We start from the raw sequence: 56285 nt of genomic DNA on the forward strand, positions 1-56285 counted from the left end.
CGGCGCGGTCGCGATGTGCGTCAGGCGCGGGCGGAAGGCGGCCCGCGCGCGGCGAGTGCGTAGCGCTTCGACGGGCGGTGGGCGGAAGGGATCAGCGGCTCGGGCAGCGCATGCCGCACGGCCGGGGAAGCGGACAGGAACACCGCGTACTGCAGCGGCGGATGGCCGGCGAGCAGGCCGCAATAGCCGCAGCGGTCGAAATGTGCGTCCGACGGCGCATGCGGTTCCGCGTGCGCCACGAGCGTGTTGCCGGTTGCCGAGCAGATCGGTGCGGCCGGCAAGCCGTCATCGGGCGCCGCCGCGCGTAGTTGCGAGATCAGCGGCGCGACGAGCGCGAGCACGAGCGCGAACAGCCCGAGCCACGCGGTGGCCCGGGCCTGGAGCGTCGGCGCATATCGTGCGCCGGCGCGCGACGTATCAGGCTGCCGCGCGCGCCGCACGGCCGAACAGCAGACGGTCGATCAACCAGACCGCGACGATCGTCGCGCCCATCAGCGGGAAGACGATGCCGAGCAGCACGAGCCCCGCGATCCAGCCTCGCATCGGCGGTGCGCCCCGTTCGCGCGACGGCGCGCCCAGCTTGGCCGCAGGGCGACGCTTCCACCACATCACGGTGCCCGTGACGGCCATCGCGGCGAGCCCGAGCGACAGCACCGCGCAGATGATCTGGTTCGCGAGCCCGAAGTAGCGGCCCATGTGCAGCGACGTACCGTACGACACGGCCCGCGATACCGCGCCGTAGTCGTCATAGCGGATGTCCTTCAGCACGGCCCCGCTGTACTGGTCGATGTAGATCGTCCGCTCGGCCTTCGGGTCGTCCGGGAAGTACGATGCGGTGAACACGCCGTCCGCGCCGGACGGCAGCGCGAGCGTGTAGCCGCTCGTCACGCCGAGGCCCGCGACGATCGCGATCGCGCGCGCCAGCGGCAGCGGTGCCGGCGTCGGCGCCGACGGCGAATGCGGGACGGGCACGTTGCCGACCGCCCATGGCGTTTGCGGCAACGGCAGGTCGTCCATCACCATCCCCGGCATCGACTCGCCGGATTCGTGGTGATGCCCGGACGGCGCGGCGGCCTGGGCAGGCGCGGGCGCCGCGGCGGCACCGGGGCGCGTCGAGCGCACCGACCCGCCGCCCCATGCGCCTTCCGGCGCGCCGAGGTTCACGGTCGCGGCCAGCGCCTTGAAGTTCTTGCCCCACGAGCCCGACCACGGCAGCCCCGTCAGGATGAACGCGACCGTGCCGGCCGCGAGCCAGATGCCGGCCGTCGCGTGGAGGTTTTTCCACAGCGGCCGGCCGCGCAGTGACAGGTCGGGGCGCAGTGCCTGCCCGACGCGTGTCGTGCCGCGCGGCCACCACAGCGCGATGCCGGTGCCGATCATCACGAAGGTCCAGCATGCGGCGAGCTCCATCAGCAACTCGCCCGTCTTGCCGAGCAGCAGCTTGCGATGCAGCATCCGGTCGATCTGCATGAAGCGGTTCTCGACGCTCAGCGTGCCGAGCACGCTGCCGTCGTACGGGTTCACGTACACGCTCTCGCGGCTGCCGTCGCGCAGCCGGAACACATATTCGGCGCTGCGGTCCGGCGCGGTCGAGACCTGGACGGACACCGGCGTCGCGCCGACCGGCATCGCGGTGCGCGCGCTCGCGAGCAGTGTGTCGGAATCGAGTCGCGGTGTGGCGCGCGGCTCGACGACGAGCCGGTGCGGATACAGCAGCGGCTCGATCTGCGGCTGGAAGCAATAGAGCGTTCCGGTGATCGCGAGGACCACCAGGAACGGCATGACGAACAGGCCGGCATAGAAGTGCCAGCGCCAGAGCGTCCGGTAACCGGCGTGGGCGGATTGGGCGGGCGAGATGGCTCGCTCGACGGTGGTCGACATGGTGTCAGCTCCTCGTGTTCGTTGAGCGGCCACGCCGGCGCGGGCCGGCGGACGTCAACGCGCGTTGCACCCGCCTGCGCGCAGCGACGGAACGGGCGGCGCGACGCCAGGCGCGGAAGGGGCGCATGACGGCGTCGCCCGCGCGAGGCGGGCATGCGGGTGAACGCTTGAATCAGGTCGTGTGAGACGAACGGCATGCAGGCCCATGCACGTCGACGTGCACGAGCCGCTGGGCGGAACCGTCAGCAGAACAGGGGAGGCGCGCGGGAGGGGGGGCGATCGTCGAAGATCGATCGCACGATGGGAATACTGTCGAAGTGAATCCGGAAGCGTCGCGGCGCGGCGGCGGGAAACAGCAGCACCAGCAGCACGAACGACGCCAGCGCCGTGAACAGCGCCGCACCGAATGCGCACAGGCTGTCGCCGTTTCCGGACGATGCCGTGTTGTCGGCATGCGTGTCATGCTTGAGCGCATCGGCGAGCGCCCGCGCGTCGTTGGCCGGTGTGATCGGCGCGCCGGCATCGAAACGGGCGGCGAGTGCGGCCACGTTGACGATCAGCGGGCCGCGGCCCGAACACAGCACCACCGAGCCCGCATCCGGACCGTCCGGATCGAGCATCACGGCGCCCGACATCAGCGCGCGGGACAGCAGCGTCACGAGGAGGAACCCCCACAGAAGCTGTCGCGCGACGCCTTGCCGGAGCAGGAAGCGGCGAAGTGCGTTCATGGCGCGCGATTGTACCTCCGTTTGCGGGGAGGGGCGGGCCGTCACGCTGATGCGCGGCATCAGCCCGGCGTGCTGCCGGAAGCGGATGGGGCGCGCGCGGCGGCTATTCGGAACCGAACGATCCGCTGTCGGGCGGCGCGTTCGCCGGGCCATACGACCAGGTGCCGTCCGCTCGGGCGGTCAGCACGTTGCCCGAGCGCCGGTCGTACAGATGCCACTGTTCGTCGGCCGGTTCGTCGCCGTACGGCCAGGTCGTCAGCTTGCCGCCGAGGTCGAAATCGAACGCCCACGAACCCGGCTGGGCGCAGGGCGCGACCGATTGCAGGATCTGTCCGTCGAGCCGTTGCGCGGCGGCCGCGATGTCGCCGGATCGGGATTCGCTGTGCGCGAGCTCGTGACCGTCGAGCGCGATCGACCAATGGCAGTAGCAGATCCACAGATGCCCGTTGCCAGCCACCGTCACGTGCCGCGACGCGAGCCTGTCCCGCGCCGTCGCGGACAGGCCGGGCGAGCCGGCGAGCGGCTCCCGGACATGCAGCGCGGGTTGCCCGAATTCGAACGTGAGGAAGCTGCCCTGGCCTTTCGTCACGGACCAGGCAGGGGTTTCGCAGATGGCCGGCCAGATCTGGTCGAAGTCGACAGCGTTCACGGCGTGTGTCTCGCATCGGCGAAACCGGCGTCGGCCTCGGCCTTGGCGTCGTCCGCGCTGCCGTCATCGTCGGCCAGCAGATCGGACAGGTCGGCCGGCGACAAGCGCCGCATCGTCCGCTCGACGTCGTGATCGTAGCGGCGATCGTTCGGGTCGAGACGCTTCTGCGCCTTGCGGCCGTAGCGTTTCACGAACACGCCGAGCGCGCCGGCCAGTCGGGATTTCCGGTTCCTGGGGATCATGCGGCGAGGTTATCGGGCATGCGCGCGCCGCGAATCGGGAAGGGCCGCCGTGGGCGTGCGTGACGCCCGCGACAGCCGATGCATTGCGCCGGCTCAGGCCGGATACGCATCGTCGACTTTCAGGTTCGCGAGCCGGAACAGCGTGCGCAGCGTCTGCGGGTGAATGTCGCGGTGCGCGGCGAGCGACGTCAGCATGAAGTCGAGCACCTTCGCGTAGCGGAGCAGCACGAGGCAGCGCGCGAGATCGGGCGTGTGGCCGCGCATGTCCTCGGCGAGGTGGACCATTTCGGTGGACAGCGAGCGTGCCATCTCGAGTTCCATCTGCTGTTTTTCGGTCCAGTCGGGCAACGGCTGTTCGAGCAGCTTCGCGAGAAAGAGCTGGAATGACGTGTCGGACGAATTGGGCAGCGCATTCATGACGGGCCTCGTAACTTGCTCGGATCGTTCGGGCGTATCCGGTGGATGCACCCGAGCGTGGGTTCGTGTACGCGCGGTGATCGGCGCGGTTGTCCCCCGAATGGAATGCAGGTTCCGTACCAGCGCCGCGAGACGATTGTTGAGTAATGTTGAGCCATGGTGCGACGCGGGGCGGCGAGTCCCGCCGGTACTGGATGGCGAAGGTGATCGAGGGGGCCATCTACATGCGCGGTGCGATACGCGTGAGGGTCGCGAGACGGTGCGGCGAGGCGAAATGCTTCATGGATGTAACGTAACGCCGCGATAAAACGCGTCGCGTGGATCCCCGTTGGTCTGACGAAACGCACCGGCATGTGCGTGCCGCCTGCGCCTGCCAAGCGTTCGGCGTGCCGGAGGCGGTGGTGCGGCACGGCCGCCCTGGTCGGCGAAAGCCGATGGCGAATGTGACGGGTGTTTCAAAACCGAGACGTATTCGCGCGGCGATCCGGTTTGGCGACAGCCCAACTGGCCCAGCGAATTGTCGGCCAATTGTCCATGGGCAGACGGCGCGTGTTTGCCAACAATCCCTTGATCATCCCTGCGAGGTTCGACATGAGCGTCCACGCCTTCTTCTCGGCCAACCTGCTGCTGGCCTACACGGCCTATTTCATCGGTACGGCCAGCCCCGGGCCGAGCAATCTCGCGATCATGTCGGTCGCCGCGAACCAGGGCCGCAAGGCGGCGCTCGCGTTCGCGCTCGGCGTCATTTCAGGGTCGATGTTCTGGGCGACGGTGGCGGCGCTCGGCGTGTCGGCCGCGCTGCTGGCGTGGTCGAAGCTGCTGGTCGCGATCAAGCTGTTCGGCGGGTTGTACCTGCTGTGGCTCGCGTTCAAGTCGGGGCGCACGGCGTGGTCGGGCAAGGCGGCGGCATCGCTGAATGCGGCAGGCGAACAACGGCTGTCGCGCTTCTATGTACGCGGCGCGATGCTGCACCTGACCAATCCGAAAGCGATCCTCGTGTGGGTGTCGATCGTCGCGCTGTCGTCGAGCGGCGCGGGCGCGTCGCACGGCGCCGTCGTGCCGGGCTGCATCGTGATCGGGTGCCTGGTGTTCGGCGGTTACGCACTCGTGTTCTCGATGGACGGTGCGCGCCGGCTGTACGTGCGCGGCCGGCGCGCGATGGAAGCGTGTCTCGCCGTCGTGTTCGGCGTGGCGGGAATCCGGCTGCTGGTGTCGAACGTCTGAGGCGGGACGCCCGCAGGTCTAGCGGGCGGCGCGCCGCGTGGGCGAACGCACGGCGTCGCCCGGCGGCTCCGCCGGGCGTGTGAACAGCGACACGATCGTCTGCCGGAGCCAGCGGTGCGCGGGATGGCTGTCCCAGCGCTGATGCCAGATCACGCAGTAAGGCCGCGCGGGCATGCGTACCGGCGGTTGCCGCGACACCAGTTCCTTTTCGTGGATCGACAGATCGAGCAGCGTGGTCGGCAGCACGCCGATGAAATCCGACTCCCGGATGATCGCCAGCGCGGGCGAGTACGCATTCAGCGTGAGGACGAGATTGCGCTGCAGGCCGTGCGCGGAGAGCAGGCTGTCGTACACCGGCACCCGCATGCCGGAAAACCCGACGTCGAGATGCCGCGCCGCCAGAAAGCGTTTCAGCGTGAGCGGCCCCTTCGCGAGCGGGTGATCCTTGCGCATCAGGCAGCTCCAGTGGATCGGCCACATCTCGTGCGTGCGCACGCCGCTGCTCGGGCTCGAATCGTTCAGGTAGCCGCCGATCGCGAGGTCGACGCCGCCGCGGTCGAACATGGCCGGCAGGTCGGCGACGCTGAACGGCGTGAGCTCGATCCGCATCGATGGCGCATGCGTGCCCATGTACTGCGCGAGGCGCGGCATGATGCGCTCGACCGAGTAGTCCGACATCGCGATCGTGAAGGTGCCCCGATGCTCTTGCGGGTCGAACTGGTCGGGCGAGATCGCCTGCTTCAATGCGTCGAAGTGCGGCTGGACCGCCGACCACAGCTCGCGCGCACGCGCGGTCGGCCGCACACCCGAGACGGTCTTCTCGAACAGCACGTCGTCGAGCGATTCGCGCAGCCTGCGCAGCGCATTGCTGACCGCCGACTGTGAAAGCGCGAGCCGTTCGGCGGCGCGCGTGACGTTGCCTTCGGCCATCAATGCCGCGAACACGCGCAGCAGGTTGAGGTCGAGCTGGCGGAACACATCCTTCATCGCACATCTCCCATTCGGGTGCCGGCATCCAGCGCGTGGCGTCGGGAGCCGGCACATCGTGGCGGCCAGTGTCCGGGCCGCGTGCCGTTCGTGCAAGGCCGCGTTTGCCCTTGCGGAGAGCCGGCCGGCGCCGCGACGAAGTCGCGCGCCGCGCTCGCACCGTTATTCACGTTGGTGATGATCATATTCCGGAAATCCGTTGGACGCGGTAACGGTGCGCATCGAACATGAGCCCGAAACCACTGCAGCCAGCAGAGGGAGGAGACAAACGATGAAAGAGGATGCAGTGAATCCGGCCGGCGCCATCGCGCTCGATCGCCGTTCGGCGGCGGCGCAGCCGTCCGCGCGGGCAGGCACGATGCGCGACGTCGCGGCGGCCGCGGCAGGCAACGCGCTCGAATGGTTCGACTTCGTGATCTACGGCTATTTCGCCAGCGTGATCGCGAAGCTGTTTTTCCCGGTGGCCGGGCAGGTCGGGTCGCTGCTGCTCGCGACGGCAACCTTCGGCGTGGGGTTCGTCGTGCGGCCGCTCGGCAGTGTCGTGCTCGGGCTGTACGGCGACCGGTACGGCCGCAAGGCGGCGATGTCCGTCACGATCTGGCTGATGCTGGCCGGCACGGCCGCGATCGCGGTGGCGCCGCCCTATGCGCAGGCCGGCTGGCTCGGCGCCACGATCCTCGTGCTGGCGCGGCTCGTGCAGGGCTTCGCGGCGTCGGGCGAATTCGGCAGCACCGTCGCCTTCCTCGCGGAAAAGGCGCCGCCGCATCGGCGCAATTTCTTCGTGAGCCTGCAGATGTCGAGCACGATGCTCGCCATCGTGCTGGGCGGTACGATCGGCACGATCCTGACGACGTCGCTCAGCCCGCATCAGCTCGAAAGCTGGGGCTGGCGCGTGCCGTTCGTGGTCGGCCTGCTGATCGGCCCGGTCGGCTTCTACATCCGCAGGAGCGTGTCGGAAACCGATGCGTTCGTGCACGGCGAAGCGCTGCCGGTCGCGCAGGTGCTCAAGCGCCTGTTCGGCGAGCACCTCGCGTCGTTCCTCGCGGCGATCGGCGTGACGATCGTCAGCACCGCCGCGTTCTACATGTACCTGATCTACATGCCGACGTTCGCGGTGAAGCAGCTCGGATTGCCGATGTCCGCGCCGTTCATGAGCACGACGGTCGCCGGCATCGTGATGGTTGCGATCGCGCCGCTCGCGGGCCTGCTCGGCGACGTCTGGCGCCGGCCGGTCGCGATGGTCGCCGCGGCGATCGTCGTGCTGTCCGCGATCACGCTGCCGCTCTATTTGTGGGTCATCGCGAGCCCTTCGCTGCGCAACCTGCTGATCATGCAGGCCGCTGCCGCCGCGCCGATGGGCGTGCTCGTCGGGCTGGTGCCCGCGCTGGCCGCGCGCGCGTTCCCGGCCGCGGTGCGCAGCACCGGGCTTGCGGTGTCGTACAACATCCCGACGACGGTCTTCGGTGGTTTTTCCCCGCTGATCGTCACGTGGCTGATCGCGACCACGCACAACAAGGCTTCGCCCGCGCTGTACATCGTCGCGATGTCGGTCGTGAGCCTGGTCGCGCTGCTCGGGTTCCGACGCATGCCGCACGAATAAGCGAGCTTGATTCAGTCGATGATTGTGTCGTTGAAATGCAGGATAACGAATTAAATGTACGGGTACAGCGATATCGCAATGACCGGCTCGTACGGCCGCCCCCTCACCCTCAACAGGAGAAGTCACGCATGAAGTTCAAACCCACCTTCGCACCGCCCAGCGAGGCGGAACTCAAAGGGCGCCTCGACCGCGTGCGCGCTCGCATGGCGGAAGCCGGCCTCGATCGCTATGTGGCGTTCTCGCCGGACAACATCTACTACCTGACGAACTTCGCGAACATCGTGCACGAACGGCCGTTCGTGCTGGTCATTTCGCGCAGCGGCCCGCCGCAGTTCGTCGTGCCGCAGCTCGAGCAGCCGCATGTGCTGACGCGCTCGATCGGCGAACTCGAACTGATTCCGTACTTCGAATTCCCGGCGCCGGCCGGACGCGAATGGAGCGACCGGTTCAAGGCGCTGTTCGGGCCGGGCGAACGCGTTGGAGTCGAGTCGGTGTGTCCGTTGCAGGTCTATGCGCAGACGCCGGGCGAGCGCGTGTGCATCGACATCATCGACGACGTGCGGATGGTCAAGTCCGACTACGAGATCGGCCGCCATGTGTATGCGTGCGGGATCGCCACCGACGCGCACAACCTGCTGCTGAGCGAAGCGCGCCCGGGCCTCGGGATGGCGGAGATGTCGTCGCGCATTCGCGGCTTCATCATGCAGCGGCTGCTGGCCGACGATCCGTCGCTGAACCCGTTGGCCACGCGGATCGTCGCGGTGTTCCAGCCGGGCAGCGTGTCGCACGATCCGCACAACTTCAGCAACATCGACATGCGGATGGAAGAGGGCGGCCCGCACGTGTCGATCGTCAATGCGGTGATGAACGGCTACGGCGCGGAAGTCGAGCGGACCTTTTTCCTCGGCCACGTGCCTGATGCTGCGCGACGCGCGTTCGACGTGATGTCGGAAGGGCGACGGCTCGCGTTCGACGCGGCGATGCCCGGCGCGCTGCTGAGCGACGTCGATCGCAAGGTCAACGACTATTTCCGCCGCGCGGGGATGGGCGACCGGATGCTGCACCGGACTGGGCACGGAATGGGCGTCACCGCGCACGAGGCGCCGTTCTTCGCCGAAGGCTACGACCGGCCGATCGAGAAGGGGATGTGCCTGACGATCGAGCCGGGCATCTATATCGAGGGTGTCGGTGGCTTCCGACATTCCGATACGGTGTTGATCGGCGATGAAGGCCCGGTTCAACTGACCGGCGGGCCGCTCGATCTCGACGCGTTGACGTTCCAGGTTCGGGCGTAGTCACTCGCAGGTGCAAAAAAGCCGCTGCACGGGCGTGTGCAGCGGCTTTTTCGCGAGCGGCTCGCTTCAGAAAATGAAACCCGTATTGATGAACTTCGAGTAGTGATCCGACACGATCGAGTCGAGCAGCTGCTTGCTGCCTTCGGTCTGCTTAGCCGCGACCATCGAGCGGATCGAGAACGCGCGCAGCGCGTCACTCACCGACAGCGTGCCTTCCGCCGAATCCTTGCGGCCCGCGAACGGGAACACGTCGGGCCCGCGCTGGCACTGGCAGTTGATGTTCACGCGGCACACCTGGTTCACGAGCGGATCGACGAGCGCGCCGATCTGCGCAGGATCGGAACCGAAGATGCTGACCTGCTGGCCGTGATCCGACGTCGTCACGTAGTCGAGCGCGGTGTCGACGTCGTCGAACGTCGCCACCGGAATGATCGGCCCGAACTGTTCCTCGCGATACAGCTTCATCCCCTCCGACACCGGGTACACGACAGCCGGATAGAACAGCGTCTTGCTGAACTCGCCGCCCGAATGGTTGACGACCTGCGCACCCTTGGCCTTCGCGTCGTCGATCGCGTCCGTCATGTAGGCCGTGCGATGCATGCCGGGCAGCGGCGTGATGCTGACGCCCTTCTCCCACGGCATGCCGATCTTCAACTGTTCGAGCGCGGCGGTGAAGCGCTTCAGGAATTCGTCGACGATCGAGCGGTGCACGAGCAGCATCTTCAGCGCGGTGCAGCGCTGGCCGTTGAACGACAGCGCGCCGAGCAGGCACTCCTTCACGGTGAGGTCGAGATCGGCGTCGGGCAGCACGATCGCCGCGTTCTTCGCGTCGAGGCCGAGGATCGCGCGCAGCCGGTGCGACTTCGGGTGCTGCTTCTTCAGGTGGTCGGCCACCTTGCTCGACCCGATCAGCGCGAGCACGTTGATCTTGCCCGACGCGAGCATGTGCGGCACGACCACCGCGCCCGGCGCATAGATCGTGTTGATCACGCCCTTCGGGAACGCGTCGCGAAACGCTTCGAGCAGCGGCTCGAACAGCAGCGTGCCGTACTGGGGCGGCTTGAACACCACGGTATTGCCCATCAGCAGCGCGGGGATCAGCGTCGCGAAAGTCTCGTTCAGCGGATAGTTATACGGGCCCATGCACAACACGACGCCGAGCGGCGTGCGGCGGATCTGGCCGATCGTGCCTTCGGCGATCACGAAGCGCGAGTTCGCGTTGTCGAGCTCCTTCAGCGCGTCGATCGTCTGCGTCATGTACGTGACGGTGCGGTCGAACTCCTTCTGCGAATCGGCGAGGCTCTTGCCGATCTCCCACATGATCAGGTTCACCACCAGCTCGCGCTGCGCGACCATCCGCTTGATGAAGTCCTGCATGCACGCGATGCGCTGCTCGACCTTCATCGTCGGCCACTCGCCGCGGCCGGCGTCGTACGCGCGCACCGCGGCGTCGAGCGCCGCGTCGCTTTCCGTTTCGCCCATCACCGGGTAGCTGCCGATCTCGACCTGCTCGACGCTGCCGTCCGCCTGGCGCACGCACACGGGCGACAGCACGGTCTTGGTTGTGCCGTCCCACGGCCGCAATTCGCCGTCGACGAGCGACACGCGCTGGTGAATCGGTGAAGCCAGCCGGTACTCGGCGGGGATGTCCTGAAAGGCGGGAAACAGCTGCTGCAGGGAGGCGGAATCGGGCATGACGGTCTCGTTTGACGGGGTGTCCGGGAAGGACGGGCGATGCGAATCCTGAGCTGGTGATCCTCGATCCTGAATCGGCATCATGACGCGCGGACGACGACGCGTCACGCGTGACCATGGCCGAATCAACGAATGGAACCAGTTCCATTAAAAAGGAACGCCGACGCGAATGCAAGATTTACCGAGCCGAGCCGCGTGCACCGTAAGCATTCAGAAAGACTGTTGCCGAATGCTTGGTATAACACGCCAACTGCACCCGCAAACGTTTCCCTTGGGCCGGATTGCGCGGATAATGGCGCTTCGCGGCGAAGAAAAAAATGAAGTGAGCCTGAGAGCATATGTAGTGAAGAACGGAAGAAGGTCCGCCGCGTTGCCGATGCGAGGTCGGCTGCCCGGAGCGCCGGGTCGGGGTTGCCCGGTCCGGCGCGCACCGGACTTCGAATGCGTTCCGCCTGCTCCGACGGATGCTTCGTGATCCTCTCCAGTCTCGTCGCCGTCGTCTCCCGAATCCCGCCTATTGCCTGACCGTTCATCGCCCGATGTGGCCGATGGAATTCTTTCGTTTTTATTACGCTCGAGCCGCATTGAAGCCCGAAACAGAAAGGCATTCGTCAGGAATGCAGAGCGCCAAGCGCATGCACGTTGCGGGCAGGCGACATGTTGAAAATTAACTAAAAACACGAATCATTCTCGTTTAATATTTCGCTCCGTTACGAGCCGTGACGGAGCGTCACGGCTTCTTTCGTGCCGGTCCTGCCGGCCGGCAGCCATCCGCGCCGGCCATTCACGGGCCCGCCAGCGCGACGAGGCGATCCCTCGCGCGCCGCTTCTTGTTCACGGAAAGGATTTCGCCAGCCGATTCTCAGCGTGGTTCGCGCGTTGGCCGGATGCGTTTCCGTTCGCCGTTTTTCCTCAGCCTCTACTTCAACGATGAAACTCAACACGAGCGCGTGCCATGCGCTTCTGATCGCCACGTCGCTGGCCGGCGCACGCACCTCCTTCGCGCAGGCGAGCGATGCCGCGGCGACCTTGCCCGCGATCTCCGTCAATGCGGCAGCCGAGCATGCGTCGTACGACGGCGGCCACTCGCGCGCGGCGACCAAGACCGACATGTCGCTGATGGACGTGCCGCAGACGGTGAACGTCGTGCCGCACGCGGTGATCGAGGACCAGAACGCGACGTCGATGCAGGATGCGCTGCGCAACGTGCCGGGCGTGGGCTTTTCGGTCGGCGACGGCCAGCGCGACCAGATCACGATCCGCGGTTTCAACAGCATCACGGACCAGTACGTCGACGGCATCCGCGACGATGCGCTCTACTATCGCGACCTGTCGAACGTCGACCACGTCGAAGTGCTGAAGGGCCCGGCGGCCGTGCTGTACGGGCGCGGCTCGGCAGGCGGCATCGTGAATCGCGTGTTGAAGCGGCCGGAGGCAAACCCGGTGCGCGACGTGGGCGTGACGCTCGGCACGCGCGGCGAACGGCGCGGCGAATTCGACCTCGGCTGGAACGCGAACGATGCGGCGCGTTTCCGGATCACCGGCGCGGCCGAAAACTCGAACAGCTTCCGCGACCAGTTCCAGCTCAACCGTCAGGCGATCGCGCCGTCCGCGCAGTTCAAGCTCGACCGCGACACCGTGCTGAACGTCGAATTCGACTACCTGCACGACCGCCGCACGTCCGACCAGGGCCTGCCTGCGTATCTCGGCCGGCCGGTCAACGTGCCGATCAACACGTACTACGGCTCGGCCGACGCGGCGAACAGCTCGTACAACGACATCTCCGCGAAGAGCGCGACGGTGTCGCTCGATCACCGCTTCAGCGATTCGCTGTCGTTCCACGGCGCGATCCGCGCGTACGACTTCTCGCTCGAACGCAAGAACTACGTGACGTACGAGCCGATCAAGACCGCCGCGCACCCGGTCGTGACGCTTGACCAGTCGACGCGCCAGCGCACCGACCACGGCATCGACGGGATGTTCGAGCTTACGCAGAAGACGTCGCTGTTCGGCATGCGTCACGAGCTGCTGTACGGGCTCGAGCTGTCGCAGCAGCAGAAGTTCGACACGATCTACAGCGTGTCGAAGGTCGCGACCTACGATCTCTTCAATCCGCAGCAGGTGGTGCTGCCCGGCGTGCCGACCGGCGCGCGGGCGAAGACGAACGCGTCGACCGTCGTCGGGCTCGCGGGCGTCTACGCGCAGGACCTGATCTCGCTGACCGAGCACTGGAAGGTGCTTGCGGGGCTGCGCTTCGATTACCTGAACCAGATCCGCCACGACTACACCGCGTCGAACGTCAACCTCGACCGCACCGATCACGCGTGGAGCCCGCGCGTCGGCCTGATTTACGAACCGCTCGACTGGCTGACGCTGTACGGGTCGTTCAGCCAGTCGTTCTCGCCGCTGGCCGATACGCTGATCAGTTCCGGTGCGTTCTCGAACGGCGCCGCGCTCGCGCCGCAGAAAACCACCGCGTATGAAGTCGGCTCGCGCTTCGACCTCGGCGGCAAGGCGACGGCCAGCGTCGCGCTGTTCGACATGCGCCAGACCAACCAGCAGATCGGCGACCCCGCGAATCCCGGCTATGCGCTGCCGATCGGCACGCAGCACGTGCACGGGATGGAACTGGGCTTCACCGGTGAGATCGCGCCGAAGTGGTCGGTGTATGCGGGCTACGCGTACCTGAACGGGACGGTCGACGGTTCCGCGCAATCGACGGCGGCCAGCGTCGCGGTGTCGAGCAACACGCCGGGGCTGATGCCGCGCCACAGCGCGAATCTGTGGGTGAAGCGCGAGCTGCCGTACGGCTTCTATGCGGCGGCCGGCATGCAGTTCCAGTCGGCGCGCTATACGTCGGCGAGCGACCTCGTCACGCTGCCGTCGTTCACCGTGTTCAACCTGGGTGCCGGGTATCGCAGCAAGAAGGTCGACGTCACGCTCACGCTCGACAACCTGTTCGATCGCCGCTACTTCATTGCCGCGCACGGCAATGCGGACCTGTACAACATGCCCGGCGATCCGCGTACGCTGACCGCCACGGTGAAGTGGCACATGTAATGCACGCGATGCGCGCGTCAGGTGACAATGCGGGTCTTCGTCACGACGATCCGCATGTTACTGCCCATGATTCGCCAATCGCTTGATGCGTTGAGCATGACCGGCCGCGCCCGCGTGCTGTGCGCCCTGTTGTGGCTGGCTTGCGGCGCAGTCGCGGCGCGCGCGCAGACGATCCCGGCCGATGCCGAACCCGAATGCCGTTCGGTACATGTCGGCCGGGCAATCACGTTGTCGGGCCGTTATGCGCTCGATTACGGCGACGAATCGATCGGGTCGGAGGTGTGGTTCGAGGAGGACGACGCATCGGCACGGCGACTGCCGGACCGTTCTCAACGCGCGGGTGTGATGCAGTTCACGAACCAGGGCGATGCACGGCGCAGTCTGCGGCTGCCCGCCGCGCAACCCGAAGGCGTGTGCCGGTTCGACGGGAGCGCGACGCTCGTGATTCGCGATCTGGACACGGTGTGCCCGGGGCTGGAGGAGCCTGATCACGCGCGGCTGGTGAAGGTCGTGAAGGCCAGTCTGCCGACGCGACATGCGTGCGGGGCCGCCGCGCCATAAGGCTGGCGCGGCCGCGCCGTTACTCGACGTCCTCGTCATCCACCATATCGTCGCCATCCGCATCGGGATCCGGCGACGCATACGCGCTCGCCTGCTCGAGCAGCCAGCCGCGAAACAGCTCCAGCGGCTTGCTGTGGCTGAACTCCGTCGGATACACGAGGTAGTACGCGGAATCGCCGACGGTTGCCGCATCGCACGGCACCACCAGCCCGAGCTGCTGCAACTGTTCCTCGACGAAGAATTTCGGCACGAGCGCGATGCCGAGCCCGGCCGCGGCCGCGCTGATCAGCATCGTGTGCAGCTCGTAGCGCACGCCCTGCATCGTGCGGATGTCCTCGACGCCGTGCGTCTCGAACCACTGCGCCCACGCGCCGGGGCGCGTGGTCGAGTGCAGCAGCGGGTACGCGAGCAGATCCTCGACGCTGTGCACGGGCCGGTCGAGCAGCGCGGGCGAGCAGATCGGCACGACTTCCTCGCCGAACAGGTAATCGGACGACGTGCCGGGCCAGGTCGGCTTGCCGTAGTGGATCGCGGCCTCGAAGTGCGTGTCCTCGAACGAGAACAGGTCGGTGCGGCTGCCCATGTTCACGCGCACGTCGGGCGTGCGGTCGTAGAAGCTCTTGATGCGCGGGATCAGCCAGTGCGACGCGAAGGTCGGCAGCACCGCCAGCTCCAGGTAGCCGCCGCCGCTGCCGTGCGCGATGATCGACAGCGTGTCGCGGTCGAGCGCCTCCAGCGCGCGCCGCACCTGCGTGCCGTACAGTTTGCCGGCGCGCGTCAGCACGACGCGCTGCTTCACGCGGGCGAACAGCCGCACGCCGAGGCTGGCTTCCAGCGTCGCGATCTGGCGCGATACCGCGCTTTCGGTCAGGAACAGCTCCTTGGCCGCGTGCGTGAAGCTTTCGTGGCGCGCGGCGGCTTCGAAAGCCACGAGCGCGCCCATGTTGGGGATCTTGAATTTGCGCATGATGTTCGATTCGTCTGACGAACGGGCCTGCCCGGTGCGGGCCGGCGAGCGGAGCCAGGGACAGTCAATAATTCCAAAAACTCATCACATATCAATTTAATCTCGCTTTACGCCCGGCTGCAACCCTTTGAATAATGCTCCCCACGCAAGGTCAGGCGCCCGTGGGGCGGCCGGCCGACGAGTTGCCGGCACGTTTGCCGGCGGTCCCCCGAGACGAGAATCCTGATGCGCAATCCGAATATCGAGAGCTTGCTGACGAAGCTGCTGGGACAGGCGAAGACCGACGCCCTGTTCTCGACCCTGAACATGCCGGCCATCCTCGAAGAATGGGAAGACGGCGTCGTGACGCGCGCGGAAATCGCGCAGGCGATGAACATGGCGCTGTTCGAAGGGCTGCTCGAACGGTCGGCGAACGGCCGTGCGTATACGGCCGACGCGATTGAAAGCGGCGGCTCGGTCTATTTCGACCACGGCGCGCTGCGCACGGTGCGCTGGCCGAACACGGGCGCGCTGCCGCCGGGCGAGGCCGCGTTCACGCGCATCCTGCGTCCGCTCGGCTTCCGCCTGAACGGCCGCTACCCGCTCGACAAGCTCGGCATGACGGGCCGCGCGTATGCGCATGAAGACGCGCCGGACGAAATCGCGCAGTTCTTCGTCAGCGAACTGCATCCGGAACGTTTCTCGAAGGAATTCCAGCAGGCCGTGACGAACGTCGTGAGCACGTCGCGCGATCCGCTGTCGCCGGCGGCTGTCGCGTTGCTGTGGGAAGTCGAGCGCGAAGGCTGGCTGTCGCTGGAGGCCGCGCACGCGCTGCTGCCGGAGATCGTCGGCGCGTTCGCGCGCCAGCACGACCTGCCGAACGAGCTCGACTACGAAACGCTGCTGCTGGAATCGGCGGAAATGGCGTGGATCTCGACCGAAGGCAATGCGTTCAACCATGCGACCGACCGCGTCGCCGACGTGTTCAAGCTGTCCGACGACGAGAAGGCGAAGGGCCGGCCGATGAAGCCGGAAGTCGAGCGTTCGCGCTCGGGCCGCGTGTTCCAGACCGCGTATCGCGCGGATACCGTCGAGCGCGAATTCCGCACGCGCGACGGCGGCATGGTGAAGCGCAACGTGCCGGGTTCGTTCTACGAGTTCATCACGCGCAAGCGCACGTTCGACCAGGCGGCGCGCCGCTGGGTGACCGACCTGCGTTTCGATGCGGGTAACGCGCAGGGCATCTTCAAGATGACGGCGAACGCGGCGAAGTAACGCAGCGAAAGCGGGGCGTACCGCTTTCGGAAGAAGTGAGCCGATCGGGCAGGACGCACACGCGTCCTGCCCGATTTGCGTTGGGCGGCCCGTCATGCAGAGCGGAATGCGTGCGACCGGGCGAACGCCGGATCACGGCGTCACGGTCGTCGGTGAGATGGGGAGACAGGAAGGCGGCTGGCGCGCGCCGCGCCGTCAGAAGATGTGCGTGATCAGATAGAACAGCACCAGCAGCCCGACCGGCACGCCGAGCAGCCAGGCGATCAGGTATTTGCCCATGTCGTTGTCCTGGTGGCCGCGACGCCGTCGGCGCCGCGGTGGTTGCATTGATGCGCTATCGCATCACAGCTCGCGGTCGAATTCCTTCAACTGCTTCTCGGCCGCGTCGCGGGCGATCCCGTAACGCTCCTGGATCTTGCCGGCCAGATACTCGCGATTGCCGTCGGCCACCTTCAGGTCGTCGTCGGTCAGCTTGCCCCACTTGGCTTTCAGCTTGCCGGCGAGCTGCTTCCACTGGCCCTTGATCTTGTCCTCGTTCATGCTGTGCTCCTTGTCGTGCAGGGATAAAAGGCGCGGCGGCGTGCCGCGCCGGGAGGTCAGGCCTTCGCCTTCAGGCCGGATGCGTCGACGTGCTTCACGCCCTTGACCGCGCGCGACACGGCGATCGCCTTCTTCACGGCGATCTTGGTCGGCAGCACGCCCGCGAGCGTGACGACGCCGTCGACCGTCTTCACGCTGATGTCGACGCTCTTCAGGCCGTCGACGGTGGCCAGTCGGCCCTTTACCTTGGTCGTGATCCACGTGTCGGTGACGGGCTGGTTCGATTCGGTCTTCATGCCGTTGCCGGTCGATGCGTCCTGCGCAACCGCGTTCGTGAGCGGCGCGGCACTTAGCAGGAAAGCCGCGCTGACGGCGAGCAGCGTCGAAAGGTGGCGGGTCTTGTTCATGGGTGTTCTCCTTCGCTTGGCGTGATGAATCGATGAATGCGAACCGCGCCGCGCATCACCTGACGATCGGCGTGTCGTAGCCGGGCTCGCGCGGCGGCATATCGGGGCGCGGCATGTCGGGCGGCAGCGGAACCGGCGGATCGGTGCCGGGCGGCGGTTCGGGCGGGCTGTCCGGAGGCGGTTCGGGCCGCGTCGAATCGGGTGTCTGATGCAGCTTCATCGTGCTTCTCCTCTGCGGTTCGGAAGGCAGCGCATGAGCACCGATGCAGGACCAGCGTACCGGGGCGAACGTGTGCGGACATCGCGCAAATTCACCTGATCGGCTAGTGCGTTTGCACGGGGCGTCGTGAAGGGCGGGAGACGGGCGGGGGAGTGGCGCGGCGCGTAGCCATCGCACGCGCGGCGTGGAATGGCGGGCCAGCCGGATGCATGGCGGATCGGCGGGGTGTCGAACGATAGCGCGTGCCGTGCGAATGTACTATGCCGGATAGTGCATTCGCGCCTGTCGCGCACCGGTGCGGCACGCGATCATCGCCACACGCGCCGGCCGGCGCGTGTCGACGAAGCGGCAACGGGGCCGGCGGTCATGCTGACGACAGGGACAACCATTCGATGAACGAACAGGTCAACGAACAGGCAAACGAGCAGGCGCTGAAGTCGCATACCGACCGGCGCCAGCTGCACCAGATCATCGCGGGGCTCACCGAGGGCGTGATCCTGGTCGAGCCCGACCAGCGGATCGTGTGGGCGAACGAAGCCGCGCTCGCGATGCACGGCGTGACCGAGCTGAAGGCGCTCGGCGCGACCGTCACCGATTACCGCGAGCGCTTCCGGCTGCGCTACCGGAACAACCATCCGGTGCGCGACGGCCACTATCCGATGGATCGCGTGATCGCGGGCGAGGAGTTCAGCGACGTGACGGTCGAAGTCGAATCGGCCGCCGACGAAACCGTGAGCTGGGTTCATCGCATCCGCAGCCTCGTGCTGACGAACGCGGCCGGCGAACCCGACTGCCTCGCGCTCGTGCTGCACGACGCGACCGAATGGGCGAGCGCCGAGGAGCGCTTCGAGCGCACCTTCAACGCAAACCCGGCGCCGGCCGTGATCTGCCGGCTCGACGACCTGCGCTACGTGAAGGTCAACCAGGGCTTTCTGGACATGACCGGCCACGCGCGCGACGACGTGCTCGGCCGCTCGGTGTACGAGATCGACGTGCTCGAACAGGCCGAGCGGCGCGAACTCGCGATCGAGCGGCTTGGCGAAGGCGCAACGATTCCGCAGATGGAGGCCGTGCTGAAACTCGCGGACGGCAGCGCGAAGGCGGTGGTCGTCGCCGGGCAGCCGATCGACATGAACGACGAGGCGTGCATGCTGTTCACGTTCATGGATCTCGAGCCGCGCAAGCAGGCCGAGCGCGCGCTGCGGCAGAGCGAGGAACGCTTCGCGACGGCGTTCCGGATGGCGCCGGTCGCCACCGCGATCGTCACTGCCGACCGCTTCGAATTGCTCGACGTGAACGGTGCGTTCGCCGCGATGACGGGCCATGCGCAGGACGACCTGCTCGGCAAATCCGCGGACGAGATCGGGCTGTGGGCCGAACGCGGCGCGTGGCCGCGCATCGAAGGCCGGCTCGCGCGCGACGGCAACGTGCGCAATGCCGACGTGCAGATCCGCACGCGCGAAGGCGACGTGCGCGATTGCGTCGTGTCGGCCGACCCCGTCGCGATTCACGGGCGCGACTGCCTGCTCGTCGCGCTGCTCGACATCAGCGATCGCAAGCGAACCGAGATGGAGCTTGTCTATGCGATCGAAACGGCGATGCAGGATGCGTCGTGGTTCAGCCGCACGCTGATCGAGAAGCTCGCGAACGTGCGGCGCGCGAATGCGCCGGACGCGGGCGCTCAACTGTCGGACCTGACCGCGCGCGAGCGCGACGTGTTCGACCTGCTGTGCCATGGCCTGGCAGACAAGGAGATCGCCGGCCGCCTCGGGCTCGCGCCGAACACCGTGCGCAATCACGTCGCGACGATCTACGCGAAGCTCGACGTGCACAGCCGCGGCGAGGCGATCGTGTGGGCGCGCGAACGCGGGATCGTCGGCGCGGCCGAAGCGAACGGCGCGCGCGGCGAGAAGGGCGGCGCGAAGGGCAAGGACTGACATCGTCGGTACGAATGCACCAGATGCGCTGGTGCATCCGCATCTGCCGCGCGCGGCGCCCGCTTGCGATGCTGTCCACTCGGCGGTGCGGCGCTGGCCGTCACGTCGCCGGCTCTCCCCAACCATCGCAGGAGACGACCATGGACAGGAATCGCATCGAAGGCAAGCTCAAGCAGGTCAAGGGTTCGGTCAAGGAAGCGCTCGGCAAGGTGACGGGCGACCGCAAGACGGAAGCGGAAGGCGTCGCCGAACAGGAGGCGGGCAAGATGCAGGAGCAGGCCGGCGAGGCAGCCGATGCGGTGCGCAAGCAGGCGGGCACCGATCGGCACTGACCGATGACGCGGCGCCGCCGGCGCCGCGATGGCCGGTCGGGCCGTCATCGCAACGATGATGCGCCGCCGGCATGACCACGGCCGGCCTTGATGGACGGGCGCCGGCGCGGCTTCACGCGGCAACGATCCACCCACGGCTCACCGATGCGCGGGCCGCGGGCCGGCGGCGAACGCGGAACTTGATGATAAATCCTCACAACATAGTTCCGATATTTCGTTTGCTGGACGGGTATTGGCTACCCACAATCCATTCACCTCTTTCGCGATGAAAGGCTCTTCGGAGACGGAGCCGCGGCGATCGACCGGCCGGTTTGCGGGCATTGCATGACGCCCCGGCGGCGGACGAGATGACCGGCACGCGGGAGGTTGCCGACGCGCGGCGATCGCGCGTTGCATCCCGGCCCCCAGAACAAGGATTGTCATGACGTTCCGCATTCGTTCGCTTTCCGGCGTCGCATTGACCGCCGCGATCCTCGCGCTCCAGACGGGCGCGGTTCACGCGCAGGAGACGGTCGTCAAGGTCGGCGTGGCCGGCCCGCTGACGGGCGGCGGCGCCGCCTACGGCAAGGACATCGAGAACGGCGTGCGCATGGCCGTCGATGAAGCGAACGCCGCGCATACGACGGTGGGCGGCAAGCCCGTGAAGTTCGTCGTCGCGTCGCAGGACGACCAGAGCGATCCGCGCACCGGCGTGCAGGCCGCGCAGCAGCTCGCCGACGCGCAGGTGGCCGTCGTGATCGGCCACTTCAACTCGGGCACGACGCTGCCCGCATCGAAGATCTACGCGAAGGCGGGCATTCCGATGATCACGCCGTCGGCGACCAATCCCGACATCACGCGCGCCGGGCTCGGCACCGTGTACCGCGTGATCGCGACCGACACGCAGAACGCCGGCAACGCAGGCGCCTATGCGGCGAGCGTGACCAAGGCGAAGCGCATCGCGATCATCGACGATCGCACCGCGTTCGGCCAGGGCGAAGCCGACGAATTCGAGAAGTCCGTGAAGGCGAACGGCGGCACGATCGTCGCGCGCGAATTCACGAACGACAAGGCGGTGGACTTCAGCGCGCAGCTCACGAAGATCAAGAGCACCAATGCCGATCTCGTGTTCTTCGGCGGCCTCGACGCGCAGGCCGCGATGCTCGTGAAGCGCATGCGCCAGCTCGGCATCCGCGCGCAGTTTCTCGCGGGCGGCGGCGTGATGAACGCGAACTTCATCAAGCTGGCGGGCAATGCGGCGGAAGGCGCGTCCGTGTGGGAATACGGGCAGCCGCTGGCGCGTCTCGCGAAGGGCAAGGAGTTCGAAACGAAATTCAAGCAGAAGTACGGCATCGACATGCTCGCGTACGCGCCGTTCGCGTACGACGCGACGTGGATCGCGATCAACGCGATGCAGAAGGCGAACTCGACGAAGCCGGCCGATTTCAACGGCGCGCTGAAGGGCACGCGCTACGACGGCATTACGGGCACGATCGCGTTCACGAACACGGGCGACCTGAAGAACCCGAGCTCGACGCTGTATGAGGTGAAGAACGCCGCGTGGCAGCCCGTCACGACGAAATCGGCGGATTGAACGCAACAGGCGCGCGCGGACTTTCGCGGCGATGCCGGACGTGCTGAAATGCCATCAGCGATCGGTTGCGATCGCGGCGCACGCCGGTGTGGCAGCCGCACGAGTCCGCCCGCGCGACGCCGCGCGTGACGCGGCACGAACAACCTACGGGCGGGGCCGGCTGGCCGCGCCCAACATGTGCAACTGGAGTCAGTCGTGAGTTCTCAAGTCGTCATCGTCGGCGGTGGTGTGATCGGCAGCTCGATCGCCTATTTCCTGCGCGCCACCGATCCCACGGTATCCGTGACCGTCATCGAGCGCGACCCCACCTATGCGCGATCGTCGTCGGCGTTGTCGGCCGCGTCGATTCGCCAGCAGTTCTCGACGCCGCTGTCGATCGAGATGTCGCTGTTCGGTATCGACTTCCTGCGCACGATCGGCGAACGCCTGGAAGTGGACGGCCATCAGCCGTCGATCGACCTGCACGAAGGCGGCTACCTGTTCCTCGCGACGCCGGCCGGCGACGCGACGCTGCGCGAGAACCATGCGCTGCAGACGAGCCTCGGCGCGGATATCCGGCTGATGGATCGCGATGCGCTGCGCGCGAAGTTTCCGTGGCTGAACGTCGACGATCTCGTGTCGGGCGCGTATGGCGTGAGCGGCGAAGGCTGGTTCGACGGCTACGGGCTCGTGCAGGCGCTGCGCAAGAAGGCGCAGGCGCTGGGTGCGCGCTATGTGCCGTCCGATGTGAAGGAGGTGGTGCGCGACGGCCGCAAGGTGACGCAGGTGGTCACGGCCGATGGCGAACGCTATGCGTGCGACACGCTCGTCAACGCGGCAGGGGCGTGGACGCGCACGCTGTCGTCGCTGATGGGCATCGACATCCCGGTGTATGCGCGGCGCCGCAGCATCTTCAACGTGTCGTCGCCGGCGAAGCTCACGGATTGCCCGCTGCTGATCGATCCGACGGGGGTGTATTTCCGGCCGGAAGGGCGCACGTATATCTGCGGGACGTCGCCGAGCCCGGACCGCGACCCGGACGACCTGCCGCTCGACGAAGTCGACCACGACCTGTTCGACGAGGTGATCTGGCCGACGCTCGCGAATCGCGTGCCGGAATTCGAGGCGCTGCGGGTGGAGAACTGCTGGTCCGGGTACTACGAGTACAACGTGTTCGACCACAACGCGATCATCGGGTATCACCCGGAACTCGACAACGTCGTGTTCGCGAACGGCTACAGCGGCCACGGGCTGCAGCAAGGGCCGGCGACGGGGCGCGGGGTCAGTGAACTCATTCTGGGCGGGCGTTATGACACGCTCGACCTGTCGACGCTCGGCTGGGCGCGCGTGCTGGAAAACCGGCCGATCGTCGAAAAGAACGTCGTGTAGCGCGGCGTAACCCGCCCGGTGTGGTGGGCGGGATTCTCCTTGTGTCTCACCTCATTGGCCCGACTGTGTCGGGCTTTTTTTGTTGCGCGTGCAATTGCGCGTGTCAGCCGACACCGTAGATCGCGTCGCGCAGATCGAGCGTGTACGGGCCGTTCATCCCTTCGTAGAGCGTGTTCGACAGCGACACGACGGTGAGCCCGCGTGCGCGGTCGACGAACCACGAATGACCGTAGACACCGCCCCAGCGCCACGTGCCCGGGGACTCCGACGACAGCGCCGCGCGCGGGTCGCGCAACACGGAAAACCCGATCCCGTAACCCGCACCGGGCAGGTCGGGCAACTCGAGGTTGCCGGTGTGGACGCGGCCCATCTCGTCGACCAGGTCGGCCGGCAATACCGTGCCGCCGCCTGCCCGCAGCGTGTCCAGCACGTTCAGTACGTCGCCGGCGGTGCCGACCATCCCGGCGCCGCCCGATGCGAATGCATCGGCATTGAGCGCGCGCGACGGCGAGTACGTCACGCCGACGGTGCCTTCGAAGATGGGCACGGTTTCGTTTTCGGCGAGCCGGTGCGGCTGCGGCGTGTCGTTGACGTAAGGCGTCGCGAGCCGCGCGGAATCGCGTGCGACGAATCCCGTGTCGCGCGTGCCGAGCGGGCGGAGCACGAGCGTATCGACCGCATCGGCAAGCGGCAGCCCGCTGGCGGCCTCGATCACCGCGCCGACCACGTCGATCGAGAGCGAATAGTTCCAGCCGGTGCCGGGCGCGTACTGCAACGGCACGCTCGCGATCCTGCGCATGTTTTCGGCGAGCGTGATCGATGCCCCATCGAGCCCGTCGGAGACGCCCGCGCGCGCATATGCGCAGGTCGCGTCGGCTTCCGCGAAGCGATAGCCGAGGCCGGCGGTATGCGTGAGCAGGTGGCGCACCTTGATCACCGGCACGCTGCCGTCACGCAGCGCCGGACGGAACTCGGGCAGCCAGCGCGTGACGTCGTCGTCGAGCGACAGCTTGTGCTGTGCGACGAGCGCCATGGCGGCCGCCGAGACGATCGGCTTCGTCACCGACGCGAGCCTGAACAGCGTGTCCTCGCGCATCGGCGTGCGTGCTTCGCGGTCGGCGAACCCGGCCGCGCGGCGATAGACGAGTTCACCGTCGCGTGCGACCAGGACGACCACGCCGACGAGGCGTTGCGTGTCGAGCTGGCGGGACAGGACCGCATCGATGCGCTCGGCGAGCGCGGGATCGGTAGACGGCTGCAGTGACGAAGCGGAAGAGGAGGTCATCGAAGGTTCCGTCGTGAAGAGTCTGGTCGACATGTTATGGGCTGCGTGCCGCACGCGTCGTTAACCCTTACACGGAACAGGGCTACGTGCGCCCCACTGGCCGGCGCTGACGCGCATCGAACCGGATTGCGGACAAAATATGCCCCAATCGGCCGGCGGCGTTCGTTAGAATCTGCTTTCGTCGAGGAAATGACGCAGTTGCATTGGTGCAGAGCAGTATCGAGTCGCAGGCGCTGCGCGCCCGGATTCCATCGTTCATCTTTCACCGGAGGCGAGCATGCCAGGATTACTTCCCGATGTTGACCGCGAGGGGCTCCTCGAATATTCGGTGGTGTACACCGATCGCTCGGTCAACCATATGTCGCAGCGCTTTCAGGGCGTCATGCGCGACATCTCCGGCACGCTGAAGAAAGTCTACAACGCGAAGTCCGTCGTGATCGTCCCCGGCAGCGGGACGTTCGGCATGGAAGCCGTCGCGCGGCAGTTTGCAACGAACAAGAAGTGCCTCGTCATCCGCAACGGCTGGTTCAGCTTCCGCTGGTCGCAGATTTTCGACATGGGCAGCATTCCGTCCGAAACGACGGTGCTGAAGGCGCGCCCGGTCGAAGCAGGAAGGCAGGCCGCGTATGCGCCGGCCCCGATCGACGAAGTGGTCGCCGCGATCAAGGAACACAAGCCGGATCTGGTCTTTGCGCCGCACGTCGAAACCGCGTCCGGGATGATGTTGCCCGATGGGTATCTGCGCGCGGTGGCCGACGCCGTGCATGCGGTCGGCGGCATGTTCGTGCTGGATTGCATCGCGTCCGGCACGGTGTGGGTCGACATGCAGGCCAGCGGCGTCGATATCCTGATCAGCGCGCCGCAGAAGGGCTGGAGCGCGTCGCCGTGCTGCGCGATGGTCATGCTCAGCGAGCTTGCCCGCGAACGCATCGATGGCACGACCAGCACCAGCTTCGCGTGCGATCTGCGCAAGTGGTTGCAGATCATGGAGGCCTATGAGGGCGGCGGGTTCGCGTACCACGCGACGATGCCCACGGACAGCCTCACGACGCTGCGCGACGTGATGAAGGAAACCGAGGCGTACGGCTTCGACAAGGTGAAGGCGGAGCAACTCGAGCTCGGCGAGCGTATTCGTGCGTTGCTGGCTGAAAAGGGATTCCGGAGTGTCGCGGCGGAAGGGTTCGAGGCGCCGGGTGTCGTGGTCAGCTATACGGACGACGACGGGATTCGAACCGGGAAGAAGTTTGCAGACGTTGGTTTGCAGATCGCGGCCGGCGTTCCGTTGCAGTGCGACGAGCCGGAGGATTTCAAGACGTTCCGGCTTGGGTTGTTCGGTCTCGACAAGCTGCATGATGTCGATGGGGCGGTTGCGCGGTTTGCGGACGCGCTGGAGCGGATTCTCTAGGTCGACCGCGCGAAGCCCCGGAGCTGAGGATGAGCGCCGCGTCGTGCGCCAATGGCGCCCGGGGACTACACGCTAGCCGCGCTCGCTTACGAATACGGGGTTCCCCTGTCGAGCGACAAGCGCGCAATCTATCCCGCAGAAGAGCGCGCTCAGCCGGCGCGCATTCCGTAACAAACAGTTGTGCAGAGAGGGGACGGGGAGCATGCGACACCGCTTGCGCTCCCCGTCCCCGGTGATACTCGCTACTCGGTCCGGCAGGCCGCGCGGAGCCGCACGACAACCGCCACGATCCGCGTCCAGGCAGTCGCTCTAAGTCGCCTTTTTTACGGCCGGACACTTCTGACGCCTGGGGCCCATCGCCGAGCAATTAACCGATGTTTTCTCCTTGAGGAATCTGGCCAAGAATGCCATCGTCAATGCTCTTGACCTTCTTGGGATCAAAGTAGAAATTATCGAATGTGGCTTGGTCCGGAATCAAGCGCTTCACGCCATTGGTCACCAACCAAATCGATGAAGACGACTTTGCGCCTCGATAGAGTCCGGCTTCGTTGGTCAGCGGAATGCTGGCAGGGATTTGGTCGATCAGATAATCGCTTTGCTTGACGCCGCTCCAGGACGGGAACAAATTGTCGTATGTAATCGAATCCGGAATCGCCTGGCGTAAACCATTGATAACGAGGTAGATGACAGGGCTGATGCTTGATTTGACGCGTTGTCCGTCGTATTGAAACGGATTGCTGCCGACCAAGCCTTCTTTTGCTTCCTTTTCGGAGACGGTGACGACGTCTTTTTCGGAGTATGCGACTTGCGTGCTCATGTTTATCTCCAGCTTTCTATTGGTTGATTGGTAACCCAATTAAAGAATGAAAACAACCGGCCTTGTCATGATTGGGCTGCCGATTGACTCAAGGTGAATCGATTCGGCAGCTTGATTCTATATGTGTGCTATCCGAACGCAAGATGAGAATCGTCATATATTAATTCTCTTTTATTCATTTGTTATTAATATTCCTGGTTGGTTGTAATAATTTACATTCCTGGTGTAATTATTTCGTTTTGGTAATCTATTGGACAAATTGTGTAGAATGCAGTGCATTCATCGATTAAGGGGTGAATCAGGTTTTTGTAACCTGTGGGACGAGCACGATGTCCGACCTCGACACGCTGCCCGTTCCATGATGGTGGGCAGGTATGCCCCCGGGCCTGCCGCGTCGCCAGCTTCATTGCCTGGTTCGACGCACGCGCTCGGGTTTTGTGTTCGCTGTACCCGTGCGCCGCGAGATCGATCTCCATCGACACGGCCAACCTGAAGGGTTCGCATGGAATACGTTGTTCGACAGGAAGTCCCGTCGGTATCCGACTACATCGACATTCGTCTTGCCGCGGGGTTGAGCAGGAAGTCGGAGCGGGCCGCGGCGATCGGGTTGAGGAATGGCCTGTTCAGCGTCGTGGCTTACGGCGATGGCGCCCCGGTCGGAATTGGCCGGGTCATCGGCGACGGCGGCTGTTTCTTCGAGATCGTGGATATCGCGGTATTGCCGGCGCACCAGAAGAAGGGCTTGGGCGACCTGATCATGCGCGCACTCATGCGCTACGTTCACGAAAATGCGCCGCCGACCGCCTATGTCAGCCTGATGGCGGATCACGGCACACCGAAGTTCTACGAGCGCTACGGTTTTCAACCTTCGGTATTGCCCGAGAAGGCGGGGATGTTTCTGCGCATCACGTAACGTTGAGGCGTCGTATTCCCTGTCGCGGTGCGGCGGCCCGGCGTACGCCGGTGCGCCCGCGCTAATTCACGCATTCCGGCACCACAGGGTCGTTGCTGCCGGTATAGACGAATCCGTCTGAGATCCATTGATTCGAGTCGAGTCGATACCAAAGCCGTGTGGCGCCCCAGTTGCCATTCACGGAGTCGCCGTACTTGTGGCAAGCGAGCTGCACGGTGCGCCCATTCTCGAGCGAACCGACGATCGGCGCCGACAATGAAGGCGCGCTGCGCAGATTCGCCTGACCCGGTGCCTGTACACGCGCGCTGACGGGCGTGGACGGATCGCCGGAATCCGCGCTCCCGTAGTTGACCAGCCATGCCTGCGGGGAGACGCGTCGCTGATTGCGAACCGCGTATCCGGAATACGGCGAGGTGCCCTCGAAGAATTGCCAGCCGCCGATCGTCATGCCATTGACGGACACGTCATTGCCATCCTTGCTCAATGAAAAGTGAACATGCGGCCCCGTCGTTTGTCCGCCGCATGGCAGGCCGTTTCCGACGCTGCCGAGATATTCCCCCTGACGGACACGCGTACCGCTGTTCAGCGACGTCAGCTGGACCATGTGGTAATAAGTCGTCGTATAGCCATTGTCGTGAACCACCTTCACGATGGCGCTGCCGTCGCGCTCGCAGCTCTTGTAAAGATAGCCGTCTCGCGCCGCCAGCACGCGGCCGTTGCCACCTGAGAAATCGAGGGAGTTATACGGCCTGCTTTGTCCGGACCAGCCGTGTGCACCGCCCGTCCAATACCACCCGGCATTCGGTTCCCACGGCAACGCAAGGCCCGGTTGCGGCAATGCAGCCGACCGCGGTGCAAGCGATGCGCGTTTCGACGCCAGATTTTTCCGCTCGTCGGCCGCGAGCAGCGTGGGTGGCGCCGCATCGAGCAATTCTGCAAACTTGCTGCTGCCTTCCACACCTGAGATCCATCGGCCATTCACGTTGCGCGCAATGAACAGCTTCGTGACGGGATCGGCGGATTCATCTTCGCGCAGGATTTGCGTCGCAGTGCCAAATACCCATCCGGAAACGTCGTCGGTTTTTATTGCCTCGACCAGGTTGTCGTCCGACCGGGCCGGCAGCGTCAACGTCCTGCCCGATCGGGATTCAAGCGCCTGCCCGATCGAGCGTTGCAACGACGTCTCGATTGGCGCCGCATGAGCGATTTCGGCAAGGCTGGCTGCAATCAGCAGGATTCCAATGAAGTATTGAATCGAATTCGATGCAGAACGATCTAATAAATTGCGCATAGTTAAATGCACCACTGAGAGGATTTTCAAGAAGTTCACGACGGCGCCAGCAAGCCTACATCATTCGCCATTCATTGCAAGGAAAATGGAATATATCTTGATGCGTTTTTAAATTGGCTGATTCAGATGAAATTGTTGATGCGATAGTTTCAAAGTTATTTGACTACTCGGGAAACCAGAGTCGATTGATCTGGAATCACCGTGCGGGGGCGACACTCAAATCTGAAGTGCAACACTCTCGCCATCCATCAATGTTCGCGAATGGCAAAGAGAACGTACCAACAACCGCAACCTGAAGAGCGCATGTGAAATCCCGACGTCGACGAATCCGCGATCCATATACGCGAGGCGCAAGCCGCTGGGCATCCCCGCAGGTTCGTACCGAGGGGCGATGGGACAATCTTTCCGGCCTTAGAAGCAAGGTCGCTGACACGCACGCGCGACGCAGCATTGCGGCGGGCCAACCGGACCGATTCCAAGGCTCAATGCGTCGTGAAATTCGGCCCGGTCACTGGCCAGTGCACATTCACCGGCGATTCGGACGAAACGCCGACCGATTGCGATTGCGGCGAGTATCCGCTTGCGTCTGCCGAGCAGGGCGCATCAAGTGACCCGGAAGTATCGGTCAAGCGTATCGATGCGAGCGATAATCGACGCGCAGGCGCTTTCCTCGGAAATTTCTATTTGAACCAGCGCGTGCTCGACCAGGAGGTGTTTTATGTCGACGTCGGTTCTTCGCAGCCTGCAGAAAAACGTTGAGTCACGGGCGACGAAAGCCGTATTTTTGCCGTGGTTCGCAGGCATCCTTCGAACCACGGCATACAGGCGTTTCGTGCGCTACCGTGTCAAGCAGTACAAGACGTCAGGACACCCTTCCTCGTTCCTGCTTCCGTCGCTGTACGCAATCGCAACGAACCCATGCCGCTCATAAAACGCAGCGGCATCGCGATTCATCTGGAACGTATAGAGCTGGAGCCTGCCGACCGTCTGCGACTTCACCGATTCCAGGAGGGAGGAACCAATCCCTCGTCGCTTGAATTCGGGGCACACATACAACTGGTCAAGCCAGGCCACGCCATCCGTGACAACGTGTGCGGCCATACCGACGATGCGCTGATCGTTCACGGCAACGGTAACGTTGCCCGACGGCACAAGTATGTTGGCAACCCAATCGCGGACGGCGGATTCGGCGTGCGCGAGCGGCGCATAGGAGGCCAGCGTATTGCGCGACTGTAGATAGACTTCGGCCACCTCTGCGGCATCGGCCGCAATCGCGCGACGCAAGATCAAGGGCATGTATCTCCCGCTCCGAAATCTTCAAAAGGTGCACAACGATAGCAGCACGGAATCGAACTTCCAAGATTGCGCAGACTGCGCTGAAATTGGCGAGATTCGAAGATCAACGCACGTACCGAGTCTGCGGTACAGCGAATCAGCAGCGAGATCTCGTTACCGATTCGCAGCTTCATTCCGGGATTCCCGGGACTCGACATTCCCGTATCATCTGTCCGACTCGCCGGGATCGCACGAACTGGCGATTCCGCACAAACGAGAGGACGAGCGATGAAGGGCGAAGGGCGCGGCCACGGTAAAGCGATCGGGCAGAACGCGGCGGCAGATCCGAAGCGGGCCGGTATCGCACCCGTCGCAAAGAGCACCGACCCGCACGACTACCAGCATGCACCCGGTATCGCGGCCGTCATGCCGAAAGCATTCCCCGACGGCTTCGTCGTCGCAGAGCACCGTCACCCGCGGGCACAACTCGTCTACACCACGACGGGCATCGCCGAAGTCATCGCCTGCCAGTCGCTCTGGATGATTCCGCCGCATCGCGCACTCTGGATTCCGCCCGACCTGCCGCACGCAATGCGCGCCCACGGGCAGCTCGAAATGCGCACCGCTTATGTCGACCCGCAAGCGTACCGATCGGCAACCCCGAATCAGCCAAGCCTGGTCAACGTTTCGCCGCTGCTGCGCGAGTTGATCGTGCGCGCGTCGTCTTTCCCGGTCGAAGTCAGTCCCGACGGACGCGACGATCTCGTCATCCAGCTCATGCTGGCCGAAATCGAATGGTCCGCCGAGCAACCCTTGCGGCTGCCGTCCGGCCAGGACCGGCGTCTTGCCCGAGTCTGCGACGCGATGCTGGCGAATCCGGCCGATCAGCGAACGCTGACGGAATGGGCCCATGAAGTCGGCGCATCGAGCCGGACACTGGCCCGGCTGTTCGCCGCTGAAACCGGCCTGTCGTTCAGCCAGTGGCGCCAGCAGGCCCGGATTTCGGCTGCGCGTCCGCTGCTGGCGTCGGGACGCTCGGTGATCGCCGTCGCGGCCGAACTCGGCTACGAAACCACGAGTGCCTTCTCGACCGTGTTTCGCCGGTTTTCCGGCATGACGCCCAGCGCTTACGCCAAACTGTCCGATTCCGCGTAGCAAACGTCTTTCCAGCACATGCCGGGCGTGGCGCGTGCCCTTATCGTGTCGGTCATCGAACCCACTGACCGAACGAGGCAAGCCGACATGACGCGACACGACATCGAATTCCTGTCCGAAGCCGCCACGCTGCGTGGCTGGTACTACGAGCCGGCGCGGCGCATCGCCGATACGCCGACGTATCCGGCCATCGTGATGGCGCACGGCTTCTCCGGCGTGAAGGAACAATATCTGGACCGTTACGCCGAGGTGTTCGCCGCCAGCGGCTTTGGCGTGCTGCTCTACGATCACCGGAATTTCGGCGCGAGCGACGGGTACCCGCGTCAGGAGATCGACCCCGTGCAACAGAAGCGCGGCTATCGCGATGCGATCAGCTATCTGCTCACACGCCCGGACGTCGACGCCGAACGCATCGGCATCTGGGGCTCGAGCTACAGCGGCGGCCACGTGCTCGAAGTCGCGGTGATCGACCGGCGTGTCAAATGCGTGGTGTCGCAGGTGCCGACGATCAGCGGGTATCAGTCGGCGTTGCGCCGTACGCGCTCCGATCTGGTGCCGGCGATGCTGGCCCGCTTCGACGAAGATCGCAGGCAGCGATTCGCGGGCGGTCCGCCGGCGATGTTGCCGGCAGTCAGTGTCGATCCCGTGGTGGCCTGTGCGATGGCCGGTGCGGAAGCGTACCGGTTCTTCACGGAGTCGGCGGCGCAGTTCGCGCCGAACTGGAAAAACGAAGTGACGCTGCGCAGCGCAGAGATGTTGCGCGAGAACGAGCCGGGCCAGTATGTCGAACGCATCTCGCCCACCCCGTTACTGATGATCGTGGCCGACCAGGACCTGGTGACGCCAACCGACCTGTGCCTCAAGGCGTGGGGAAACGCGCTGGAGCCGAAGCGGCTGCTCATGATCAAGGGCGGACATTTCACACCGTATATCGAGCACTTCGACGCAACCAGTCAGGCGGCGGCGGAATGGTTCAGGTTGCATCTGTCCGGTGTGCGTTGATCGGGCATGTTGACGCGTTGGCGGTGTTCTCCGCTTGTATGAAAGTCGCCACCGGTTTTGAAGGTGACTGCGTTTGCCTCGCAAGTGGAAAGGTGATGCGCGACCGCGTCGGTCCGACAGCCTGAAGCGACGCTGGCATACGACACGCGGAGCCGCGCGGTTACACCGGCCGGCTCACGGGCGATGTGTCACCACTTGGCCGCACGCAACCGCGACCGATGCCTCGTTATATGGAGTAATAGCTGTAATTTGGCCTGAAATTTTCTGTCCGGCGACTCGGGCTAGACTGGTCTCGCCTTGATACCCCCCCAAGGTGTTGTTGTGTTCTCGGCTTGGCCCGCGCTTTCCGGTGCGGGCCAATTTTTCGGGCGGGCGCCACTGGTGGCCGAACGATCGCCGACCGGATGCACATTGGAGGAAACGTAGCGTGTCAGCACGCCCGACAGTCCGCGATACCGCCTCGCTCGTGCGGATCGCCGCGTTGAGCGCGGCGGCGGCCGCGACGATGTCCACCATGCCGCCTGCGTTCGCGCAAGCCAGCGAGCCCGTGACCAGCAGCGTATTCGTGCACCGGTCATACGACACGGGCAATAGCGCGATCAACGAAAACTTCCAGTACATCGCGCATCCGCCGATACAGCCGGTTGCCGCGAGCGCGCCTCCGGTCACGCGTGGCGCGCACCGTGGCCGACGTGGACAAACGGGCACCACGAATTCGGCAGGTGCAACGGGCGGTGGAGCGAACAACGGGTCGAACAGCGCGGCAATGCCTTTGCCGACCATGCCGGCGGACGGGTCATCCGGCGCGCCCGTTTCGCAGTAGCGGTACTTTCCGAATCCTTTCGGACAAACCTGTCGATTGACGATCCGCCGCAACACCGTGCGCGATTGCCGGTTATCGCCAGGATCATGATGACGTCAGGTAGCACGGTGTGACCGCTCGATGAGGGGTGAGCGGGATGTCTCCTTGTATCTCGCTCGTTGGCCCGACTGTGTCGGGCTTTTTTTGTTGGGTCGCGCACGGGTGTGCCGGCGACGGCTACGTGTGGCAACATCGCGGTGATTTGCACAATCCATCCGGGGGCCGGCAGACCCATCTATCCGAGGGGGAGTCATGTTTGACCATGTCAAATTCGGCGTGAGCGACTTTGCAGCCAGCAAGGCGTTTTTCCTGAGCGCACTTGAACCGCTTGGCGTCGTGGTGCAGGGGGAGGGCGAGCCTTCGTACGGCATAGAGATTTCTCCGCCGGGCAAGCCTTCGTTGTGCCTGTTCCAGACGGCGGAGAAACCGGCGCATCTTCACATCGCGTTCGTGGCCGATAGCCGGCAGCAAGTCGAGGCGTTCTATCACGCGGCGCTGGAGGCAGGCGGGAAAGACAATGGCGCGCCGGGGCTGCGGCCGCATTACCACGCGAATTACTACGCGGCGTTTGTCATCGGGCCGGATGGACACAATATCGAGGTGGTTTGTCATCAGGCGGAGGGGTGATCTGCGCAAGCGTGTGGAACGCGGCCATCAATGGGGCGTCCATCTCGCGCACTGAAGAACCCGCGCTATCTCGCGAACCGCGTCGACGGGCTCCATATCCGCGCATGGCCCGCCGCAACCGTTCATTCGACAGACGCGGCCGGATCATCGACAATTCGCGGCGATCACAACATGAGAGAAGGGGCCAGGTGCATGCGCGGGTTCTGTAAAGCGCTCGGAGTGATCCTGAGCATGTCAGTCGTTGGCATCGCGGCGGCTCAAGCCGCTTCCAGCGAACTGGCATTTCCGCGTTTCACCCAGGCGGAGGGCCGGACGGATAGCGACGGCCTCCCGCTATCCGGCGCGAAACTCTGCGTGCTTCCCGAGCGTGCGCCGTGCTTCCAGATGCCGCCTGCGCCGCTTCCCAATTCGCCGAAGGAGTTTTACCAGTTCGGACTGATGCCACGATCCGAACGATTGCCGATTGCGTCCGGCGGTTCCTGGGTGTTCTTCTCGGGGATGTTCTCGGGTGGCGGCAGCGGGATGCTGGAGCGCGTGGCGATCTTGCGTTATGGCGCGAACGGCAAGATCGAAAACCTGATGCCGGAAGTCACCCAGACGGAGTCCGCTGACCGCGCGATGTGGAAGGTGCCGGACGTGTCGCCCTATCCGGTGTTCGTTCGGGCGGACTTCGTGTGGGCCGACAACGAGGATCATTTCGGCAAGCACTTCTTCGAAGTCGATGCGTGGGTGTTCGATCCCGCAACCAGCCAGTACAGGAAGCGGTTTTCCTACCGGACGACCAGGCGCTATGAGCGCGGCGACAGCTCGGATCATGTACTGAGCGCCGAGCGTGCGGAAATCATGCGGCGCCTCGCCGCGAGCAAGTAGCCTGCGCACACACGTGTACAAGAAGCCGGCGACGGGCTTCGTCGGACCGGAGCAACTCGAGCGGCCCCCTGCGTCAAATTGCCGAAAGCGAAGCTGCGCCCCCGCGGCGCATACGCCCGGGGGCATCGCACGACTGTAAATGAAGCGCGTCAGCGAGTAGCGTTCGCCGCCGCTTCGTCGATCAGCGCGGCCACTTCGACGGGATGCGACGCGAGCGACGCGTGACTGGCCGGCAGCGTAATCACCTTTCGCGGATTGATTCTCGCGGACATGCGCTGTTGATTCTCCGGAGCGATCATCCGATCGTCTCTGGAGATCTGATACCACGACGGTTTGACCTTCCACGCCGGCGACGTGATTGCGTCGCCGAAGGTGCTTGCCAGCGGAGCCTTTTGCGTGACGGCCATGACGAGCCCGTCGTCGTCGCCGAGGTCCTGGCAAAAGCTCTCGTGGAATTTATCCGCTTTGACCCACAGATAGCCGTCGCTGTCCGGCGCGAGGTTGGCTGCCGCGGCCGGCGGATGCTGCTGCGTAATTGCGCCGGGGCTTTCGCCGGCGTCCGGCGCGAAGGCGGCGATGTAGACAAGCCCCGCGACGTTGTCCGCGCTACCGGCCTCGGTAATGACGGCCCCGCCGTATGAATGCCCGACGAGCAGAACGGGGCCTTGAATTTGGGCGATCATTTTCCGCGTGCGATTGACGTCATCGGCCAGGGACGTCAACGGAAGTTCGACGGCGTGAATCGACCGATGACCTTTTCGGCTCAGTTCGACAATGACCTTGGCCCAATGCGCGGCACCGCCCCAGAAGCCATGGACGAGCAAGATTGTCGGCGTGGTGTTCATCGAGATGCTCCTCAGTTTAGAGATCGAATGTTCGAATGTCTTGAGACGATTCGTGACATGCTGTGCGTTCGGACTGCTGATATTTGGCAAGCGCGCATCAGCCGGACTGCTCGTTCGATGGAGCGGGCGACGGGCGATGCCGGCTGAAATTATCGAATGGCGCATCCATCGGATCTACGGCCAAAACGCCGAAGATTATGCCGAGACGCCACGAAGCGCGAGAAACCCCACTCCATATGGCAAGGACGTTCGATGCATTCGCCAGATGTGTTCTCCGAGATTTATGCCCGTGCGCGCGTGCGCGGTCGGGTGAGCGTATTGACGTGTCCGGGCGTCGTGGCACCGAGTGTGCTCGAAGGCAGTAACGTGTTCATCCATGCTGTTCAACAGGGCGCATGCCGACTGGTGGTGAACGAAAGCGGGGAGGTCGTCGTGCTCGAGTCCGGCGATGTGGGTGCCCTGATGAAAGGGCAGCGTCATCGTATCGACGTGCAGCCGCATGCGGCTGCACCTGGAGGTCCGCGCTCGGCCGGCGTGAGGATCATTACCATCGCACTCACGTTTGACGGCGTCGGTGGCGACATTCTCGCCCGTGGTCTGCCGGACGTCATGACCGTGCGGGGATGCGAACAGGCCGAAGCTGGTTCCGGGCCTTCAGCCCAATGGATCCCGACAACGATCGGCGCCATCGATCTCGAACTTCAGGCGCCCACGGTGGGAAGCGAAGTCATGCTGTCGAAGACGGCGGAGCTGATGTTCATCTGGCTGATCAGGTGTCACATGGCAAGCGGCGATCCGGCCAAGCGAGGCTGGGCCGCTGCGCTGGCCGACCCCGCGGTGAATCAGGCGCTGTCGCTGTTGCATGCCGATCCCGGCTACGAATGGCGTGTCCCGGAGCTTGCCGGGCGCGTGGGGCAGTCGCGCTCTGCGTTTTCCCAGAAATTCGTCGATGTCATGGGCGAGACGCCCATGCGCTATCTCGTGAATTGGCGCATGGACCTCGCCGCGCACCTGCTTGCTTCGTCGACGCTTCGCATTTCGAAGATCGCCGAGCAAGCGGGATATGCGACACAGGCTGCATTCGGGCGAGTTTTCCGGCGACGTTACGGCATGTCGCCGTCGGACTATCGTGACAAGTACGCTGCGGAATCCGGTCATGCGGAGCAGTAAACGAGGTCCGGTAATCGAACAGGAACCGATGGTCAGGGCCAGTGCCGGTTTTACGGATGGCAACGCGCTTTTCATGTTTATTGCGCTGGTTGGCATTCAGCCGGAATGCCCCTATCGCTGCGCGTCCCCGTAAGTCTCCCTGCACACCTCGCGCAGCGCCTCCACGAGCAGATCCCGTGCGGGCGAGCGCGAATCGGCCGCGCGAGTGAACAGCGCGATAGGTGGAAGCGTCCACACCAGCGAGTAAGGCACGATCGCCACACCGGCGATCCGCACCAGTTCTTCCGCGATATCGGCGGGCACGATCGATACGGCCTCGTCGCTCGACGCGATCATTTCGCCAATCAGCTTGGACGAGTAACTTTCGACGATCGGAACGGGCGGCGCGATGCCGGCCGACAGGAACAGGTCGGTCACCTGTTCGCGCATCGGCGTATGCGGTGCGCCGAGAATCCAGTCGAGCGCGTGCAGCTTGTGCCAGTCGAGCGCGGTGCGGGCCAGTTTCGCGGCAAGACGCCGGCTCGCGATCATGCGGGGCTGCTGCTGGTACAGCACCTCGAAGGAGACCTGGCCCAGGTCGATCGCCGACGACGCCCGCCCGATCACGATGTCGACGCTGTGGTCCCGGAGCTGCAGCAGGAGCTGATCGCTGGTGCCTTCGTGAATCGTCACGGTCAGGCGCCGCTCCATGCGCGCTTGCAGCCGCTTGAGCGCCGCCGACAGCATCTGGCCGGAAATGAACGGAATCACGCCGATGTGCAGGTGCGCCGCATGCCCGGCGGCGACGGCCTCCATCTCGCGGGCGAGGTGGTCGAGATCCTTGAGCATCGCCTTCGCCCGCTCGAGCACGACCGCGCCGAGCGCGGTGGGCCGCATGCCGCGCGACGAGCGCTCGAAAAGCGGCGTGCCGAACATGCTCTCCAGCTCGGAGAGGGCGTTGGTCACGGCCGGCTGGCTGCTGGCCATGTGCTCCGCGACGCGCGTCAGCGATCCGTGCTGCTGGATCTGCAGCAACAACACCAGGTGCCGCATCTTCAGACGCGCGCCCAGCCGCCTGACCACGTCGTTTGCGTCAAAAGTCATTGACTGGTCACGTATGCATCATGAAAAGGTGATGGGCCGATATTAAAACAGAATCGGCACCTTATGGCGGATCCCTAGAATCCCCTTCATGGATCGCGCCGGGACTGGCCTGGCGCCCATGCCCGGATCGAAAAACATGAAACAGACTGAGACGCAGCAGCAGGCAGCCTTCGACTATCACGAATTTCCTACCCCGGGAAAGATCTCGGTCGTCGCCAGCAAGCCGCTCGTGACCCAGCGCGATCTCGCGCTGGCCTACACGCCGGGCGTGGCGAGCGTGTGCGAGGCCATCGCCGCCGATCCGCTGCAGGCGCACCGTTTCACGAGCCGCGGCAACCTGGTGGGCGTGATCACGAACGGTACGGCCGTGCTGGGCCTGGGCAACATCGGCCCGCTCGCGTCCAAGCCGGTCATGGAAGGCAAGGCCGTCCTCTTCAAGAAGTTCGCGGGGATCGACGTCTTCGACATCGAGATCAACGAAACCGATCCGGACAAGCTGGTCGACATCATTGCCGGTCTCGAGCCGACCTTCGGCGGCATCAACCTCGAGGACATCAAGGCGCCCGAGTGCTTCACGGTCGAGCAGAAGCTGCGCGAACGCATGAAGATTCCCGTCTTCCACGACGACCAGCACGGCACCGCGATCACCGTTTCCGCCGCGTTCATCAACGGGCTGAAGGTCGTCGGGAAGTCGATCTCGGAAGTGAAGGTCGTGACGTCGGGAGCCGGGGCGGCCGCACTGGCCTGCCTGGACCTGCTGGTCGACCTCGGGCTGCCGGTTGAAAACGTCTGGGTGACCGACATCGAAGGCGTCGTCTATCGCGGCCGCACGACGCTGATGGACCCGGCGAAGTCGCGCTTTGCGCAGGAAACCGATGCGCGCAAGCTGGCCGAAGTCATCGGCGGCGCGGACGTGTTCCTGGGCCTGTCGGTCGGCGGCATCCTGACCGCCGACATGCTGAAGGCGATGGCGCCGCGCCCGCTGATTCTCGCGCTGGCCAATCCCACGCCGGAAATTTTCCCGGAACTGGCGCATGCGACGCGCGACGACGTCGTCATCGCGACGGGCCGCTCGGACTACCCGAACCAGGTCAACAACGTCCTTTGCTTCCCGTACATCTTCCGCGGCGCGCTGGACGTGGGCGCGACGACGATCACCCGTGAAATGGAGATCGCCGCGGTTCACGCGATCGCGGGGCTGGCCGAGGAAGAGCAGAACGAAGTCGTCGCGGCCGCCTATGGTGCGTATGACGTGGCGTTCGGCGCGCAATACCTGATTCCGAAGCCGTTCGACCCGCGCCTGATCGTGCGTATCGCACCGGCCGTGGCCAAGGCGGCGATGGAGGGCGGCGTGGCGAAGCGTCCGCTGACCGATCTCGACGCGTACGTCGAGCAACTGCAGCAATTCGTCTACCATTCCGGCGCGTTCATGAAGCCTTTGTTCGCGACGGCGCGCCGGCTGGTGCGCGACGGCGGCAAGGCGCGGATCGTCTTTACCGAAGGCGAGGACGAGCGCGTGCTCCGCGCGGTGCAGGTGATCGTCGACGAGAAGCTGGCGCGTCCGATCCTGGTCGGGCGCCCGGAGGTGCTGCTGGCGCGCATCGAGCGATTCGGCCTGCGGATCCGGCTCGGCCAGGATGTCGAGGTGACGAACCCCGAGTATGACGAGCGGTTCCCGCAGTACTGGACGACGTATTGGGAACTGCGGTGCCGGGATGGCATCTCGAAGGAAATGGCGCGGGTCGAGATGCGGCGGCGCCTGACGCTGATCGGCGCAATGATGGTGCGGCTCGGCGATGCGGACGGGATGATCTGCGGGACGGTGGGCGAGTATCACAACCACCTGCGTTTCGTCGACGAGGTGATCGGGAAGAAGCCGGGTGCTTCCACCTATGCGGCGATGAACATCCTGTTGCTCGACCAGCGGACGGTCGCGCTGGTGGATACGCACGTCAACGACAATCCCGACGCGGAGCAGATTGCGGAATTCACGATTGCCGCGGCTCGTCAGATGGAATGGCTGAACCTGACGCCGAAGGCGGCGTTGCTGTCGCGGTCGAACTTCGGGTCGGGGAGTGCGGCTTCGGGCGTGAAGATGCGCCGGGCGCTGGAGATCGTCCGCGAGCACGCGCCGGATATCGAAGCGGACGGCGAGATGCATGGCGACTGCGCGCTCGACGAGGGCTTGCGGTCGAGGCTGCTGCCGATGTCGCCGCTCAAGGGGGCTGCCAACCTGCTCGTTTGCCCGAACGTGGATGCGGGGAACATCGCGTACAACCTGCTCAAGACCGAAGCGGGCAGCAACGTGGCGGTGGGGCCGTTCCTGCTGGGCGTCAACGCGCCGGTGAACATTCTCACGTCGAGTGCGACCGTGCGGCGGATCGTGAACATGGCGGCGTTGACGGTGATCGAGGCGAATCGCAGCGCGTCTGCCTGAGCAGGCAGCGGAAGGAGCGGTCGCGGCTCCGCGAGGCGACGGATAGCGGATTCCCAGGTGCGGCGGGTTCCGCTATCCGGTCGCCTGGCGAGCGCTGGTTTCGCTGGCTGTTCCTGTCGCGTTGGCGTGCTTGTCTGACGAGGCTGGCTACGGCCAGCTTCGGACTTCGGCAATCGTTTGCCTGCAGCCACCCGGACCTCGGCTTTACCCTGAACCGGATACCTCGAACACCCGCACCGACGTCCCGCCCCGATGCAGCGAAGCAATCGATTTGATCAGTATCACGTAATAATTGCCTCGTTGCGACGCCCCGCAGCCCTCACTATTGATACCAATCCTAACAATGTTTTGGGGCTCGATACTTTCGATATCATCCGATAATTAGCTTTTATTTTCGTCTAAAATCGCGCTTCTTCTTACTTTATGACGGGAATCGTTTTGATTAAACTGACGAAAAATCTCTCGCGCACGGCCATCGCCGCATGCGTTGCATATGCCGGGCTCATGCCCTTGTCCCAATCCGCGAAGGCTCAGGTCGAACCTCTGAAGAATCCCGTCTACGGTGTGACCCTCGACGACCTGACCAAACTGGACGCAATCGTCGCGTCGTTGCAGAACCTGCCGTACAAGCCCACCGTGCGTGTCGTGTTCGATCCGGGTACGTCGGCCGCCGACTACTACGCACCGCTGCTGCGCCTGCACGCAGTCGCGTACGTGATGGGCGAAGTCTACGATTCTTACTATTTCCCTACGGATCTCGCCACGTATCAGGCACGCACGCAGGAACTGGTGTCGCAGCTGAAGAACACCGTCGACGTCTGGGAGATCGCGAACGAAATCAACGGCGAATGGCTGCGTAACAACCCGAGCGGCACGAACAGCGTGGTCAACTCGCAAGAGCAGCAGATCGGCCAGATGGTTGCGGCAGCCAACCAGATCGTCAAATCGAACGGCGGCAAGACGGCCATCACGCTGTACTACAACGACGACAGCAAGGGCAACAACTGCTGGGAGAAGCCGCAGGATTACTGGAAGACGTGGCCGACCACCTTCCTGTCGTCGACGGTCCGCCAGCAAGCCGACTACGCGCTGTTCAGCTACTACCCGTACCAGGATTGCCCGGGGCTGAATCCGTCGTGGAAGAACGATTTCGCGGCGCTGGAAAGCATCTTCCCGAACGCGAAGGTCGGCTTTGGTGAAATCGGTACCTCGGATACCTCCGCGCCGGCGTCGGTGCAGCAGAACCTGATCAAGACGTACTACCCGATGGTCAACAGCATGACCGATCCGCGTTTCATCGGCGGATTCTTCTGGTGGAACTACGTCGAGCAAATGCTCCCGTATTCGACGAGCTCGTACTTCCAGCTGCTGCGTCAAACGATCCTTCCGCTCAAGGCGCCCAACTAAGCGAAAAGCGCCGTTCAAGAACAAGCGTCAGCGTCGATGGCTAGAACCACAATGTCGCGCGTACCACGAGACCACGTGCGCGTGCCGCTGACGTCAACCCGAACCGGTATTGCACCGTGACATCCAGATAGCTTGCCGGTGCGCTATATCGGCCTTCGCGAAACCAGTACCGAACCTGGATGCCGGGCCCGGCGCCGATCGCCGTCTTGTCCGGCTGCCGATTGTCGTGATCGCCGGCCACCGCGGCGTGCGGGTAGATGGTCAGCCGATCGCTGATCATCGGCAAACGCCACGTGTGCCCGTAACGCAACTCCGAATAAATGATGTATCGCCCCGCGCTGATGAAGTAAGCGCCCTCGACATACGCCTGCCAGCTGCGCCAGCTCGGTTCGGTGACCCTCAGGTCGGTCCCGCCTTCCGACGAATAACCCAGGCGCATCAGCCAGTCCGTCATCGACAGGCTGCCGACATGGAACAGCCGCTCGGCGGTCAGCACGACGTTCTGGTCGGGCAGCGGCTTGTAGCGCGCGCCCACCGAACCCTGCACGGTCGGCAGTCCGGTCGTGTTGCCCGATCCGTCGTAGGCCGTGCCGTATCCGCGCACGAAGAACTGGAAGATGCGGCCGTTCTGATAGCCGATCTTCGGCGGCTGCCAATACACTTCTACACCCGGCTGCAACACGCTGATGGTGCCTTGCGAACCGAACGCAGCCTGCTGGTACGGCGCGCTCAGCACGAAACCCCAACTGCGCTGAAGCTGCTCGACCTCCCGCCGATAACCGAACTTGTGCTGCGCATCGAAGGTGTGTTCGTTTTCATCGGCGTCGAGGCTGTGCTCGAACAGATCGATGGATTCCTGGTTCAGCCCGATCCGCTTGGCGGCGTAGCCCGCGTCCGCGTAGTTCATCGCGTTGCCGGCACCGCCGGAAAATCCCTCCTGAAATGCGTCGAGCGCCTCGCGATCCTTGTGGTCGCGCAGGAGGTCATAGGCCTCCTGCAACTTCTGTTGCGCGGTATTGTCCACCGGCGCCTGATCGGACTGATCGTCCTGCCGCGCCTGCGCCGCGATCGACGCGGCCATGTTGCGCTCACCGTCGTTCGTCGCGTCGCCGGCCGCCAGGTCCGCCATGCGAATGGCGGTGTCGCGGTCGCCTGCCTGCAGGCTCATCTGTGCGATACGCACCTGGACCACAGCCGATTTTTCATCGGCCAGCGGCGCCAGCGCGATGCCGGCTTCATGCGGAAGCTTCGCTGCGAGCGCGCTGTCCGCCCAGGCGAGACGCAGGTTGCGCTGCTGTTCCTTGCTCCACTTTCCGGTCGTGACGGCGGCCGAGAAATCGCTGCAGGCGACGTCGTAGCGCATCTGGCGTTGCGCCAGGTAGCCATGCTGCGCGCGTACCGCCGCACTCTTCGGAAAACGAACGAGCAGCGATTCCACCATCGCGTCCGCTTCGTCGACCTTTCCTTCCCGTCTGTATACGTCGACGAGCAGCAGCCCGAGCTGTTCGCTTCCGGGCTGAATCTTGATGGCGCGCGACGCATACACTTCCGCGAGAGGCAGGTCGCCGGCATTGATCGCCTTGTAGGCGCTGTCGGCGAGCTTGTAGGCCTTGGGCGTCAGTTGCTGCGCAGCCGATGCCGGCGCCTGCCAGGCCAGCGACACGGCGATCGCCAGTGCGCTCAACCGCGCGCAGCGCTTGAGGCTGGTCGCGATCGGGAATGTCGAATGCTTCATGCCTGTTCTCCCGACGGTTTTTTCACGGGGGAGCCTTCCTGCGCAGCCGGATCGCCGTCGCGTACGCGCGCGAGTTCGACGAAGCGCGAGTGCCGCGAGAGTTCGGCGGCAATCTCCGCATCGCAGGCGATGAAGTAGGCAACATTCGATCGCGCTCCCCGTCGCACGACATCCTGTTCGTCCTGGCTGAGCGGCCGCCCGACCGCCACGTTCAACGTACCGTCATCCGCCGTCGAAAACGGGACGGCACGGTACGCGTACTGCAGCTCGAATGCCAGCGAATCCGCGAAGTGGCCCACCGCGACATTGCCGAGGCTCACCCGCGGCAGCTCGGCTTGTTCGGCGATCGCATCGGCCAGCGATTCGGAGGAGATCGCGCAGCCTTCGACCAGCAGCTCTCCCAGCCGCCTGCCGCAGGTCAGCTGTTTCTCGAGGCTCGCCTGCAACTGCTCCAGCGTGACCACGCCCCAGCCGACCAGGATCTCGCCGACTTTCAGGCGTGCCTTCCCGAGCGCTTCGTTCGACAGGTAGGTATGACTGGTCTTGTCCCAGGCGATCGGCTTGCCGGTCACCAGGTGGCGGATATAGATGCGCCACGCACGGCACACCGCGTAGAAATTGATCAGGTTGTTGACGAACATCCGCGGAATCGACAGCAGCCCCTGGGTCGGGCCGTTCAGCTTGCTGACGAAATGGAAGCGCTGCCCGGCGCGCGCGAACAGCATCGCGGTGTTGATCCACAGCAGCGGTGCGACCCATTGGCTCGCCATGACGAGCGGGGCGCCGTCCGGGATGACATGGCCGGCTCTCTGAAGCGCGCCGAGCAACAGGAAGTTGATCAGCACGCCATAGGCAATGACCGAAAACAGCGAGGTCACGATGCCCTTGCGATCATGGAAGAACATGTATCGGGTGAGCAGATTGCCTTTCCAGCCGAGTTGCTCCCAGCCCTGGAAGGCAATGCCGAGGATCCAGCGTGTGCGCTGACGGTATGCGGTACGAAATGTTTTCGGAAAATACTCGCGCGTGGCCAGCAGGTTTCGATTGGCGGCGCCACCCTGCGCGCGTTTGTCCTCTGCATCACGCGTGATCCCCGTCAGCGGAATGCACGCAAAGGTTTCCTTCATCCCCAGGTCTCTCAGCCGGAAGCTGAAGTCGTAGTCCTCGGTCAGCGAACTGGTGTTGAACGGAGAGCCGTTGCGTTCCTTCATCGCTGCTTCGATCGAGCGCCTGCTGTAGCACGACGCCACGCCCGCGCCCGGGACGATGCCGGTCAGCCGGGCGCGCACCGGTACATCCTTCTGGTGCGTTTCGCTGAAGTCGTCCATGTAGCATCCGGCGACGAACTCGTTCCATTTCCGCGGTAACGACAGCACGGGAAGCTGGACCAGGTCGCTATCTGCAACCGCGTGATTGAGATACTTGAGTTCGACCGGATGAATGACGTCCTCGCAGTCGTGCATCACGACGCCCGCGAACTGAATGTGATGGATCGATTCGTAGCGCAGGATGGCCTCGATGATCCAGTTCAGGCAGTCCGCCTTGCAGGTCGGCCCGTCGTTCATGACCGTCGCGCGCGTGACCCTGCCCGGGTAGCGGCGAACCATGCGTTCGACCTCGGCTGTGGTCTCGGCATCGTTGTGATAGGTGCCGACGAATATCACGTATCGCTCGTACTCGAGGGTCGCCAACGTGTTTTCGATCATCTTGGCGATGACGTCGTATTCCTTCCAGGCCGGAACCATCAGCGCCAGATGTCGCTCTTCCTGCGCGCGCAGCATGCCGATATCGACCGTTTGCGATTTTTCGCGGCGCAGGATGCGCCGGATTTCAAATGACCAGTAACAGGCGTCCAGCGTGAGGTCATCCAGTGTGCTCACCAGGATGACGATTGCGGTCACAATGGCGACAAGGTTAAGTGCATATAAGTATGCACTCCAAATCATGTTATCCATCATTTTATCCGCACTTTTATCTTGTATTTGATTATTTCCCCTCGTATCGACACAAGACGAAACGTTCCCCGTCCTCGTCGTCCCCGTCACGTCCACTACGTGGCTTGCGCCACACGAATTCCTGCCGCTCGAAAAAGCGTCGCGCAGGACGCAAGATTCCTCGATTTGGCCAGGTCACATCGCGAACGATGCAACGCATTCAGTGGATGACTTTTTGACAGCCCGTTTACCGCTTGCCTGCCTCCGTCCCTGCATTCCTCAACGCTTGCAGCCGCTCTACACCCGACGCACGCGCAGTGCCCCCGCGTACCGACTCCGCAGCACACAGCTCATGTAGCAAGTCGTGCGCCATCGCTGCGCGACCCTTGAGCGTGCGGGCGTCGCGGGACGCCTCACAGGATCGGCCCGCCGAATCCGAGCCAAATGTTTCAGCGCTGAAACACGCGGTCGATCGACCGGATGACACATCGTTTTCAGACCTTCTGCCGGGCCTCGGCTGCGGCCCTCTGCAAATCGTCACGCGATTCCAGCGGTGACCGGCAGGGCGGATTGGCGTGGAACCCGAAAATCCGGCGTGTCAGTCGTTGTGGCGCATGCGAGCGTGCGACCCACGGCGATCGTCGCATCGCGATCCGCGAGGCATAGAGCGCAACAGGTCTTACCTTGGGCGCAAGAGCAGGTGTCGCGCGTTTGTCCGATTAAATTCGTGACACCGCCGCGTTGCATGCCTGAAACGTTTTATCGAAGCATTTTCGAGCTGCAGCGGTGCGCCATTTTCGGCGCCTTGGCGCTATGCCCATTTGCGACCGATGGTACGGTTCTAGCTTGAAAGTAAAGCCATCTCCTCCCGGATTTATTTGTCTGGTTTCAATTGCGCATCAAAAGCTTAACGACATAGCGCCCCGATTCCGGATGGTGATTAGCCGTGTTCGTTTCGTGAGCGAGATGAACTTATTTTGCATATCAAAGGATGAAAATCATGCCTTCGCATCGCAATCAATCTTTTCGAAACGGGTTGAGCGCCGCCGGATCGATCGTCGCGTTGATCACCATGCTCATCTTCGCCGTCGGCGTTCAGGATGTGGGTGCGCAGCAGACGAGTAATTCCTCTGCCCTGACGATCAAGCCGCCTCCGCTGCCGAACGGCTCGGCACACGTCACCGTGAAAGCCGGCATGTCCGAGGAGGATTGGGAAAAGGCGTACAAGGAAACGGGCCGCCCGAAGTTCAGCAAGAAGTCTGTCAGCAAAACCAACGGCAATGTGGAACGTGACTAGGGAGAAACGGCCATGAAAAAGATCTTGCTCGTTATTGCCCTGCTTGCGGGGCTCGCGCAAATGACATTGCCGGGCACCGCGCACGCGCAGACCACCACCGCCCATACGCTCATCCTGTACGACAATCCGGCCAACGATCCGTTTTCGAAGCTGGGCCTGATGTACAGCATCATGCTGAGGAACCTGCTGGGTCACTTCAATACGACGGTCGATCTGGTTCCGATCCAGAATTACACGTCCGGCATGGTCGGGAATCACGACGCCACGTTCTATATCGGCGACTACTACAACAACCCGATTCCGGCGGCGTTCATGAGCGACGTGATGACCACCAAGAAGACGGTGGTCTGGTTCAAGTACAACCTGTGGCAGTTGGCATGGAACACGGCCTACACGTTCAACCAGACCTTCGGGTTCAGCTTCGTGGGCCTCGCCGGGATGAACGCGACGCCGTCGTCGAGCAATCCGAATCCCGGCTTCTACGATACGGTCACGTACAAGAACCTGTCGATGGTCAAGTACTACGCGTATAACGCATCGACCGGCGTCATCAGCGCGGATCCGGATGTCGGCCTGACCCAGGTCGTCGATGCCACCAAGGCGCAGGCGCTCGTCACCATCAAGAACAGCCAGAGCGGCGCAAGCGCTCCGTACATCATGCGCTCGGGCAACTTCTGGTACTTCGCGGACATGCCGTTTTCCTACATCGGCCCGACGGATCGCTACCTGGTGATTTGCGACATCCTGCACGACATCCTGCAGACCAATGCACCGGTGAATCATCGTGCGCTCATCCGCCTGGAGGACCTCGACGCGTACACGACCACGAGTTCGATGCAACTGCTGACGAACTACATGTACTCGAAGAAGATCCCGTTCACGATGGCAACCATCCCGTTGTATACGGACCCGAACGGCTTTTACAACGGCGGCGTGCCGGAGACGATCCATCTGGCGCAGGCAACGGGCCTCAAGAAAGCGTTGAATTACGCGCTTTTGCGCGGCGGCTCGATCGTGATGCACGGGTATACGCACCAGTACGATTCGACGCCGAACCTGCTGAATGCAGTCAGCGGCAGCGACTACGAGTTCTGGTACGCAGTGCAGAACCGGCCAGTTGATGAGGACTCCATCCCGTGGGCGGAAGGTAGAATGGCCGATGGCCTGCTCGAGTTCACGCTCAACGGTTACAAGGTCGTCGGCTGGGCCGCGCCGCAGTACCAGATGTCGCCGGCCGCGTCGTCTGCGACGGCCCTCACGTTCCCGACCACGTTCCAGCGGGCCGTGTATTACACCGCGGCCAATCCGCAACTCGGAACGGGTGCCGCCAACCAGGACTTTTCCGCCGGGCAGTTTTTCCCGTACATCATCAACACCGATTACTACGGGCAGCGGATCGTTCCGGAGAACCTGGGCAGCGTGCAGTACAACATCTGCAATATCGACCCGTTCTCGTGCATCACGTACACGTGGCAGCAAATCGTGACCAATGCCCAGTATGGTCTGGCGGTGCGGGACGGCTTCGCGTCCTTTTTCTTCCATCCGTACTGGCTTGAGCCCGATCTCGGATTGCCGGCATACCAGGACTTCCAGAGCATGATTACCGGCATTACGAATCTCGGCTACAAGTGGGTGGACGGCACGACGGCCAAGTGACGCCGGCGTAGCGACAGCCCCGTGCGACCCGCATTGACAATGCGGGTCGCACGTTTGCGTTTGATCGGCTACGATGACGCGCAGACAAGTTTGCGGGGAACCAGCGATGACTAGGTACGCGATCCCGGCCTGGCGCAGGATTCAACGGCGTATGGTCCGGCTTCGGCTCGCAGGGCGACCGGGCCCGCTCGCCGCCGCGCCGCGTTCGCCCCGGGCGGCGACGCTCGCGGCGATCGGCGCATCGCTCGTCGTGGCCGCCTGCAGCTGGACCGCGCACGATGTGCACGCGGACGGCATCGTCTGGCAGGTGGACAACTCGACGACGAATCCGGTCGGCAACTGGCAGATGCTCGGCATACACGATCTGCTGATTCAATGGGCCGTCGTCGACGATACCGCGTTCATCGCCAACACCCGCATCCAGCCTGCTGCGCACCTTCCCGACTGGGAACGTATCAGTCGTGAGCCATGGGCCAGAAACGTGATCCTGGGGCTGGCCGGCTACCAGGACGAAAAACGTGCGCGCACCCATCTGGCGACGCTCGCCGACCAGTCCCTGGAAGTGGCGCACGCACCGGTTCCGCTGCATGTCACCGGCTACTACTTCCCGGTCGAGATCGATCCGACCTGGCAGGACGCGCCGAAGCTCGCCGCGATCCTGCAACGGCTGCCGAGGCCGCTCTGGGTGAGCGTGTACGACCAGACCAATATCGGTGGAAAGGCGCTCGCGGAGTGGCTCGCAGCGTGGCTGCCCGCGGACGTCGGCGTGTTCTTCCAGGACGGCTGCGGCGTCTATGCCCGCGAGCCGTATGTCGCACGCAGCTACCTCGACGAGCTGGTTGCAAGATTGGGCAAGCAACGCGTGCGGGTCATCGCCGAGGCGTTCCGGCCCGCCGAGCGGGGCGGGTTCCGTTCAGCCAGCGCCGACGAGTTGGGCAAGCAACTGGTGGCGTATCGCGGCTATCCGGTCTATCTGTTCGATGGTCCGCACTATGTGTCGGACGATCTCACGCGCGCGCTCTCGACGTGGAAGCCCAAGCCGCCGTCGGCCGAGCCTTCCGGGACGCCGCACTGATTCGGCTCGATGCCGGCAAGCGGCGCGGGCAGGGTACGTGCATCGCGAAACAATCGGGCGGATTGGCTTTCTCGCGGCAACACGTGCCCGGAACCCGGTGCCGGCGCGCTGGCGCACGGGGCGTTTCGCGTCGCCCGCCAATCCCCCATTTGATGACCAAACCGCAAGACCTAGTGCATAGATATCGTTTGCCGCGGCCTTAATGACTATCGACAATCGTGGCTCGATTTCACCGCCGTGGCGCCAGAAGCGCCTCGGTGGCCGGTATCTGGCGGCTATCCCGGCCGTCCGCGCCATCCAGCTCACGACGACATGTACGCGTTCACTCCCTCATTCCAGAATCCCGCCGGCTCGCCGATCCGCGAACTGTTCAAGTACCTGTCCGAACCGGGCATGATTTCGTTCGCGGGCGGCTATCCGGCCAGCGACCTGTTCGACGTCGACGGCCTGAACGCAGCCGCCGAGCGCGCGTACGCGCAGCCCGTGCGCTGCCTGCAATACGGCCCGACCGACGGCCTCGCCGAACTGAAGCAGCAACTGATCGCGCTGATGGCGCGCCGCGGCGTGGCATGCACGCCGGCCGAACTGCTCGTGACGACCGGTTCGCAACAGGGCCTCGACCTGCTGCTGCGCGTGATGGTGTCGCCCGGCGACGTCGTGCTGACCGAGCAGCCGGCTTACCCGGCGACGCTGCAGGCGATGCGTCTGCAGCAGGCGCGCATCGTGACGATTCCGGTCGACGGCGCGGGTCTCGACGTCGATCGTCTCGGTGAACAGCTCGCGTCCGGTGCGATCGCGCAGCCGAAGCTGCTCTACACGGTCCCGACCTTCGCGAACCCGACGGGCGCGACGCTCACGCGCGAGCGCCGGCTGAAGCTGCTGCGTCTCGCAGTGCAATACCGTTTCCTGATCATCGAGGACGATCCGTACGGCGACCTGCGTTTCACGGGCGAAACCGTGCCGTCGATGCTCGCGCTGGCCGACGAAGTGGACGGCGCGCGCGACTGGATCGTGCATTTCGCGAGCCTGTCGAAGATCGTCGCGCCCGGGCTGCGCGTGGGCTGGACGATCGCGCCGGCCGAGATCGCGCGGCGCTGCGTGATCGCGAAGCAGACGGTCGATCTGTGCAGCACGCCGTGGACACAGGCGGCCGCCGCCGAATATCTGGCCGACGGCGCGCTCGAACGCCATCTGCCGCGCATCACGGCCGCGTACCAGCGCAAATGCGATGCGATGTGCGACGCGCTGCGTGACGGTCTTGGCGATGCGATCGAATTCCATCGTCCCGAAGGCGGGATGTTCGTGTGGGCGCGGATCGGCGCAGTGTCGTCGGACGTGCTGCTGCAACAGGCGATCGCGAACAAGATCGTGTTCGTGCCGGGCAAGGCATTCTTCGCGGACAACGTCGACGCGGCATCGCTGCGCCTGTCGTTCGCCGCGCCGGACGTCGACGCGATCCGGGAAGGCGTTGCGCGCCTCGTGCGCGCGTATGGTGCGGCGCTGGCCGCGTGAGGAGACATCAACATGAATATCACCGTCAACGACACCGTATCGATGGGCGCAGCACCGGGCGCGGGCGATAGCCGGCCGGTTGCGCACCGTTCGTCGCAGATCAGCGCAGGGCCGCAGTACGTGGCCGACGTGCTCGGCCGTTTCGGCGCGGAGCCGGCGGCCGACATCGGCGACGCGGCATCGGTCGTACTCGGCTACAACTGACCCGCACGGCAACGGCCGGCGCGCCGCGCGCGTGCCGCTGCCGCCGCGAACGGTTAAGCTTGCGCGATCGCAACCCGCCCGTTCGCTGCCTCGTCATGCCCGACTCCACTTCCGAATCGCTCGCGCAAACGTACGAGCGCCTGTGGTCCTGCCTCGAATCCGGCGTGAGCGCGCAGCGCTCGCCGTTCACGATGCTGCAGGCCGCGACGCTCGGCGTCGACGGTGCGCCGAAGGTCCGCACGATCGTGTTGCGGCAGGTGAGCCGCGCCGATCGTGTGCTGTCGTTTCATACCGATGCACGCTCGGAGAAGGTCGCCGAGCTGCGCCGCGATCCGCGCATCGCGCTCGTCGCCAACGATCTCGATGCGCTCGTGCAGATTCGCGTGGAAGGCGTTGCATCGATCTGCGACGACGATGCGCAACGGCGCGCGATCTGGCAATCGAGCCGCCCGCATACGCTGCTGCTGTATTGCGCACCGTTGCCGCCGGGCACGCCGGTCGAGTCGCCTGAAGCCGCGCATGTCGGCAGCGCCGCATCAACCGATGACGGCTACGACAACTTCTGCCTGCTTCACGTGACCGTGACGCGCATCGACTGGCTCGAGCTCGCACGCACCGGCCATCGCCGCGCGGTGTTCGACCTGCACGAATGTGGCTACGAAGGCCGCTGGATCGCGCCCTGACGCTGCCAAAGCCCGCTCAAGGGCGCCCGTCCGACACGGCCTGCGTGGCCATCCACTCGCGCATCACGACGATTGCGTCGTCGTCGCGCCGCTCGGCCGGATACACGAGATAGAACCCCACCGACAGCGGAAACGCGAAATCGAACGGCTTGCACAGCCGGCCCGCGGCGATGTCGCGTTCGACGAGCGGATCGGTCGCGAGCGCGATGCCCTGGCCGGCGACGGCCGCATCGATCGCGAGCGACGTCTGGTTGAAGCGCAGCCCCTTGTGCGGATCGATGTCGACGGGCTCGGGCATCGCGGCGAGGAACTCGGGCCACAGGTCGTGCGCGTCGTGCAGCAGCACGTGGCCCGCGAGCGCGCGCGGCGACGCGGGCGCAGCCAGCAGCGCTGGGCTGCACACCGCACACACGTCGAGTGGGAACAGCGCATGCGTGGCGAGATGCTTGCCGAACGGCGGCTTGCCGTAGCGGATCGCGAGATCGACGCCGTCATGGCGGAACGTTGCGATCTGCGAGTCGGCGATCACGCGCACGTCGTAATCGGGATGCGCGTCGGTGAACTGCGCGAGCCGCGGGATCAGCCATTTCGACGCGAACGACGGCGTCGTGCTGATCGTCAGCGCGGCGCGCCGCTTCACGAGCTTGTCGGTCGCGTCGGCGATCGCGTGCAGTGCACGCTGCACGTCGGAGAAATACGCGGCGCCGTCGTGTGTCAGCGCGAGCCCGCGCGGCAGGCGTTCGAACAGCTTCAGGCCGAGCACGTCCTCGAGGTGGCGCACCTGCTGCGCGACGGCGCCCTGCGTGACGCCGATCTCGTCGGCCGCGGCGCGGAAATTGAGGTGCCGCGCGGACACTTCGAACGCGCGAAGCGCATTCAGCGGCGGCAGGCGGGAGGGGCGAGGCGGCATCGTCAGGCTGTAGAAAAACTATCGGCTGGAGGCAGAAATACTGGTTCGACAGTCGTGAATGATGCGCCTACATTACCACTATGGCGCGCCGAACGGCGGCTGCGCGGCGGCAGGATTCGAACCAGGAGCAAATCGTGACTGTAGAAAAAGTGGCGTTGATCACGGCGGCGGGCAAGGGCATGGGCGCGGCGATCGCGCGCGAACTGGCGGCGACGGGCTATCGCGTCGCGCTGATGTCGCCGTCGGGCAGCGCGGTGGCGCTCGGCGAGGAACTGGGCGGGTTCGGCATCCAGGGCTCGGTGACGGAAGAAGCCGACATCGACCGGCTCGTGCAGGAAACTGTCGCTCGCTACGGCCGCATCGACGCGGTGGTGAACAATACAGGGCACCCGCCGAAGGGCGATCTGCTGGCGATCACCGACGACAACTGGCACGCGGGGCTCGACCTGATCCTGCTGAACGTGGTGCGCGTGATGCGCCGCGTGACGCCGATCTTCCAGAAGCAGGGCGGCGGCGCGGTGGTCAACATCTCGAGCTTCGCGGCGGACGCGCCCGAGCAGCCGATGCCCGTTTCGTCGGCACTGCGCGCGGCGTTGAGCGCGTGGACGCGTCTTTACGCGGAACGCTATGCGGCCGAGAACATCCGGATGAACGCGGTGCTGCCCGGCTTCATCGACAGCTGGCCGGAAACGCCGGAGATCGTCGCACGCATTCCGGCCGGCCGCTTCGGCAAGACCGGTGAAATCGCGAAGACGGTCGCGTTCCTGCTGTCCGACGGCGCGGGCTACATCACCGGGCAAAACATTCGCGTCGACGGCGCGATCGTCAAGGCGCTCTGAGCGTCGCGCGGGCGAGCGGCAGCACGGGCTGCGCCGCTCGCCGCGCAACCGCTACAAACGCGTACAAATCAGACAAATCCGGGATACATCAGACCTTTCAAATGGGCGACGCCGCGTGACGAGGGCGCGCCGGATTGAAAGCGAAGGCGCGTTTCCCGCGCGCGGCATGTTCACTTTCCACTTCACGAAAGGAGATGCCGAACGATGTCTTCCACACCGTTTTCCCCGATGCGTCGCCACCTGCTGGCCACATCCGTGGCCGCCGGGGTCTCGGCGATGCTGCCCACCGCGCTGCATGCGGCGACCGGTAACAGCGGGATACGCCCGTTCACCGCGCACATTCCCGATGAAGCGGTGGCCGACCTGCGCCGCCGCATTGCCGCGACGCGCTGGCCGGGCCGCGAGACCGTCGCCGACGAATCACAAGGCGTGCGGCTTGCCCGCATGCAGGCGCTGCTGCGTTACTGGGGCACCGACTACGACTGGCGCAAGGGCGAGGCGCGCCTGAACGGTTTCCCGATGTTCATCACGGAAATCGACGGGCTCGACATTCATTTCATCCACGTGCGTTCGCGGCACGAGAACGCGATGCCGATGATCATGACGCACGGCTGGCCGGGCTCGATCTTCGAGTTGCTGAAGGCGATCGGCCCGCTGACCGATCCGACCGCGCACGGCGCGAGCGCGGACGATGCGTTTCACGTCGTCGTGCCGTCGTTGCCGGGCTTCGGCTTCTCGGGCCGGCCGACGCAGACCGGCTGGGGCTCCGACCACATCGCGCGCGCGTGGGGCGAACTGATGGCGCGGCTCGGCTATACGCGCTTCGTGTCGCAGGGCGGCGACTGCGGCTCGGTGATCTCGCACCGGATGGCGATGCAGCGCGTGCAGGGCCTGGCCGGGATTCACGTGAACATGCCGGCGACGGTGCCGCCGGATATCGCGACGCTGCTCGCGACCGATGCACCCGCGCCGGCTTCGCTGTCGCCGAAGGAGAAGGCCGCGTACGAGAAGCTCGCGACGTTCTATCGCGACAACTGCGGCTACTCGGCGATGATGGTCACGCGCCCGCAGACGGTCGGCTATGCGCTCGCCGATTCGCCGTCCGGGCAGGCTGCATGGATGTACGACAAGATCTCGCAGTGGACGTACAGCGGCGGCGTGCCCGAACGCTCGATTCCGCGCGACGAGATTCTCGACGACATCTCGCTGTACTGGCTGACGAACACCGCGACGTCCGCCGCGCAGATCTATTGGGAGGATCACTCGAACAACTTCAACGCGGTGGACATCTCGCTGCCGGCCGCGATCACGGTGTTTCCGGGCGAGATTTACCAGGCGCCGCGCAGCTGGGCCGAGCGCAGTTATCACAACCTGATCTACTTCAACGAAGTCGACAAGGGCGGGCACTTCGCGGCATGGGAGGAGCCGGAACTGTTTGCTCGTGAAGTGCGTGCCGGGTTCCGGCCGTTGCGACGCGTGTAAGCGGAGGAGGGACGGGCGAACGCGGGCCGGTGGTCATGCGGCCGGCGTTCGTTTTCGTGGGTGTGACGCGTGGTGTCGAGCGCGTGGCGGTGCCCTTGCCCGGAGCGCCATGCGGCCGGGAGCATCCGGATGAGCGCGGTGCTGCCGGGCTACATCGATAGCTGGCCGGAAACGCCGGAGACCGTCGCGCGTGCCGGCCGGCCGCTTCCGCGAGATCGCGAAGCCGGCCGCGTACCGTCAATCAGCTTTGTGTCCGCGCTCTTCCGCAAGCAAGCGCCGGTAAGGCGGCAGCGCCGTGAACAGCAGCCAGGCGGCCAGTACCGCCGCAATCGTGCAGACGATGCCGATCGAGTTGCCGGTCATCTTCGGATTGCCGAACACGCGGTCCGTGACGAGCGCGATCAACGTCGGCCCGAGTCCGAAGCCGATCAACTGGGCAAAGAACGAGTAGAGCGCGCCGACGATGCCGCGCATCCGGCTGGGTGCGACGTTCTGCAGGGCCGCGGCCATGCAGCCGGTCGGCAGGCTGAAGAAGAACACGGTGCCGGCCGCGGCAGCCAGCGCGCCCATCGTGCCGGTTGCGAACGGAATGCTGGCGCAGCAGATCATCATTGGAATCATCGATATCGCGGCGGTGCGAAGCGGCGCGTCCTCGTAGCCTCGATTTTCGAGCCGGCGGGAAATCCATGGCCCGGTCAGCACGCCTGCGATGCCGAAGCCGACGACCAGCACGCCGAAGCGGAATCCGACCTGTGCGGCGGGCATCCCGTGCGCGCGAATCAGGTAAGCCGGCATCCATGCCGGCATGCCGAGCACGACGATCGCCAGCATGCCGACGCCCAGCAGGATGCGCGCGTAGAACCTGCGTCGTTCCCAAAGAAATGCGAGCGATTCGCGGGTCGTGTACTGACGCTCGTCCGCTCTGCCGCTGGCGACCTTGCCGCGCACCGGCTCTCGCACCGTCAGCCCTACCAGTAGCGCGAACAGAATGCCGGGCAGACCGATCAGCACGAAGGCCAGCTGCCAGGTCTCGAATCCGGCGAGCACCGGGATACGCTGGTGGACGTCGCGCGCGAACGAGATGACGAGGCCGCCGGCGACGAGCGAGAGCCCCCCGCCGAGCAACGGGCCGAGGACGAAGACACTCATTGCGCGTGGCATCTGCTTTGCCGAAAAGCAGTCGGCGATCATCGACAGTGCAATCGGGAACACGCAGGCTTCGCTGGCGCCGACGCCGAAGCGTGCGAGGAACAAACCTTCGAATGTCGTGGCCTTGCCGCACAAGACCGTGAAACTGCACCACAGACAGATGCCGATCAGCAGGATGTTGCGACGGTTGGTGATGTCGACGAGACGGCCGAACAGCGGCGACGCGATCAGGTACGCGGAAATGAACGCAATGCCCTGGACGAGGCTGAGCTGGGTGTCGGAGATCGCCAGCGAATGGCGGATCGGGTCGACGAGCAGGTTGAGGAGCTGGCGATCGATGTACGCCAGCGAATACGCGAGCATCAGGATGATCAGGATGTACCACGACCGCAGGCTGTCATGCACGGTCTGGACGGCAGTTCGTCCCG

52 protein-coding genes and 1 pseudogene (1 of these 53 running past the window's edge) are annotated in these 56285 nt (G+C 64.7%); 29 read left to right on the plus strand and 24 right to left on the minus strand.

The genetic code is table 11. The features are described from left to right. Positions 1-20 precede the first annotated feature (20 nt). The 6 genes from G3O06_RS11645 to G3O06_RS11670 form a co-directional block, all read right to left on the minus strand. Positions 21-440 carry a DUF2946 domain-containing protein gene (locus tag G3O06_RS11645; RefSeq protein WP_174915770.1) on the minus strand — a complete coding sequence of 140 codons (420 nt, stop codon included), beginning with the start codon at positions 438-440 and terminating at the stop codon, positions 21-23. Beyond that, positions 418-1881 (minus strand): PepSY domain-containing protein, encoded by a 1464-nt coding sequence (locus G3O06_RS11650; RefSeq protein ID WP_205816108.1) that lies wholly within the window; start codon positions 1879-1881, stop codon positions 418-420. Before G3O06_RS11650 ends, G3O06_RS11645 begins: the two co-directional genes overlap by 23 nt. A gap of 242 nt (positions 1882-2123) precedes the next feature. Continuing rightward, positions 2124-2609, minus strand: coding sequence for a hypothetical protein (locus tag G3O06_RS11655; RefSeq protein WP_205816109.1), 486 nt, complete (start codon positions 2607-2609; stop codon positions 2124-2126). 103 nt (positions 2610-2712) lie between these two features. Further along, complete coding sequence (locus G3O06_RS11660; RefSeq protein WP_174979372.1) at positions 2713-3258, minus strand: hypothetical protein; 546 nt, start codon at positions 3256-3258, stop codon at positions 2713-2715. Continuing rightward, positions 3255-3500 (minus strand): hypothetical protein, encoded by a 246-nt coding sequence (locus G3O06_RS11665; protein WP_205816110.1) that lies wholly within the window; start codon positions 3498-3500, stop codon positions 3255-3257. Before G3O06_RS11665 ends, G3O06_RS11660 begins: the two co-directional genes overlap by 4 nt. Before the next feature lie 93 nt (positions 3501-3593). After that, the gene (locus tag G3O06_RS11670; protein WP_174915765.1) at positions 3594-3917 is read right to left on the minus strand and encodes a DNA-binding protein; all 324 of its coding nucleotides are present in this window, start codon (positions 3915-3917) and stop codon (positions 3594-3596) included. 591 nt (positions 3918-4508) lie between these two features. On the opposite strand from G3O06_RS11670, the gene G3O06_RS11675 reads away from it, so the two are divergent. Continuing rightward, positions 4509-5141, plus strand: coding sequence for a LysE family translocator (locus tag G3O06_RS11675; protein ID WP_205816111.1), 633 nt, complete (start codon positions 4509-4511; stop codon positions 5139-5141). A gap of 18 nt (positions 5142-5159) precedes the next feature. Here the strand turns inward: G3O06_RS11675 and G3O06_RS11680 are convergent, their stop codons facing one another. Next, positions 5160-6128, minus strand: a complete 969-nt coding sequence (locus tag G3O06_RS11680; protein ID WP_205816112.1) for a LysR family transcriptional regulator — start codon at positions 6126-6128, stop codon at positions 5160-5162. A gap of 271 nt (positions 6129-6399) precedes the next feature. Here G3O06_RS11680 and G3O06_RS11685 point away from each other — a divergent pair, with 271 nt between their 5' ends. Together G3O06_RS11685 and G3O06_RS11690 are read left to right on the plus strand one after the other, a co-directional pair. Further along, complete coding sequence (locus G3O06_RS11685; protein ID WP_205816113.1) at positions 6400-7728, plus strand: MFS transporter; 1329 nt, start codon at positions 6400-6402, stop codon at positions 7726-7728. Between the two features lie 128 nt (positions 7729-7856). Beyond that, positions 7857-9023 carry a Xaa-Pro peptidase family protein gene (locus G3O06_RS11690; RefSeq protein WP_205816114.1) on the plus strand — a complete coding sequence of 389 codons (1167 nt, stop codon included), beginning with the start codon at positions 7857-7859 and terminating at the stop codon, positions 9021-9023. Positions 9024-9089: 66 nt separating this feature from the next. Here the strand turns inward: G3O06_RS11690 and G3O06_RS11695 are convergent, their stop codons facing one another. After that, a complete protein-coding gene (locus tag G3O06_RS11695; protein WP_174979365.1) occupies positions 9090-10718 on the minus strand; it encodes an NADP-dependent glyceraldehyde-3-phosphate dehydrogenase in 1629 nt (542 codons plus the stop codon). A 930-nt stretch (positions 10719-11648) separates the two neighbouring features. Between G3O06_RS11695 and G3O06_RS11700 the strand changes: the two genes are divergently transcribed. Both G3O06_RS11700 and G3O06_RS11705 read left to right on the plus strand, forming a co-directional pair. Continuing rightward, the gene (locus G3O06_RS11700) at positions 11649-13778 is read left to right on the plus strand and encodes a TonB-dependent siderophore receptor (RefSeq protein WP_205816115.1); all 2130 of its coding nucleotides are present in this window, start codon (positions 11649-11651) and stop codon (positions 13776-13778) included. Positions 13779-13805: 27 nt separating this feature from the next. Then, on the plus strand, positions 13806-14339 hold the full coding sequence (locus G3O06_RS11705; protein WP_241019818.1) for a hypothetical protein: 534 nt from the start codon (positions 13806-13808) through the stop codon (positions 14337-14339). Between the two features lie 19 nt (positions 14340-14358). Here G3O06_RS11705 and G3O06_RS11710 read toward each other — a convergent pair whose 3' ends face one another. Beyond that, positions 14359-15306 (minus strand): LysR family transcriptional regulator, encoded by a 948-nt coding sequence (locus G3O06_RS11710; RefSeq protein ID WP_205816116.1) that lies wholly within the window; start codon positions 15304-15306, stop codon positions 14359-14361. A gap of 225 nt (positions 15307-15531) precedes the next feature. Here G3O06_RS11710 and G3O06_RS11715 point away from each other — a divergent pair, with 225 nt between their 5' ends. Then, positions 15532-16560 (plus strand): DUF1338 domain-containing protein, encoded by a 1029-nt coding sequence (locus G3O06_RS11715; RefSeq protein ID WP_205816117.1) that lies wholly within the window; start codon positions 15532-15534, stop codon positions 16558-16560. A gap of 195 nt (positions 16561-16755) precedes the next feature. Here G3O06_RS11715 and G3O06_RS49665 read toward each other — a convergent pair whose 3' ends face one another. From G3O06_RS49665 to G3O06_RS11730, 4 genes are read right to left on the minus strand one after another with little or no spacing between them, the layout of a single operon-like run. After that, complete coding sequence (locus G3O06_RS49665) at positions 16756-16887, minus strand: hypothetical protein (RefSeq protein WP_277403709.1); 132 nt, start codon at positions 16885-16887, stop codon at positions 16756-16758. A gap of 15 nt (positions 16888-16902) precedes the next feature. Further along, on the minus strand, positions 16903-17100 hold the full coding sequence (locus tag G3O06_RS11720; protein ID WP_085040850.1) for a CsbD family protein: 198 nt from the start codon (positions 17098-17100) through the stop codon (positions 16903-16905). A 56-nt stretch (positions 17101-17156) separates the two neighbouring features. Next, positions 17157-17507, minus strand: coding sequence for a BON domain-containing protein (locus G3O06_RS11725; protein WP_205816118.1), 351 nt, complete (start codon positions 17505-17507; stop codon positions 17157-17159). A gap of 55 nt (positions 17508-17562) precedes the next feature. After that, positions 17563-17727, minus strand: a complete 165-nt coding sequence (locus G3O06_RS11730; RefSeq protein ID WP_205816119.1) for a hypothetical protein — start codon at positions 17725-17727, stop codon at positions 17563-17565. 392 nt (positions 17728-18119) lie between these two features. Between G3O06_RS11730 and G3O06_RS11735 the strand changes: the two genes are divergently transcribed. The 4 genes from G3O06_RS11735 to G3O06_RS11750 all read left to right on the plus strand — a co-directional run bounded on the left by G3O06_RS11735 (position 18120) and on the right by G3O06_RS11750 (position 22937). Then, complete coding sequence (locus G3O06_RS11735) at positions 18120-19664, plus strand: helix-turn-helix transcriptional regulator (protein WP_205816120.1); 1545 nt, start codon at positions 18120-18122, stop codon at positions 19662-19664. 140 nt (positions 19665-19804) lie between these two features. After that, entirely contained in the window at positions 19805-19996 is a 192-nt protein-coding gene (locus G3O06_RS11740) for a CsbD family protein (RefSeq protein ID WP_205816121.1), read from the plus strand. 421 nt (positions 19997-20417) lie between these two features. Continuing rightward, positions 20418-21569 carry a branched-chain amino acid ABC transporter substrate-binding protein gene (locus tag G3O06_RS11745; RefSeq protein WP_089443313.1) on the plus strand — a complete coding sequence of 384 codons (1152 nt, stop codon included), beginning with the start codon at positions 20418-20420 and terminating at the stop codon, positions 21567-21569. Positions 21570-21764: 195 nt separating this feature from the next. Next, positions 21765-22937 carry an FAD-binding oxidoreductase gene (locus G3O06_RS11750; protein ID WP_205816122.1) on the plus strand — a complete coding sequence of 391 codons (1173 nt, stop codon included), beginning with the start codon at positions 21765-21767 and terminating at the stop codon, positions 22935-22937. A gap of 103 nt (positions 22938-23040) precedes the next feature. Here the strand turns inward: G3O06_RS11750 and G3O06_RS11755 are convergent, their stop codons facing one another. Beyond that, on the minus strand, positions 23041-24222 hold the full coding sequence (locus G3O06_RS11755) for a serine hydrolase domain-containing protein (RefSeq protein WP_205816123.1): 1182 nt from the start codon (positions 24220-24222) through the stop codon (positions 23041-23043). Between the two features lie 277 nt (positions 24223-24499). Between G3O06_RS11755 and G3O06_RS11760 the strand changes: the two genes are divergently transcribed. Then, the gene (locus G3O06_RS11760; RefSeq protein ID WP_174970487.1) at positions 24500-25627 is read left to right on the plus strand and encodes an aminotransferase class V-fold PLP-dependent enzyme; all 1128 of its coding nucleotides are present in this window, start codon (positions 24500-24502) and stop codon (positions 25625-25627) included. A gap of 367 nt (positions 25628-25994) precedes the next feature. Here the strand turns inward: G3O06_RS11760 and G3O06_RS11765 are convergent, their stop codons facing one another. Next, positions 25995-26444, minus strand: coding sequence for a hypothetical protein (locus G3O06_RS11765; protein WP_174979356.1), 450 nt, complete (start codon positions 26442-26444; stop codon positions 25995-25997). Between the two features lie 502 nt (positions 26445-26946). Between G3O06_RS11765 and G3O06_RS11770 the strand changes: the two genes are divergently transcribed. Next, the gene (locus tag G3O06_RS11770; protein ID WP_174970490.1) at positions 26947-27357 is read left to right on the plus strand and encodes a GNAT family N-acetyltransferase; all 411 of its coding nucleotides are present in this window, start codon (positions 26947-26949) and stop codon (positions 27355-27357) included. A 61-nt stretch (positions 27358-27418) separates the two neighbouring features. Here the strand turns inward: G3O06_RS11770 and G3O06_RS11775 are convergent, their stop codons facing one another. Further along, on the minus strand, positions 27419-28648 hold the full coding sequence (locus G3O06_RS11775) for a peptidoglycan DD-metalloendopeptidase family protein (protein ID WP_205816156.1): 1230 nt from the start codon (positions 28646-28648) through the stop codon (positions 27419-27421). 492 nt (positions 28649-29140) lie between these two features. Here G3O06_RS11775 and G3O06_RS11780 point away from each other — a divergent pair, with 492 nt between their 5' ends. After that, positions 29141-29407: a NucA/NucB deoxyribonuclease domain-containing protein gene (locus G3O06_RS11780; protein WP_346779508.1), complete on the plus strand. Its 267-nt coding sequence runs from the start codon at positions 29141-29143 to the stop codon at positions 29405-29407. Between the two features lie 78 nt (positions 29408-29485). Here the strand turns inward: G3O06_RS11780 and G3O06_RS11785 are convergent, their stop codons facing one another. Next, positions 29486-29944, minus strand: a complete 459-nt coding sequence (locus G3O06_RS11785; protein ID WP_205816124.1) for a GNAT family N-acetyltransferase — start codon at positions 29942-29944, stop codon at positions 29486-29488. Positions 29945-30211: 267 nt separating this feature from the next. Between G3O06_RS11785 and G3O06_RS11790 the strand changes: the two genes are divergently transcribed. Beyond that, positions 30212-31078: a helix-turn-helix transcriptional regulator gene (locus G3O06_RS11790; RefSeq protein WP_205816125.1), complete on the plus strand. Its 867-nt coding sequence runs from the start codon at positions 30212-30214 to the stop codon at positions 31076-31078. Between the two features lie 87 nt (positions 31079-31165). Then, positions 31166-32080, plus strand: a complete 915-nt coding sequence (locus G3O06_RS11795; RefSeq protein ID WP_205816157.1) for an alpha/beta hydrolase — start codon at positions 31166-31168, stop codon at positions 32078-32080. A 174-nt stretch (positions 32081-32254) separates the two neighbouring features. Here G3O06_RS11795 and G3O06_RS11800 read toward each other — a convergent pair whose 3' ends face one another. After that, positions 32255-32956, minus strand: coding sequence for a hypothetical protein (locus G3O06_RS11800; RefSeq protein WP_205816126.1), 702 nt, complete (start codon positions 32954-32956; stop codon positions 32255-32257). Positions 32957-33194: 238 nt separating this feature from the next. On the opposite strand from G3O06_RS11800, the gene G3O06_RS11805 reads away from it, so the two are divergent. Both G3O06_RS11805 and G3O06_RS11810 read left to right on the plus strand, forming a co-directional pair. Next, the gene (locus G3O06_RS11805; RefSeq protein ID WP_205816127.1) at positions 33195-33569 is read left to right on the plus strand and encodes a VOC family protein; all 375 of its coding nucleotides are present in this window, start codon (positions 33195-33197) and stop codon (positions 33567-33569) included. A gap of 192 nt (positions 33570-33761) precedes the next feature. Next, complete coding sequence (locus G3O06_RS11810; RefSeq protein ID WP_205816128.1) at positions 33762-34439, plus strand: hypothetical protein; 678 nt, start codon at positions 33762-33764, stop codon at positions 34437-34439. A 149-nt stretch (positions 34440-34588) separates the two neighbouring features. Here the strand turns inward: G3O06_RS11810 and G3O06_RS11815 are convergent, their stop codons facing one another. After that, positions 34589-35284 (minus strand): alpha/beta hydrolase, encoded by a 696-nt coding sequence (locus G3O06_RS11815; protein ID WP_205816129.1) that lies wholly within the window; start codon positions 35282-35284, stop codon positions 34589-34591. Positions 35285-35536: 252 nt separating this feature from the next. On the opposite strand from G3O06_RS11815, the gene G3O06_RS11820 reads away from it, so the two are divergent. Beyond that, positions 35537-36454 carry an AraC family transcriptional regulator gene (locus G3O06_RS11820; protein WP_205816130.1) on the plus strand — a complete coding sequence of 306 codons (918 nt, stop codon included), beginning with the start codon at positions 35537-35539 and terminating at the stop codon, positions 36452-36454. Positions 36455-36565: 111 nt separating this feature from the next. Here the strand turns inward: G3O06_RS11820 and G3O06_RS11825 are convergent, their stop codons facing one another. Next, entirely contained in the window at positions 36566-37537 is a 972-nt protein-coding gene (locus tag G3O06_RS11825) for a LysR substrate-binding domain-containing protein (RefSeq protein WP_174999620.1), read from the minus strand. Between the two features lie 136 nt (positions 37538-37673). Between G3O06_RS11825 and G3O06_RS11830 the strand changes: the two genes are divergently transcribed. Together G3O06_RS11830 and G3O06_RS11835 are read left to right on the plus strand one after the other, a co-directional pair. Further along, positions 37674-39974 (plus strand): NADP-dependent malic enzyme, encoded by a 2301-nt coding sequence (locus tag G3O06_RS11830; RefSeq protein WP_174970504.1) that lies wholly within the window; start codon positions 37674-37676, stop codon positions 39972-39974. 504 nt (positions 39975-40478) lie between these two features. Continuing rightward, positions 40479-41381 carry a hypothetical protein gene (locus G3O06_RS11835; protein WP_241019822.1) on the plus strand — a complete coding sequence of 301 codons (903 nt, stop codon included), beginning with the start codon at positions 40479-40481 and terminating at the stop codon, positions 41379-41381. Positions 41382-41421: 40 nt separating this feature from the next. Here the strand turns inward: G3O06_RS11835 and G3O06_RS11840 are convergent, their stop codons facing one another. Together G3O06_RS11840 and G3O06_RS11845 are read right to left on the minus strand one after the other, a co-directional pair. Beyond that, entirely contained in the window at positions 41422-43116 is a 1695-nt protein-coding gene (locus tag G3O06_RS11840) for a bacteriophage N4 adsorption protein A (RefSeq protein WP_205816132.1), read from the minus strand. Beyond that, a complete protein-coding gene (locus tag G3O06_RS11845) occupies positions 43113-45161 on the minus strand; it encodes a glycosyl transferase family protein (RefSeq protein ID WP_346779509.1) in 2049 nt (682 codons plus the stop codon). The genes G3O06_RS11840 and G3O06_RS11845 overlap by 4 nt, the downstream gene beginning before the upstream one ends. 889 nt (positions 45162-46050) lie before the next feature. Here G3O06_RS11845 and G3O06_RS11850 point away from each other — a divergent pair. The 6 genes from G3O06_RS11850 (at position 46051) to G3O06_RS11875 (ending at position 51477) form a co-directional block, all read left to right on the plus strand. Then, positions 46051-46347: a hypothetical protein gene (locus tag G3O06_RS11850; protein WP_241019824.1), complete on the plus strand. Its 297-nt coding sequence runs from the start codon at positions 46051-46053 to the stop codon at positions 46345-46347. 12 nt (positions 46348-46359) lie between these two features. Beyond that, complete coding sequence (locus tag G3O06_RS11855; protein ID WP_205816133.1) at positions 46360-48003, plus strand: DUF2334 domain-containing protein; 1644 nt, start codon at positions 46360-46362, stop codon at positions 48001-48003. A 106-nt stretch (positions 48004-48109) separates the two neighbouring features. After that, positions 48110-49078 carry a hypothetical protein gene (locus tag G3O06_RS11860; protein WP_205816134.1) on the plus strand — a complete coding sequence of 323 codons (969 nt, stop codon included), beginning with the start codon at positions 48110-48112 and terminating at the stop codon, positions 49076-49078. 312 nt (positions 49079-49390) lie between these two features. Beyond that, a complete protein-coding gene (locus tag G3O06_RS11865; RefSeq protein WP_205816135.1) occupies positions 49391-50590 on the plus strand; it encodes a PLP-dependent aminotransferase family protein in 1200 nt (399 codons plus the stop codon). A gap of 12 nt (positions 50591-50602) precedes the next feature. Continuing rightward, complete coding sequence (locus tag G3O06_RS11870; RefSeq protein WP_174999626.1) at positions 50603-50794, plus strand: hypothetical protein; 192 nt, start codon at positions 50603-50605, stop codon at positions 50792-50794. Positions 50795-50889: 95 nt separating this feature from the next. Then, a complete protein-coding gene (locus G3O06_RS11875) occupies positions 50890-51477 on the plus strand; it encodes a pyridoxamine 5'-phosphate oxidase family protein (protein WP_205816136.1) in 588 nt (195 codons plus the stop codon). Between the two features lie 16 nt (positions 51478-51493). On the opposite strand, the gene gcvA is transcribed toward G3O06_RS11875, so the two are convergent. Continuing rightward, complete coding sequence (gene gcvA, locus G3O06_RS11880) at positions 51494-52387, minus strand: transcriptional regulator GcvA (protein WP_174915732.1); 894 nt, start codon at positions 52385-52387, stop codon at positions 51494-51496. Positions 52388-52521: 134 nt separating this feature from the next. Between gcvA and G3O06_RS11885 the strand changes: the two genes are divergently transcribed. From G3O06_RS11885 to G3O06_RS48990, 3 genes and pseudogenes are all read left to right on the plus strand, one after another. Next, complete coding sequence (locus G3O06_RS11885; protein WP_034188601.1) at positions 52522-53226, plus strand: SDR family oxidoreductase; 705 nt, start codon at positions 52522-52524, stop codon at positions 53224-53226. A 204-nt stretch (positions 53227-53430) separates the two neighbouring features. Beyond that, positions 53431-54708, plus strand: a complete 1278-nt coding sequence (locus tag G3O06_RS11890) for an epoxide hydrolase (RefSeq protein WP_174970521.1) — start codon at positions 53431-53433, stop codon at positions 54706-54708. Between the two features lie 102 nt (positions 54709-54810). After that, positions 54811-54943: pseudogene (locus tag G3O06_RS48990) on the plus strand (3-oxoacyl-ACP reductase); the annotation flags it as partial. Positions 54944-54945: 2 nt separating this feature from the next. Here the strand turns inward: G3O06_RS48990 and G3O06_RS11895 are convergent. Then, on the minus strand, positions 54946-56285 hold the 3' portion of the coding sequence (locus tag G3O06_RS11895; RefSeq protein WP_241019828.1) for an MFS transporter. It continues 43 nt past the right edge of the window; 1340 of the gene's 1383 nt are visible here — the last part of the coding sequence; its start codon lies off the right edge, out of view; the stop codon is at positions 54946-54948.

It is taken from the genome of Burkholderia sp. Ac-20345 (genome assembly GCF_017104825.1).
GTDB lineage: Bacteria > Pseudomonadota > Gammaproteobacteria > Burkholderiales > Burkholderiaceae > Burkholderia > Burkholderia lata_B.

Excerpts from the sequence above, each read along its gene's own strand:
- G3O06_RS11730 (WP_205816119.1), bottom strand. The coding sequence starts at position 17,727 with ATGAAGCTGCATCAGACACCCGATTCGACGCGGCCCGAACCGCCTCCG.
- G3O06_RS49665 (WP_277403709.1), bottom strand. The coding sequence starts at position 16,887 with ATGCAACCACCGCGGCGCCGACGGCGTCGCGGCCACCAGGACAACGAC.
- G3O06_RS11705 (WP_241019818.1), top strand. The coding sequence starts at position 13,806 with ATGCGGGTCTTCGTCACGACGATCCGCATGTTACTGCCCATGATTCGC.
- G3O06_RS11735 (WP_205816120.1), top strand. The coding sequence starts at position 18,120 with ATGAACGAACAGGTCAACGAACAGGCAAACGAGCAGGCGCTGAAGTCG.
- G3O06_RS11685 (WP_205816113.1), top strand. The coding sequence starts at position 6,400 with ATGAAAGAGGATGCAGTGAATCCGGCCGGCGCCATCGCGCTCGATCGC.
- G3O06_RS11790 (WP_205816125.1), top strand. The coding sequence starts at position 30,212 with ATGAAGGGCGAAGGGCGCGGCCACGGTAAAGCGATCGGGCAGAACGCG.
- G3O06_RS11830 (WP_174970504.1), top strand. The coding sequence starts at position 37,674 with ATGAAACAGACTGAGACGCAGCAGCAGGCAGCCTTCGACTATCACGAA.
- G3O06_RS11875 (WP_205816136.1), top strand. The coding sequence starts at position 50,890 with ATGCCCGACTCCACTTCCGAATCGCTCGCGCAAACGTACGAGCGCCTG.
- G3O06_RS11725 (WP_205816118.1), bottom strand. The coding sequence starts at position 17,507 with ATGAACAAGACCCGCCACCTTTCGACGCTGCTCGCCGTCAGCGCGGCT.
- G3O06_RS11840 (WP_205816132.1), bottom strand. The coding sequence starts at position 43,116 with ATGAAGCATTCGACATTCCCGATCGCGACCAGCCTCAAGCGCTGCGCG.
- G3O06_RS11715 (WP_205816117.1), top strand. The coding sequence starts at position 15,532 with ATGCGCAATCCGAATATCGAGAGCTTGCTGACGAAGCTGCTGGGACAG.
- G3O06_RS11850 (WP_241019824.1), top strand. The coding sequence starts at position 46,051 with ATGCCTTCGCATCGCAATCAATCTTTTCGAAACGGGTTGAGCGCCGCC.
- G3O06_RS11860 (WP_205816134.1), top strand. The coding sequence starts at position 48,110 with ATGACTAGGTACGCGATCCCGGCCTGGCGCAGGATTCAACGGCGTATG.
- G3O06_RS11655 (WP_205816109.1), bottom strand. The coding sequence starts at position 2,609 with ATGAACGCACTTCGCCGCTTCCTGCTCCGGCAAGGCGTCGCGCGACAG.
- G3O06_RS11650 (WP_205816108.1), bottom strand. The coding sequence starts at position 1,881 with ATGTCGACCACCGTCGAGCGAGCCATCTCGCCCGCCCAATCCGCCCAC.
- G3O06_RS11810 (WP_205816128.1), top strand. The coding sequence starts at position 33,762 with ATGCGCGGGTTCTGTAAAGCGCTCGGAGTGATCCTGAGCATGTCAGTC.
- G3O06_RS11745 (WP_089443313.1), top strand. The coding sequence starts at position 20,418 with ATGACGTTCCGCATTCGTTCGCTTTCCGGCGTCGCATTGACCGCCGCG.
- G3O06_RS11740 (WP_205816121.1), top strand. The coding sequence starts at position 19,805 with ATGGACAGGAATCGCATCGAAGGCAAGCTCAAGCAGGTCAAGGGTTCG.
- G3O06_RS11755 (WP_205816123.1), bottom strand. The coding sequence starts at position 24,222 with ATGACCTCCTCTTCCGCTTCGTCACTGCAGCCGTCTACCGATCCCGCG.
- G3O06_RS11695 (WP_174979365.1), bottom strand. The coding sequence starts at position 10,718 with ATGCCCGATTCCGCCTCCCTGCAGCAGCTGTTTCCCGCCTTTCAGGAC.
- G3O06_RS11890 (WP_174970521.1), top strand. The coding sequence starts at position 53,431 with ATGTCTTCCACACCGTTTTCCCCGATGCGTCGCCACCTGCTGGCCACA.
- G3O06_RS11795 (WP_205816157.1), top strand. The coding sequence starts at position 31,166 with ATGACGCGACACGACATCGAATTCCTGTCCGAAGCCGCCACGCTGCGT.
- G3O06_RS11670 (WP_174915765.1), bottom strand. The coding sequence starts at position 3,917 with ATGAATGCGCTGCCCAATTCGTCCGACACGTCATTCCAGCTCTTTCTC.
- G3O06_RS11825 (WP_174999620.1), bottom strand. The coding sequence starts at position 37,537 with ATGACTTTTGACGCAAACGACGTGGTCAGGCGGCTGGGCGCGCGTCTG.
- G3O06_RS11865 (WP_205816135.1), top strand. The coding sequence starts at position 49,391 with ATGTACGCGTTCACTCCCTCATTCCAGAATCCCGCCGGCTCGCCGATC.
- G3O06_RS11775 (WP_205816156.1), bottom strand. The coding sequence starts at position 28,648 with ATGCGCAATTTATTAGATCGTTCTGCATCGAATTCGATTCAATACTTC.
- G3O06_RS11785 (WP_205816124.1), bottom strand. The coding sequence starts at position 29,944 with ATGCCCTTGATCTTGCGTCGCGCGATTGCGGCCGATGCCGCAGAGGTG.
- G3O06_RS11675 (WP_205816111.1), top strand. The coding sequence starts at position 4,509 with ATGAGCGTCCACGCCTTCTTCTCGGCCAACCTGCTGCTGGCCTACACG.
- G3O06_RS11765 (WP_174979356.1), bottom strand. The coding sequence starts at position 26,444 with ATGAGCACGCAAGTCGCATACTCCGAAAAAGACGTCGTCACCGTCTCC.
- G3O06_RS11815 (WP_205816129.1), bottom strand. The coding sequence starts at position 35,284 with ATGAACACCACGCCGACAATCTTGCTCGTCCATGGCTTCTGGGGCGGT.
- G3O06_RS11770 (WP_174970490.1), top strand. The coding sequence starts at position 26,947 with ATGGAATACGTTGTTCGACAGGAAGTCCCGTCGGTATCCGACTACATC.
- G3O06_RS11680 (WP_205816112.1), bottom strand. The coding sequence starts at position 6,128 with ATGAAGGATGTGTTCCGCCAGCTCGACCTCAACCTGCTGCGCGTGTTC.
- G3O06_RS11665 (WP_205816110.1), bottom strand. The coding sequence starts at position 3,500 with ATGATCCCCAGGAACCGGAAATCCCGACTGGCCGGCGCGCTCGGCGTG.
- G3O06_RS11700 (WP_205816115.1), top strand. The coding sequence starts at position 11,649 with ATGAAACTCAACACGAGCGCGTGCCATGCGCTTCTGATCGCCACGTCG.
- G3O06_RS11710 (WP_205816116.1), bottom strand. The coding sequence starts at position 15,306 with ATGCGCAAATTCAAGATCCCCAACATGGGCGCGCTCGTGGCTTTCGAA.
- G3O06_RS11690 (WP_205816114.1), top strand. The coding sequence starts at position 7,857 with ATGAAGTTCAAACCCACCTTCGCACCGCCCAGCGAGGCGGAACTCAAA.
- G3O06_RS11855 (WP_205816133.1), top strand. The coding sequence starts at position 46,360 with ATGAAAAAGATCTTGCTCGTTATTGCCCTGCTTGCGGGGCTCGCGCAA.
- G3O06_RS11720 (WP_085040850.1), bottom strand. The coding sequence starts at position 17,100 with ATGAACGAGGACAAGATCAAGGGCCAGTGGAAGCAGCTCGCCGGCAAG.
- G3O06_RS11820 (WP_205816130.1), top strand. The coding sequence starts at position 35,537 with ATGCATTCGCCAGATGTGTTCTCCGAGATTTATGCCCGTGCGCGCGTG.
- G3O06_RS11835 (WP_241019822.1), top strand. The coding sequence starts at position 40,479 with ATGCCCTTGTCCCAATCCGCGAAGGCTCAGGTCGAACCTCTGAAGAAT.
- G3O06_RS11870 (WP_174999626.1), top strand. The coding sequence starts at position 50,603 with ATGAATATCACCGTCAACGACACCGTATCGATGGGCGCAGCACCGGGC.
- gcvA (WP_174915732.1), bottom strand. The coding sequence starts at position 52,387 with ATGCCGCCTCGCCCCTCCCGCCTGCCGCCGCTGAATGCGCTTCGCGCG.
- G3O06_RS11760 (WP_174970487.1), top strand. The coding sequence starts at position 24,500 with ATGCCAGGATTACTTCCCGATGTTGACCGCGAGGGGCTCCTCGAATAT.
- G3O06_RS11805 (WP_205816127.1), top strand. The coding sequence starts at position 33,195 with ATGTTTGACCATGTCAAATTCGGCGTGAGCGACTTTGCAGCCAGCAAG.